We start from the raw sequence: 57,671 nt of genomic DNA, 5'->3' as shown, positions 1-57,671 counted from the left end.
AAAATAAGTCCAATCAAGCCTGTTAACGCACTAAACGTATAAATGAGGAACAGAAAAAAATTTTTCTTCCTCATTTCTTCCATCTTGAGTTGCTCAATAAAACCCAATCATGTCTCCCCCTTTTCCTTTTTTCTATAACTATATCAAAAAAATAAGAAGATAGTAAATATTATTCTGAAAATTAGGAATATATTCCTGCAAAAAACACCACGCCATTGACGCGGTGTTACTCATAAGGACGTTGTTGATAAAAATAATTCGGTTTTACAATTGTATTATCATAATATTGGTGAAAAATGTGCGTTGTCGCTGGGGAAAGGGGAGGAATGAGCCACGTCCAACTGCCTGTTACTTTCCTTCCTGCTTCTTGTTCGTGTTGTTCAAATCGCTTAAACTGCTGGGCTGCCGTATGGTGATCAACAATGCTTACTCCTGCTTTTTTATACGAATATAAAACAGCTACATTTAATTCAACAAGCGCTTGATCTTTCCATAGTGTGCTATTTCTCGATGTATCAAGACCCATGCATGAAGCAATTTTCGGAAGCATATTATATCGGTAATCATCCGCGAAATTGCGCGCCCCGATTTCTGTTCCCATATACCAACCGTTAAACGGAGCTGCTGTATACCGTATACCACCGATCTCTAAACACATATCTGAAATAATCGGCACAGCGTACCATTTTAACTGCAAATCATGGAACCACGCAAACTTCGGATGTTCAATTGGCACTTCAAGTACGATATCTTTTGGAATCGGAAACAACTTCGGGTCGCGACCATCTATTTGGATGACGAGAGGTAAAATGTCAAAATGCGTCCGTTCACCTCTCCAACCTAACTGTTCACACGCTTTCGTAAACGAGATGGATGAGGAATCTCCAATGATTCCATGCTCTGTTTCATAACCGGCATAACGAATTAACTGATGATTCCAAATGCGAACACGTTCAGGACGAAAAATAGTAATAGTCGGACGAATTTTCCCTTCGTTTGTCGCAAAAGCAATGTGATGGAATAGACGCTCCGCAATATCTTCTTCTCTCTCTATCGCACGTGCATCAAACACATGAAGCGTTTGCCAAAATAAACGTCCGATACAACGATTGCTGTTTCGCCATGCCATGCGCGCCCCATGTTCAAGCTCTTCATACGTATGTTCATACGTTCCCGTTTGTTCAATTTCTCGCTTCACTTGTTGTAACCGCTCATATATTTCATCATCGTTTTTTCCTAACTCTGTATAACATAAAGTGATAAATTGTTTTGCCTCTTTCCATAATGCTGTCAACGTCAGTCCCCCCACCATCTTGTCTGTTTATACAATACACCATCTAGCAACAAAATCACAACAAAGAGCATATTCCACCCTTTGAACCAATTGTGTATAATAAAATACAGGAAACAGTCTTTATCCGCATCACCACACATCCTAAACACCTCTTCCTAGCACCGTACATGCCTGTCACCTGTTTCCCTTTCTACACTTCTAAACGAAAGGAGGTTCCCTCATGGAGCATACGTTGCGACAAATTTTGGACAAGCTTGACAAAATGGAAGCTAACATGACAACGAAGCAGGAACTTGAAGAAATCAAAGCCAACATGGCGACGAAGCAAGAGCTTGCAGAAATCAAAGCAGAACTTGAGAAAGTCAAAGCTAACATGATAACAAAACAAGAACTTCAAGAAGTCAAAGCTAACATGGCAACAAAACAAGAACTTCAAGAAGTCAAAGCTAACATGGCAACAAAACAAGAACTTCAAGAAGTCAAAGCTAACATGGCGACGAAGCAAGACTTCACGCTTGTCCAACAAGCCGTGCTTGAAACAAATGAAATCATCAAAAAACTAGAAACGAAAATTGACAGCCATGAAAAACTTTTAACTCTTCTTTCGCATCGCTCACTCGAGCATGAAGCAGCTATTTCTAGCATTCGTTTCATTTTAACAAAATAAACGAGGGAACTCCCCTCGTTTACTCAATATGACTTAATACATATTCGTCTCCTTTTCGAACGATGACGACATAAAATACATTTATTTGTTCGTTTGTTCGGGCATTCATCACAGTCACTTTCACTTTAACTTCCTCTTTTTTACTTGCTTCATTCGGTTCCCAATAAATGATCGATGGCTCAACATTAGCTCGTTCTCCATTTAAAAATAAAACTTTTGGTCCTTCATATCCTTCGATGCCTTCGATCTGTCCGCTATCAGGTGACATTGATTCAGCGATCATTTGTTCATCAGAAGATACAGGTTGCTCCGCTTCATAAATCGTGAACGCATCATCAGCCATTTTATCCGTAAATAACTTTCCTTCACTTGCTTCCATTGAAAAATTTACTTGTTCTTTTCCTTCATACATCGGATATATATGCAACCCTTGGCGGTTCGTTCTCGTTAAAACAAGTCCGTTATAGCTACTATAAACAGAAAAGTGGCGATCTTTTTCACATGCTATTTTCACATCTTTCATTTCGCTCGTCTCAATCGGTTTTGCTTCCATATACGTTTGAAAGTTCATCAGCTTTTGATCGACAACATCAAATTCAATATAACCGATGAAGTGAGCTGTATCCGCATAATACGTACGCACGGTGCGATATTTTCCATTTGCTAACGGTCCATTTAACAATGAAAAATCAATAACATCCTTCACCGTTTGTCCTTTTTCAACTAATGCTAAAACTTCAATGACTGCGATATCATTCGTTAACGTTGTCGGTAACCATGTCTGTTTTTTGTCATCGTATCGCTCAATTGTATATGCATACCCGAACGAAATGACACCATCGCTTTTATTCGTCACAGAGAACTGGAGCTTTTGTTTGTTTGAATCATATGTGACATCATGAATAGTTACATACGAATCATTAACTTCCGTTTTCATCATATCTTCCCCTTGCCCATGTTCCATCATCATTTCCGCTTCTTCTGTCGTTTTTTCTTTAGCAGGTTTTGTCGGATACAAGCTAACAGCCAATAATACACTCGCAGCAACTAAAGTCACATAAGCTGGTCGAAGCGACTTTCGCTTCTGTTGTTTTTCTCTTTCTTCAATTCGTTCAATGACTTTATTTTTCAATTCTTCCGTCACGACAATGTGTTCCATCTCTTTTTTATATCGCTCACGCAAAATCATACTCCCCTTTCAGTTTGTTTTTTAACATTTCCCTCGCACGTGCTAACAGCGAACGAACCGTACTTTCCCGCTTTTTCAACAACTCGGCAATTTCCTTCGTCTGATACCCTTCATAGTAAAATAAATGGACGACTTCTCGATATTTTGTCGGAAGCGATGTGACTGCTGACATGACTTCGAAGTAATCGTTGGCATCAACATCAGAAGAATGCAACCATTCTTCATATGCATCGACCTTTCGATACGCAAACCATTTTAATTTGTTTTTACATACATTTGCAGTAACGCGAATAAGCCACGCCTTCATATGCTCTTCACTTTGTATCCGATCCATATGCTCATATAGCTTAATAAACACATCTTGAAAGACATCTTCTGCATCGTGTTCATTTCTCATGTACGTATACGCGAGGCGTAACACCATATTCCCATATTCATCCATAGCACGCTGGATTTGTTCTTTTGTGCACAAAGAAACGACCTCCTTTCACTTCATATACAACTGAACAAATAAAAATGTTGCAGCCAATCGAAACTTTTTATCTTTTAAGTATACAAAAAGACAGCGAGTGATGCGGTCGCTGTCTTTAAACTAAAACAATGCAAAATATCTCTTAACCCTAAACTAAAGTGGCAACTGAACAATAAATTCCGTCCCTTGTCCTAATTGGCTGCGGACAGAAATTTTTCCTTGGTGCATCTTTACAATCTTGTCTGCAATGGCTAGCCCTAGCCCACTACCGCCAGCGGCACGGTTACGCGATTTATCCGCTTTATAAAAGCGTTCAAAAATACGTGGCTGATCTTCCTCGGCAATGCCTGATCCATTGTCTGAAACGGTAACAATGGCGTTGTTGTCTTGTTGCTGAAGCTGAACCGTAATCGTTCCACCGTTTGGCGTAAACTTTATCGCATTATGAAGTAAGTTCAACCACACCTGGCTCAGCAAATCTTCATCTGCAGTAATAACTACTTTCTCAAGCGTTACACACATCTCTATTTCTTTTTCGATCCACTGCGGCTCACAATGGAGAATGAGCGATTGTAATTGTGTGTCTAGGCGATAGGAGATCGGTTGGAATGGGTATCGCTCGGAGTCTAACATCGCCAAGCGCAACAAATTATCGCTCAACTTTGAAAGCCGGATGCACTCCGTTTCAATAATGTCGAGATAATGCATTCGCTGTTCGTAAGGCAAATTTTCGTTTTTTAACGCCCGAGCAAACCCACGAATCGAAGTAAGCGGCGAACCAATTTCGTGCGAAACATTTGAGATAAATTCTTGCCGCATTTCTTCCATCGCTCGCAAATTTGCCGCCATATCGTTCAGCCCTTCGACTAGTTCTGTAAATGGGTGATTCCGTTCGCCCCAGTCCGCACGGATGTTTACGTGAAAATCTCCTTTCGCGATTCGATTGATCGCATCCATCAAGTGTTTCCAAAACACGCGTTCCCGCTTTCTTATGAAAGGTCCGACAATGCTCATACTAATGCCAAATAAAAAAAAGCCCGAGATGGATGTGATGATTTGCCGAACTAACGGCTGCGGCTGCCAGGCAAATCGGGCATACATCGCTTCTGTAATAAAGTAGGCGGCAGTCCAAAAGAGACTAATCATCGCCATCACCGCAATGACTGTCAACGCCGACTTAAGCACAAACGAAAGCCGCTTCATTTGCATACCTCCAACCGATAGCCGAGCCCGCGAATCGTCCGAATGATAAACACATGACAATCGGCAAACCGCTCGCGCAACCGCTTAATGTGCACATCGACCGTTCGTTCGTCCCCTTCGTAATCATAGCCCCAAATTTGTTCAATGAGTTCATCACGAGTAAACGTTTTTCCAGGATAGCTAGCTAGCGTAAAAAGTAGCTCAAATTCTTTAGGTGGCAAAGCAATCTCTTCGCCTCCTAATCGGCATTCGTACGTCTGGCGATTCAACAATAAATCCCAAATTTGTACTGTTTGCGACGCAGCGATTCGGTATCGTTTGAGCAGCGCTTTGACTCTGGCAACAAGCTCAAGCGGATCAAACGGTTTGACAAGATAGTCATCTGCCCCTAATGCAAATCCTTTCACTTTTTGCGCCGTTTCTCCTTTGGCCGTCAACATTAAAATTGGCACATCGTCATATTGGCGAAGTTCACGGCATAGTTCCCATCCGTCCATTTCGGGCATCATAATGTCCAATACGACTAAGTCAACTTTGGCCTCTTCCAGCACCACTAATGCTTCTTTGCCAGTCGTTGCTTCGTGTATCTCAAACCCTTCAAGGCTTAAAAAATGCCCGACAAGCTCGCGAATATGTGCGTCATCATCGACAATTAACACTTGTGGCATTCTTATCCCCTTTCTTTTCCAAATATATCTTCATTGTAGCGCATTTTGTCATCTATCGCATTCGAATCTTGTATCGAAAAATATCGTGCACCGTTTCGGGCACGGGCACGATATTTATGCTCGGCTCATATAGACGCGTACCGTAATAGGTGCAAAGATGGCGACAATGACTGCAGCTCCAAGAAGCGAAATTGCAAAGTCCGAACCAATCGTTCCGTGATTCGTCAACTCGCGAACAGCTGTAATCATGTGGGAAATCGGATTGATGTTCGCAAACCATTGCAGCCAATCGGGCATTGTCTTTACCGGCACGAACGCATTCGAAAGAAACATGAGCGGAAACAACGCTAGCATAGAAATTCCTTGTACGCTCGCCGCGTTGCGCGCGGTGACGCCAAAAAAAGCGAAAATCCAGCTAACAGCCCATGCGCATCCGATGGCAAAAACAGCAGCGAACGCAACGCTCGTAACTCCTCCTTCTGGGCGATAACCAATGAGAAACCCCATCGCAAAAGTGAGCACGGTAGCGATCGTGTAGCGAACCGTATCAGCTAATAAAGCTCCTGCCAACGGTGCAATGCGAGCAATTGGCAAAGACTTAAATCGATCGAAAACGCCTTTGTCCATATCATCGCGAAGTTGGACACCGGAGGCGACAGAAGCCCCAATTAACGTCTGCACAAGGATGCCTGGGATAATCATTGGCAAGTAGTTATGCACATTTCCAGCGATCGCTCCGCCAAAAATGTACGTAAACATTAACGTGAAAATGATTGGTTGGAACGTAACGTCAAATAATTGCTCTGGCGTACGCCGCACCTTTAATAAACTTCGATACGCCATTGTGAATGTTTGTTGTACCGTTTGCCGAAAACTTGTATAGTTTTTTAATTCGCGGTTCACCGTATGATTCATGCGCTTTCCTCTCCTTTTACTCCGTGGCCTGTAATCGCTAAAAAAACTTCGTCTAACGTCGGTTTTTGTACGCTTAATTCCGCTAGTTGAATGTTTGCTTCGCGAAGGGCAATCAGTAAATCGGTCACTCGGTCAGCATCCGCCATCGGTGCCGTAATTTTTCCTGTATCCGCTGAGACATTGGCACGGGCGTTTAGCACACGTTCTACTGTTTGACGTGCCATTTCTACATGTTGTGGATTGTCAATTTTTAATTGCAGCGATGAATTGCCAATCGACGTTTTTAGTTCATCTGCTGTTCCTTCTGCCACGACACGACCACGATCGATCACAGCGATACGATCGGCGAGTTCATCTGCTTCTTGTAAATATTGGGTCGTCAATAATACGGTTGAACCCATGTTGACTAATCGGCGAATCGTTTCCCACATTTGATTGCGTGTGCGAGGGTCCAATCCTGTCGTCGGCTCATCAAGGAAAATGAGCGGCGGCTGAGCAATTAAGCTAGCAGCAAGATCAAGCCGGCGCCGCATGCCTCCGGAGAAGTGCTTAAGCGGACGTTTCGCTGCTTCCACCAATCCGAATTCTTCTAACAATTCCGTTGCCTTACGTTTTGCCTCTGTACGGCTCAGCCCGAGCAAGCGGGAAAAAATGATTAAGTTTTCCAGCGCCGTAAGCGATTCATCGACCGAGGCGTATTGTCCAGTGACCCCAATCAATTGCCGGACGATTTGCGGCTCTTTTACTACGTCATAGCCAAAAATGCGCGCTGAACCGCCATCTGGGCGCAACAACGTTGCAAGCATCTTAACCGTCGTCGTTTTCCCCGCCCCGTTTGGTCCGAGCACACCGTAAATCGTACCCGCCCGAACCCGTAAATCAACGCCATCCACTGCACGATTGTGACCAAATATTTTCACAAGTCCATTCGCCTCAATCGCCCAATCACTATTGAATCTCTGCATCATTCTTTCCTCCTTATCGCTTCGTACATGGCAATCGTAACACGCTTTTATGAACGGAATATGAACAACCAAAAAACCTGCCAAAAGCAGCAGGTTTGAAAAATTCCTATTTATAAAGATACACATATAGCCCAATGCCTTCTTTTCTTATGTCATAGTTTTTAAACGGTGTTTCTTTAATAAATGTTTCAAATTCTTCTTTTGTATAAGCCCCTTGCTTTAAAAAGGTCTTAAACGAAAATTTTACGAAATACTTGTCAAATCCTTTCATTTTGCTTACTTCATGCTCAATCTCTTCATCTGTCGCCTCACGGTTCATGTCTATAATAAGCGCTGTTCCTTCTTTTTTCAGTACTCGATGCATCTCACATAACGCTTTTACAGGCTCTTTAAAGTTTTTAAATGCCGCCGTACAAACAACAAAATCGAAACGATTGTCCTCAAAAGACAAGTGAGCTGCATTTCCTTCTATAAAATTCACTGAAACATTTGCTTCTTTAGCGTTTTGTGTTGCGATTTCAACAAAGTCTGGACTGATATCAATAGCTGTCACATGAAATCCTCTTTTGGCAAGTTCAATGGACAAATAGCCTGGGCCAGGGGCAACTTCTAATATATGAGCACCTTTCATCACATGTGAAGCCACTTCATTCGCATATCCTTTCATTTCAGTAAGTCTGCTTTTTCGCGAGTTGCGATCATACCATTTTGCCGCTAAACCATAAATGCCGAGATCTTTGTTTTTTCTAATGTTTCTCATCATCCTACATCTTCTCCCCTTGCACTATTTCTTTCGCTTCAACACAATTACCGCATGGCTCAACAGTCCCATCCCTACTCCGATCAAAACACCGACAACTGCACCGATGAGCGTACGAATCCATCCGTCAGATAAAAACATCTCCCAACCACCGCTGCCGATAAAGCCAATAAGCGCGCCAATGGAAAGCCCTAAAAAAACAAACGCTCCGTAAAACAACCCAATGGCTTCGTAATCAGCAGGGTCAAAGTTGTTATAGTACGCGAAAATCCGCTCCTGCAAATCGGCTGATTTTGTCGTTTCGCTCCGAAACTTTAATTCTTCTTTCGCCCGTTCAAATGCTTCTTGTTCCGACAACCCTTGTTCCATCAAATCTTTCATATAGTCGCTCATGTAAAGAATCATGTCATTTTGTGCTTCCATCGCTGTTTCCGAGCGACTTTTAAATTTAGCGAGCTTCGCTATCACTTTGCTTTTCGCTTCTCCTGTTTTCCGGCGAAGCTTTTCCATATACGTCATCTCCGCTTCTTCTAAATAATAGGGTGCTTGCTCTTTCGCAAATTGTTTTATTTTTTCTTTCATCTCGTGACTAAACATTTTTCTCTCCTCCATTCGTTCGTAACAGATGAATGCGCTCGCTTAGAAAATCCCATTTTGCCCAAAAAGCCGCTAGTTCTTCAAACCCTCGTTCGTTTAACGTATAAAATTTTCTTGGCGGCCCCATGTCTGACGGTTTTTTCGTAATGTGGACGAGCTTGTTTTTTTCCAACCGTAACAACAACGCATAGACTGTCGCCTCCGCAATCCCCTGGAAACCTAAAGCGTGCAGCTTTTTCGTAATCTCATAGCCGTATATTTCGCCGCGGCTTATAATCTCAAGTACGATGCCCTCCAAAATCCCTTTCAACATTTCGCTTAGATTATCCAAAAAAACACCTCCTATGTACTCAACAACGTTGGTAATCAATATTATTGAGTACTACTATATAGTAACATAGAGTAGTTAGATAAACAACAGAAAAAAGTAACAATTTACAAATCTCATCTCAGCCCATTGAAAAATAATAAAAACAGTCCGAAACAAATGGACTGCTTTTTACTTTATACGCTTTAATTTATTTTCCTCAATAACATACTGTCGCATGTCTATCACCGCTCCATCTTCTTTCATCTTTCGCAAAGTGACGACATCTCCCCCGTCGTTTGTTTTACTTTGAGATGTTTCGTACACGTAGCGGATCCCTTGTTCGATTACTTCACGCGTTCCGAGCCAATCCGGACACTCGTTCAAAAATGGATCGCTACTAAGCATACGAAGAAAATGATTCATCGCTTGTACGGAGATGTTGAGCGGCTGTTTTTCCACATAAGATATGCTCACTTTTGCATGCCGACCAATCTTTTTTAAATACTCCTGCGCCTGTCTTTCTTGTTGCTTAGCAAGTTCATCATAATATTTATCTGCATATAACACCTTTGAGTGATATGTTTTCGGAAACATTTTCTTAATTGACTTCACATACGCTTCTCCATCGAGTGGCTCTTCATAGGCGATGAGTTTATATTGTCCGTGCTCATCGATGGAAAATGTCATCACAGTCGGAATGGCTCCGCTACCTGACACAATGGCGAATATGCCATCTTGAAATTCAAATACCCCTATACTTGCGATCGTATATGCTTTCACTTTATTTCCTTTTTGCTCTGTATCAAGAATGATGTGTCCTTCCGCAACGTATTCTCCCTTTCCATACGTTTTCCCATGTTCTTTAATCGCTTCGCTTACCGCTGTTTCAACATTTGTTGCATCTTTTCGTTCGTACGAACTGGAAACACTTTCGTCAAGAATAGGCATGGCATCCTTTGCCTTAAAATCGTTCTCGCCATAAAAAAACATCCCTATGATCATGATCCCGATAAGTAAACTAAAAATTGCAACTTTTCTCATCCCTTCGCCTCCTTCATCGTACGAACAAACTATTACAAACTATACTCGATACGTCGTTTCGTCGCCTTCATTACCCCACCGACATATAAAAAAACTGGAAAACCGACCAAAGTACATAAAGATAATAAGCTAAAAATAAGGAGATGATTTTCATAACCAAAGTATTCAAGCATGAGTCCCCCGATCCATGGACCGACGGCGTTTCCTATAGCCGTAAAACCGATAGAACCAAAATATAATCCTTTCATCTGTTGAGGTGCAATTTGGTCAATAAATATGTCGACCATTGAAAACATCATCACTTCTCCTACTGTTAAAATAAACATAGAAAGAAATAACATCGGCACAGCGGTAAATAAACCAAATCCGAAAAGTCCGAATGACACCGCAACAATGCCAAACATAATTGACGTAAGCGGAGAATACCGCTTGCCAATTCGCGAAACAGGATACTGTACAACGAGCACCGTGATTGCGTTAAATACAATTAAATAAGAAAAAAGTTGTACACCATCTTTATATTGCGATAAATATTGCGGAATAGTTGAATTGAATTGCGAATACCCTGTGACACCAAGAATCATTCCGATGACAGCGAATAAAAAAACGCGATCTTTGCCTAATACACCGACAGCACGACGAAGCGTTACATGTTCAGATATATCGCCATGCGTTTGTTCAATGGTATATTTTGAAAACATCACAACGAGTAAAATGAAATAAAGAAAATAAACAAAAGAAGTAATAAAAAATGCCGTCGTCGATGACGAAGCACCGATCTTCAAGCCGACTAATGGACCAATCGCCGCCCCTACATTAATTGCGGCATATCGCAAGTTAAACACAAGCAATTTATTTTCTTGTTTTGTCACCTGCGACAACAACGCTCGCGACGAAGGTTCAAAAAACGAACGGCATAGTCCGTTTAACGCATTTAATAAAAAAAACGTCCAAACGCTCTCCGCTGTCGCAAAACCAATAAACACGAACGTCCACATCAAAAGCGAAATCTTCATCACTTTTTCTTGCCCGTATCGATCGGAAAAATATCCGCCGAAAAACCCACCAAATAACCCTACAATCGAACTGATCCCAATAATCGCCCCTGCCAACGAAGCGCTAACTCCTTTTACGCTCGTTAAATAAATAGCTAAAAACGGAATGGTCATAAACATCGCCATTCTCGCAAACAATGTCCCAATAATGATCGTCGCGCTGACAGGATGTAGTTTTTTTATATGATCCATGAATTCCCCTTCTATCCTTTTGAATGAACTTTATTTAAAATTATATTATACTTTAGAATAAATTAACAATATTTTGATAAAATAACTATTCACCCACCTTATCAAGCAAGCTGAATAGTAATCTTTCTGTTACATTTCCATAAAAACAAAAGGACTATCCAACAAAAATTGATAGCCCTTTTCATACAAAAATCATCCAAATTCCGACTTTATTTCTCATGATGAACGATTATTTTTTCAGTGGAACGAGTTTATTTTGAGTGTACACAACTAAGCTCTAATTTCGCTACACATTCGACATGCATCGTATGTGGGAACATGTCGACAGGTTGGACTTCCATTGTTTTGTAGCCACCGTCTTCTAACATACGCAAGTCACGGGCGAGGGTCGCTGGGTTGCATGAGACGTATACGACGCGATTTGGCTTCATCGCGATAATTGTTTGCAATAACGATTCCTCACATCCTTTTCGTGGTGGGTCGACAACGATACAATCTACTTTTACTCCTTGTTCGTACCATTTCGGAATAACGACTTCTGCCTCCCCAACCGCAAATTCTACATTTGTGATGCCGTTTAGTTGAGCGTTTCGTTTAGCGTCGGCAATCGCTTCTGGAACGACTTCAACTCCGTACACTTTTTTCGCTTTTTTCGCTAAAAAGAGGGAAATGGTGCCGATGCCGCAATATGCATCGATGACCGTTTCTTCACCCGTTAAGTTCGCGTATGCAATTGCCTGATCATACAACACTTTCGTTTGTTCAGGGTTTACTTGATAAAACGAACGGGCAGAAATGGCAAAACGAACGTCACCGATATAATCATAAATATATTCAGAACCCCAAAGTACGCGCGTTTCTTCTCCCATAATGACATTTGTTCGCTTCGGATTAATATTTTGTACAATCGATTTCACATTCGGCACACGATCAATAATCGCTTCAATGATTTTCTTTTTATGAGGCAACTCTTCTGTGCGCGTAATAAGCACGACCATCACTTCTTTCGTCGTTGCCCCATAGCGTGCCATAATATGACGAAGAACGCCTTTATGCGTTTGTTCATTATAAGCTGGAATGTTGTATTGCTCGCAAATTTCTTTAACCGTCTGAACGACAATATCGTTCATTTCTTTTTGGATTAAACAGGTGTCCATGTCAATAATGTCATGGCTTCGTTCTTTATAAAAGCCTGCCACAAGACCGCCTTCGCGCTCACCGACCGGCACTTGCGCTTTGTTGCGATATCGCCATGGGTCTTTCATGCCAAGAACAGGATGAACGATCGCATGTTCAATTTTCCCGATGCGAGCAAGCACTTCTTTGACATGTTTATATTTCGCTTTTAGTTGTCCTTCGTAACGAATATGTTGGAGCTGACATCCGCCGCATTGTTTATAAATCGAACAAGGAGCATCGATGCGATCTTCACTTTGTTCATATAGCTCAATTAAACGGCCAAAGCCGTACCCTTTTTTCACTTTGACAACTTTCACTTTCGCTTTTTCCCCCGGTAAACCGTTCGGAACGAAAATTGGAAAGCCGTCAATTTTTGCTACTCCTGCACCATCGTGCGTTAAATCTTCAAAGATGACATCGTAATATTCATTTTTTGCTACTGGTGCTTCCATGCTTCTTTCCCCTTCCGCAAAATTGCTGTCAAGATTGTAGCATAGTCGAATAAAAAAGAACAGGTTTATTCCCCTGTTCCCATTTGTTCAGCTTTTTCTTTCGGAACAAATACGTTCATATGACGATACAAGTTGACAAATTCCCCAGGAAGCATTCCGCCATACTCGCCGTCTAAATTGAGCTGCATGTTTTCTTCCGTATACACTTTTACACGGTTTGCTTTCGTATAAATGATGTGTGGATCGTGAATATGTTCACCCCGTAGTGCGAGCGTGGCAATTTTAATAAATTCTGCTAAGTTCGTTTCTTTTAAAATAATTAAATCGAACATGCCATCATTTAACGATGAATTTGGGGCTAATTTTTCAAAGCCACCAACAGAGTTCGTCAGCGAAACGAGAAAAAGCATCACAGCGCCTTCAAACATTTTGCCGTCGTACTCAATTTTTACATGAACAGGATGGAGCGAAGGAAGCATCTCAATTCCTTTCAAATAGTAGGCAAGTTGACCAATCATCGTTTTTAATTTGCTTGGCACTTCGTACGTTAATTCCGTTAAGCGCCCACCACCTGCGATGTTAATAAAATAATGTGTTTTCCCTTCGTTCGTAACTGCGCCAATATCAATCGGCACCGCTTCCCCATTTACGATGACATCACACGCTCCTTCAATCGAGCGTGGTACGCCGATCGCACGCGCAAAATCGTTCGTCGTGCCGACTGGAATAATGCCAAGGTTTGGACGATACGAAGCCTCAGCTAGCCCATTTACTACTTCGTTAATCGTTCCATCTCCACCTGCAGCAATGACGAGATCAAATTCGCGTTCTACCGCTTTTCTTGCTGCCTCTGTCGCATCCCCTGCCCCTGTCGTCGCATGACACGACGTTTCATATCCTGCTTGTTCAAGTCGAATCAGTACATCAGGCAAATGTTTTTTAAATATTTCTCGTCCCGACGTCGGGTTATAAATAATACGTGCTCGTTTCATCCCCATCATCCTATTTATTTTATTTTTCCACTATTTAACATCATACCAAATTTTCATTGATGTTGCAACGAATAAAAGAAAGCCGACCCAAATGAGCCAGCTTACGCAAACATTTCATACCAAATTTTTATCACAGTCGCTACAATTAATACAAGCAAAATGTATTCCAACACTTTCGTATTCATTTTTTGGCTCCATTTTGCCCCGATCGGCGCTGCTAGTAAACTAGCAATGACCATCACAAGCGATGGAACGAGAAGCATATGCCCCCCCATCACTTTTCCAACCGTCGCCCCGATCGATGAAATGAACGTAATGGCCACCGATGAACCAATCGCAATGCGCGTTGACACTTTTAAAATGACAAGCATAATCGGTACAATAATAAACGCCCCTGCTGCTCCGACGATACCGGAAGCAATTCCAACAATAAACGATAACATAACCGCATACAATCGGTTAAATACAAGTTGCTCTACCGCCACATGTTCGCTTTCCTTTGGCTTTGGGAAAAACATTAATACGGCTGCAATCGAAGCTAAAATGGCATATACAACATTAATTGTCTCATCGGCTAAAAACTTTGAACCGTATCCACCAATGAAGCTGCCAATGACAATGGCTGTCCCCATGTAGCCAACGAGCCGACCCGATACATATCCCCCTTTTTTAAACACGACAAGAGCGGCAAGTGTCGAGAAAAATACTTGCACCGCACTAATGGCGGACACTTCTTGCGCTGTAAAAGCAGTCAAGCCAAGGAGAGGGGGAATGTATAAAAGCATCGGATATTTAATGACTGAACCACCGATGCCGACCATACCTGATAAAATCGAGCCGATGGCACCAATAAAAAAAAGAACAAGCAAATGGAAAAATGTATATTCCATATCAAACGCTCCCTTTACACTAAGTCGGCAATATGATTTTTTAAGGCGTATTGAATGAGTTCATGTTTTTCTTTAATGCCAAGTTTTTGCATAATGTTCGTTTTATGATTTTCGACCGTTTTCGGACTAATTTTTAACTTATTTGCAATTTGGTTGTTCGTATATCCTAAAAAGGTTAACCGAACAATTTCACGTTCGCGATTAGTAAGTGGTGACTTCGGCTCTTTTTCCGCAAACATTTTTTCAAGCCGTTCCTCAGGAATATGGGTACGGTAAAATCGCTTGCCGTGATATACGGCTTGCAATGCTTCGTGCAAATCATTTGTTTGGCTGTTTTTTAACAAGTAACCGTGAATATTATATTGAATCGCTTTTTGCACATATATTTCTTCATCATGCATCGTTAAAACAATAATTTTCACATCTTCTAATTCATCCATAATCGTTTTGGCTGTCGTAAATCCGTCAAGCCCTGTCGGCATCGAAAGGTCGAGCAAAATGACATCTGGATGATGTTTCAATGCCAGTGTAATGGCATCGCAACCGTTGCTTGCCTCCCCGACGACTTCCACATCCGAAAATCCTTCAAGAAGGAGGCGAATACCTTTTCGAATTAAATCATGATCGTCAACGATTAACACTTTCATCCTCCCCGTCCTCCTCTAGCGGCACGCGCACAAAAATCGTTGTCCCTTCCATCGGTGCAGATGTAATAGTCGTTTCTCCCCCGAGATGAAAAACACGTTCTTGAATATGTTTTAAGCCGAGCCCTTCACGCTTTTCTTCAACGTGGAAACCAACACCGTTATCCGCAACAGACACAAGTAATTCCCGTTCCGTCTGTTCAATCGAAATACGCACTTCTGTTGCCTTTGCATATTTCATCACGTTATGTAACGCCTCTTGAATGATGCGATACAAGTTAATTTCCATCGTTGGTGACAAACGTGTATATACGTTTGTTTGAAATGAAAATAACGTATTTGGCATTTTCGATTGAAGGGACTGAATAAGCGATTGAATCGTTGGAATAAGCCCGAGCGCATCTAAACTTTTTGGGCGAAGTTGTTGAGCATATAGTTTTACATCTTCCATGACGCGCCCAAGTTCTTCGCGCACTTCTTTGACGTATGCATGGAGCTTTTCATCTTGCACACGTTGAATAATATTATCTAACGCGATGGAAATGCTGTAGAGCGACTGTCCGACACCGTCATGCAATTCTTGTGCTAAACGTTTATGTTCTTCTTCTTTTGCTTCGGTTAGTTTTTTCACCATCCACTTTGAACGACGTGCTTCCTCTTCTTTTTTCTTTGACGTTTGATCGCGCAAAACAAGCAAATAATATTTCGCATCATCTTGTTCGAGAATGAGCGCTGTGCTCATTTCTACATCAATGAACTGTCCGTGATACGTCGGCATTTCCGATAAAAAATACGGTACTTCTTCCGTTGAGATTAAATAACATCGCTCTTGTCCTTCACGTACATTGCGCTGTTGACAAAACGAGCAATACGGCACTTTCTCGCCTAGTTTCCAGCCTGTAAGTCGTTTAGCAGCTGGGTTCATCTCTACGATCGTTCGCTCATGATTCATGACAATAATCCCATCTTGAATGTAAGCAAAAATTTTATCTAAAAATTGCATATTCTCACCTCTCTTCCATTATAGGAGAGGAGAAAGATGAAAAGAAAGGACTGACATCGTCAGCCCTTATGATTGTTTCACAACAGGAAGCTTTTCTCTCGTCCATGCTAAATATCCGCCTTTTAAGTTGAGTACTTGTTTGAATCCTTTTGCTTGTAAAATGCTTGCGCCAATGGCTGAGCGCGCACCTGAACGGCATTGAACAATATATGTTTTTCCTTCTGGAATCTCATGTAAACGATCTGCCAGCGTGCCAAGCATAATATGTTGTGCACCTTCAATATACCCTTCGTCCCATTCTGCTTGATTACGTACGTCAATGAGATGATAACGATCATCTTTTATATATTGTTGCAACTGATGTACATCAATTTCTTCGTAGCTTTCAACCTCACCGTTTAATGCAACGGATGGCTCTACGTAAGCAACGACACGATCCAATCCAATATAAGCAAGCGCTTTGCGAATGAATTGTACATCTTCTTTATTTGCGATGATTACGATATCTTGGTCATAGTTGATTAACCAACCTGCCCAGTTTGTGAATGATTTGTTAAACGGAATGTTTATTGATCCTACATAATGTTCATTCGCAAATTGTTGAGACGGACGAACATCTAAAATAAATGCTCCGTTTGCTTTATACTCGTCGAGCTGCTCACGCGTTTGCAACGCTGGCACTTCATCTTCATTTACATACGCTGGACCGATTTTGTTCACTTTTTTCATCATCGCAAAATATTTTGGAGGCTCTGGTTGCCCTGTAAGCAATAGTTTCACAAACTCTTCTTCATCTTCAATTTTTAACGCCCAGTTGTTCAATTTTTCATATCCAACTGTTGAAACTGGAACCGCACCAAGCGCTTTGCCGCATGCGCTTCCCGCCCCATGTGCTGGCCATACTTGCAAATAATCTGGGAGCGCTTTAAATTTTTTCAGCGATTGGAACATTTGGCGCGCGCCAACGTCTGCCGTACCAGCCACTCCTGCTGCCTTCTCAAGTAAGTCTGGACGACCAATGTCACCAACGAAGACGAAATCGCCTGTAAAAATACCCATCGGCTCTGTTGAACCGCCACCTTTATCCGTTAAGATAAACGAAATATGTTCTGGCGTATGCCCTGGTGTATGAAGCACTTGAAACTCGACATTTCCAACAGTAAAAACGCTTCCTTCTTTCACAAGTTCGTAATTGACTTCATCCAAATATTGATATTTCCAGTTTGCATCCCCTTCATCAGATAAATACAGCTTTGCGCCACAACGTTTTGCTAGTTCTTTTGCACCTGAAACGAAGTCTGCATGAATGTGCGTTTCTGTTGCGGCGACAATTTGCAATCCTTCTTTTTTCGCTGTGTCGATGTACCAGTCCACATTGCGACCTGGATCGATCACGATTGCTTCCCCTGTGCGTTGGCATCCAACTAAATAAGACATGTGCGCTAATTGCTCATCGAAAAATGAACGAAATAACATATACATCCCCTCCAATTTATTTATGTTTGCTTGCTACATCAAGTAGCGTTTCTATATATTTCACCCCATCTTGAATGAGTGGGTGTTTTAACAAACGGTACATACGTAATAGTGATACGGGAGACGAATCGCGTTCGCGTTGAAAGCGTTCGTTTGTTTCTTTTAAAATTGTTAATCCTTTTTCAATTGGGACGATATCTTCTGCCCCTTGTATCGCATACGCCATCGACTCACGATCATTGATCACGCTCGTCACAAATGAAATGAACTGTTCTGCTTTTTGTAGCCATTGGACAAGCGTTGGCAGCAGCTGAACGAGCGTCGCAAGCGCTTCAAGGTGTTCCGGTGTTAGTCGAAATGGCTCGGCTTTTTCCTCCCATTCCGTAAACATCGCTTCAAGCGATTGTTTATCATTTAGTACATGTTGAACAAATGCAACTTTTTCTTCTAGCGATTCCATTGTTTGTTTTAGTTGTGGGAGTTTTTCAATAAAATAACGGAGTGCCTCTTGTTGTTCATCGTTTTCAATTAATTGCAACATGTTCTCCCCCCTCTACATAAGTCCCTTTAACATTCCGTTCCAGTAGACGATCGGTAGTACGTTTCGTTTCATGACATACATGCTCATTCGTTCTTTTGACTGATCGAATGGGAACGTTTCTTGTGGATTTTTTTCATAATCAAACTCAGCTAAAACGAGCTTATTATAACCGGTTACGAGTGGACATGATGTATAGCCATCGTAACGAGCTTTTAACGGTTTTTCGTTCATAAGTGCGAGTAAATTTTCTGCCACGACTGGTGCTTGTTTTCGAATTGCTGCCCCTGTTTTCGACGTTGGCAAGTTTGTGCAGTCACCTGCACCAAATACGTTTTCATACGTTTTATGTTGCAACGTATACGGATCAACATCGACCCATCCGGCCTCATCCGCTAATGGACTTTTCTTAATAAAAGCTGGTGGTCCCATCGGTGGTGTCACGTGAATCATATCGAAACTTAACGTAAAGCGTTCGTTCGTATCGAGATGTTCAAATGTCGCTTTTTTCGCTTTTCCGTCAATTTCCACTAGCTCGACACGATATTTTGTTTCGATGTTTTTTCGTTGAATGACTTGTTCAAGCGTATCGGCATATTTTTTGACAGCGAAAATGTTTGGTAATCCTGAAGCAAAGATGATGTTTGTTTGTTCGCGAACACCAGATTGACGGAAATAGTCGTCTGCTAAATACATAATTTTTTGTGGTGCACCACCGCATTTTACTTGTGTGCTTGGTTGTGTAAAAATCGCTGTACCTCCGCGGAAGTGACGAATGTTTTCCCACGTGCTTTGCACGTAGTCGTATGAATAGTTGCTGCAAACACCGTTTTTGCCGATCGTTTCTTTCAACCCTTTAATTTGATCCCAATAAATTTCGACACCTGCCGCTACAACTAAATAGTCGTAACGAACCGTTGACCCTTCTTTCGTTTTTAATGTGTTTTTTTCTGGAACAAACGTATCGACCGCTTCTTTTAACCATTTCGCCCCATCTGGAATAAGTGTAGCTTGCTCGCGAACGGAATCTTCTACTTTAGCTGCCCCGCCACCTACGAGTGTCCAAAGCGGTTGATAGTAATGTTTATCTGATGGATCAATCAGCAACACCTGTCCACGTAACTGACGACTTTTTCTTAATAACCGTGCTGCAATCGAAATACCTGCTGAGCCAGCTCCAACAATTGCTACTTTCACATCGTAGACGTTCGCCATCGTTCATCGCTCCTTTTTTGTATCCGCTTTCAAATTTGTTTTCTTAACTTAATTACATTGTATATGTTGTTAAACTATATACCCATAGGGGATTTCCCTTATCTTTTGTTTTCACCTGTTTTTCATCGGGATTTGGTATGATGAAAGAAAAAAAGGTGAGAAAAATGAAAGTGTTGCTTGCAGAAGATGATGTATATTTAGGTGAACTGATCGTCCATTTGTTGAAGAAAAAAGGTGTTGAACATGTTGATTGGGTACAAGAAGGAGAAGATGCTTACGATTATGCACTCGCTTCGTTTTATGATGTCATTATTTTAGATTGGATGTTACCAAACGGTGATGGCGTTAGCGTATGTCAACGTTTAAGAAAACATGGCTATCACGGAGCCATTTTAATGTTAACAGCGAAAGATGCGGTACAAGACCGCGTCGAAGGGCTAGAAGCCGGCGCAGATGATTACTTAGTGAAGCCGTTTGAAATCGATGAGCTCATGGCACGCCTTAAAGCGTTATCGCGGCGCACATTTGCACCAATTCAAGAAGAAATTGTCTGCTGGGGAGCGTTTGAAGTCAATCGAACAACTCATACATTGACGAAAAATGGAGAACAAATGATATTAACCCCACGTGAATTTCAACTACTCGATTTATTACTGCAAAACAAAGGTCGGGTGTTAACGCGCGACATTATTCTTGATCGTATTTGGGGTTATGACGCAGACGTCTCGATGAAAACGATTGATGCAACCGTCAAGTTGTTGCGTAAAAAAATTGGTGATGAACAACAACAGCTCATTAAAACGGTGCGCGGGGTGGGATATACCATTGAAAAATAACATTCGTTCTTTTTTCAATCATTCCGATATGTTTCGCCGCACACAATGGCGCTTAACTGCCACATACAGCGGGATTCTTATCGCGTTTTTGGCGATTTTCATTGCGGTTGTTTCTTTCCTTATTCATACCGTCATGACAAATGACCAAGAGCGACGCATTCGTATGCTCGCTGAACAAGAAGGACAAACGATTCAAACCTTGCTTACAGAGCAGTCGTTCATCGGTTGGCCAACAGATCAAAATGTCATTTTTTTAAGTGAAGACCAACTGTTTTTTTACGTCGTGGATACGCGCGGACGGTTAATGATGGGGGATGAAGTGAACAAAGGATTGCGACCGCTTCTCCTCTCTACCCTTCAGCCGTGGACGCCAGAAAAAAATGAATTAAGATATGTAGATATTCATATCCCTCACCATCAGCACGAATTGAAACGATTTCGTGCCGATGAATTAAAAATATTAACTGTCGCTCGTCCCTTAATTGTCGATCGACAACTCGTCGGCGTGTTATATGTCGGTATGGATGTGACAAGCATGTTTCGTTTGCTCAAATGGTCAACATTCATTTTGCTCAGCCTCGGCGTGTTATTTATCGCAGTCGCTATTGCTTTTAGTTATTTCATGTCTAAACGTGCGCTCGTTCCAATTCAAGACGCATACAATCGCCAACGTCAATTTGTCGCCGATGCTTCTCATGAACTACGGACACCACTTAGCGTCATTTTTTCTTCTGTAGAAGCATTAAAAATGGATATGTCGTTAACGTCCGATGCATTTAGTCGAAAAACGATTGAACGTCTAGGAGATGAAACAAAACGAATGACTAAACTCATTAACGACCTTCTCACCCTTGCACGAACAGACGACGCAAAGCTCCAGATCGAAAAAAAACCGTTTGATTTGCGGGCATGTGCGCAACATACGCTGCATTCGTTACAAGAGCTTGCAAACAAAAAGAATATTGCACTTCAGTTTCATGCGTCTGAACAAATTGAATTCGTCGGGGATGAAGATAAATGTACCCAGCTGTTATACATTTTGCTTGATAATGCCATCAAGTATACTCCTGAAGGTGGCACAGTTTCCCTTTCTCTCAAACAACATGTGACGAAACAACGAAAAGTTGTAGAAATTTCTGTTTCTGACACAGGGATTGGCATTGCACCTGAACATCTTCCTCATATTTTTGATCGCTTTTACCGTGCAGACAAAGCGCGAACACGGCAAATTGGCGGCCACGGTCTTGGACTTTCCATCGCAAAATGGATTGTTGAAGCACATAACGGACACATTCAAGTTGAAAGCGACGTGGGGAAAGGAACAACATTTACTCTCACTTTTCCGAATGAACGTGCATAAATGTTGCACGTTTTTTTCTTTTTCACCTAATTTTCTCTTTTCGCTTGTACAATTCAAACTGTAAATAACAAAGGAGGTGAGTGATGTGAAAAAACGAACCCTTTTCTTTTTGCTAGGTGGACTAGTTGTCGTCGCCGTATTCGCACACGTCGCTACTTATTTCATTCACATCGGTTGGAGCGGACGAATGCCGGCAGAGCACATGATGGGAATGGGGAAACATCATCGAGCATTTGGCCACCACGGTCCACAAATGATGCGACCACACGGCATGCCAATGTTCGGATGGATTCCTTTCCTTATTCAGTTGGCATTAGTCATCATCGGATGGATCGTGTGGAAAACGACAAAAAGTGGCGGCAAATGGATTGGCGGGGCGCTCATGGTGATCGGGCTCGTTGGTCTTTTACCGAAAGCGTTGCTTGCTGTCCTAGCTATTGTTGCAGCTTACGTGTTGTTTAGAAGCAAAACGAAACGAGCGCCTGCATTTGAACCGTTCGTTTCACCTATTCAAAACCATAGCTTTTTAGATGAATGGGAAAAAACAATAAACAAGGAGGAAAAATAAGATGGGCATTTTTAAACGCGTCAAACATGTCGTCCTTGCCGACTTACATGACATCATTGACAAATGCGAAGATCCAATTCGCATGACGAAACAATACATTCGTGAACTAGAAGAACAGCTAGAAAAAGCACAACAAGCATTGGCACAGCAATTCGTGTTCGAACAAAAATATGAACGTTTGATCGCAGATGCGAAAGAAATGATTGAAAAACGTGCTCGTCAAGCAAAATTAGCTGTTGAAAAAAATGAAGAGCCGATCGCAAAAATGGCTCTTCAAGAAAAAATCGCTTATGAAAAAAAATTAGAGCTATATACGCAACAATACAATACATTAAAAGAAAAAACAACTGTTTTAACAGAAAAAGTGAAGCAACTGTACGAAACATATGAGCAATTAAAGCTAAAACAAATGCAGTTAATGACGCGCTTTTATGTTGCCGAGACGATGAAACAAATGGACGAAGCGATGACGTCTTTTCATTACGATCATGTCATAAAAGGTTTTGCGCGTATGGAAGAAAAAGTAATGTTACTTGAAGCAGAAGCAAAAGCTCGCTCTGTCATTCAAACGATGCCCCCTCAATCATTTGATATAGAAGTCGTGCAACAACTCAAGCAATTAAAAGGCGAGTAATACAAAAGGTGTCCCTATCCGGGCACCTTTTGTATATGTTATGTCGTCCATTCATCATGAATAATTCCAACAAGTTTCCACTGACCGTTTTCTTGTTCAAAAACAAGGCGCAAACTTCGCCAGTCCATCCCACTATATTGAGGGTCAAACCCTGTAAAATGAAATTCAATAAATGAGCCGTTCGGATACGCTTGTTGAATGTTGTTGATCATATTTCCTGTCCCAACAACAACATTATTTCCGATCATATGTGGATTCGCAAAATCTACATCATAGACGAAACGATCAAAATAGTCTTGAAACGTGAATTGAATAGGATCGCCTGAACCGTCATATACTCCCCATTGATATACTTGCGTCGAAGCCCAAAGGGAAGGAAGCTGAGAAGCAGAAAACTGCAAATCATTTTGGACATCGACATGTCCATATGGACTAAACCGCAACCCAGCTGTCGAATGGACATAAGAGGCGAGTGCATTCATATCTTTATTTTTTAACGCCGTCACAACGTCTAACGCAACAGATAAAAGAGAAGAAGAAATTTGCTTTTCCTCGGTTTTTAATTGCTCGTTTTCTTTTTGAAGCTGTTTATTTTTTTCTTGCAGTTGTTCAATGGCCGATTGTTGTTTTTCAATCGTTTGTTCTAACTGTTTCACGTTCGATGGATTTTGCTCATTCGCGCATCCTGCAAGCAAAATAATAAAGCTAATAATGAGCCGTTTCACGATCTCACATCCTTTTTCCTTTAGTATATCACTTACTTAGAAAAATAGATGCCGTCGTTGGCATCTAACTCACTTTTTCTTGTTCTCTCTCCTTTAAAAAAGAAATAAAACAATCGACCATTTGGGCATCCCATTGTGTCCCACGACCTTCTAGCAAAATCGAAACGGCTTTTTCTATATGCATTCCTTTTCGATATGGACGATCAGACGTCATCGCATCAAACGCATCAGCAACCGCAATGATGCGACCAAATAGCGGAATGTCTTCCCCCTCTAAGCCATCAGGATATCCTTTCCCATCGATCCGTTCATGATGTGATCGAATGCCTGGAAGCAAATCTTTTACTTCCTCAATTGGCTGCACTTGGCGAATAATGTTTTCACCGAGCACTGGGTGTTTTTTAATCCATGCAAATTCCTCATCTGTTAATTTTCCGTCTTTTAATAAAATGTGATCAGGGATACCGATTTTTCCGATATCATGCAAAATAGCAGAACGATATAAACGCGCAAGTTGTTCATTTGTCATTCCTAGACGCTTACCAATTTCCACAGCATATACTGCAACACGCTGCGAGTGACCAGCTGTATATTCATCGCGCGCATCGAGCGCTGTCGTCATGACCGAAATAAAGCTATTTAATAATTGTTTATTTTTTCCATCTCGTTCAACAATCGCATCGACCATATGGTTAAAGCCGTTTGTAAGCTCGGAAAATTCATCAATATATACGTTGTCGCACATCAGTTCATACTCTTTTCTTTGCACGCGGTTCATATATTGGAGCAAATCTTCAATGCTTCGTTCCACATCTTCCGACAACACACGAGCCGCAAATAAAGAAAACAAAACAGAAATGATTAAAACAACAATCGTCCACGTCCAGTAGCCTGAAAACGTATTTTCCCCTTCAGCAAACAATTTGACTTCCGTTGCTAACACAAATAATAAAACTGGGAAAATACCAATGAATAACACACTTAACCCTATTTTTATTTTCATCGGTACATATACGACATTCGTTGCTCGGATCGTTTCATGAAACCCGTGCATTCTCCCGATTTGCATCATCTCGCGAATAAGCGGTCGCATCGTGCGTAGCGTTAAAAAAAACTCAATCATCGCATGAAGCATCGCGATAAGCAACGCGCCAAACAAAGCATAAACAACATACATATATGGAATGCGCAACACATCTATGAAAATAAGCGAAAGTGTCAACGCAATGGCCGGAATAGAAAGCCCTAAAAAGTGTGGAAGCGCAATACGTCTCACTGTAAGAAGCGGAAAGCGCTTCGCCTGAACAAGCGCCCAATAAAACTGTTGTTCCGTTATATTGTTGTCATAAAAAATACGCCGAATCGGATCAATATCTTTTTGAAAGGCGCGATATTCAATAAATAACATGATGCAAAATGAAAAAAATTGAATAAATAACAACATCATTAAATCCACTTGCCGAATATGCAGCGCCATGACCATTAGCGTACTACCGACACCGACAACGGCTAAAATCGAACCAATCGTGTAGTTTATAAACAATTTCTTTAACGTTTCTTCATATACGTGCACACCCTTCCCTCCTCCCTATTCTTTTTTCATTATAACAAGAATGAAAAAAATCCGATACGATCCTTTTCTTTACATATCATTCATAAAAATTCTGAAAAATTAAACATATTTTTTACAAACTATACAAAACTATTAAACTGCATTAATATTCACCTTTTATAATCAACGGTGTTGATATACAAACTTAGGAGGGAAAAGAATGTCCGTTAAGAAAGTGCTTGCACATACGCTGATCGCATCAGCTGTTCTTGCTTCTCCACTCGTTTCAACGACAACATGGAACGTGGAAGCAAAGGCTGTCGAAAAACAAACAATCCAAAAAACGAATTGGAGTGTTAACGGAACGGTTATGCCAATTTCCGCTACGACGATTTCTGGTGGAAATTGGATTATAGCTACTCCAGAGCTCGCTAAATTACTAGGAGCTACGTATTCTTATGACAAGAAGGCAAAAACATACAAACTGGCGAAAAAAGGAGCAGTTGTTCAAGTCAAAGCCAATGACAACGTTGCCGTCATCAATGGGAAAAAAGTAACGATGAACGTCGCACCTAAAATGGTAAACAACACGTTATACGTCCCAGCTGTAGCGATCGTTCAAGCGTTTGGCGGACAGTTGCAAACAGATGCGAGCCCTATTCTTCTTTCCACAAACGGAAAAGTTCAAACAAAAAAAGTGACCCTTTCAGTTGATGGACAAGCAACTCCATTCGACGCGATAGCGATCGGTCAAAAAACACTCTACTCTCTGTCTGATATGGCAAAAGCATTTGGTGTAGCGATGAATGTCGATGGGAAAACAAAAACAATCACTTTAAGTGGAAAAGGAAAAAAAGCTTCTTTCCTTCTTCATCAACAAGGCTCGTCGGTAGTCAAAGTAAACGGTAAGTTTTATGCTGACTTACGCGGTATGGTAACAAAATTAGGCGGTGAAATCGAGCACGGCAATCCATTATTTATCGCCACAAATGGATTTTTAAAAGGAACAAACTTTAACCCGCAATGGCTAAGCAATGAATACGTCATCGTCACAAACGAAAACGATGAGCCTGTATCGAAAATTGTGCACATTCCATCGCGTAAAGTGATCGCAACGCTCGAAAGCGGAGACCTTGCTTTATCTCCGGATAAGAAAAAAGGTGCATATGTAAATGATAATGGTCAATTGTTCATCGTCGACCTAGCAACAAAAAAAGCGATTCCTGTAGGCACGGATGACGATGTAAAAGTGGAACTTACATGGTCACCAGATAGTTCTATCATTTACTTCTTTAAAGGAAATAATAGCGATGTAATTGCTTCCATCAATGTTCAAACAGGTGAAGTGAAAAAAATTGTTGACGACAAAGTAAAATATAAATCCGACCTTCGTCTATCAAATGACGGTACAAAACTAATGTACACAGCCGCAAAAGAAGCAAAGGCAAACTATACAGATGATTCAAAAACAGAAATCGACTCAATTGATACAACTGGTACAGAGCCACAATTGTACGTTGTTGATTTAACGACAGCCGATAAAAAGCCAACAGCAGTAACAACAGATACAAACAATAAAACATTTTCTTTCTTCGCTGGTGATGCGATCGTTTATTTAAGCGCTAATCCAGACGATGAAGACGCGCTTCCTGTATTAAAGGCGATTGTTTCCGGTCAAGAGCAAAACATGGCGACAACTATGAATATCACATATGTCGCAACAAAAGGAAGTATCGTGTTCGTCTTAGTAGAAGAGAAAGATGGATCTTACTCAATCTATCGCGCCACAGCACCACAAGCACAATGGACGCGCATTTTTAACACAAAAACGACGATAACAGCAATTGCTCCTTCTCCATTCGGTAATGAAATTGCTGTAACGATTCCAACAGATGAAGGAGAAAAGATTGCTATCGTCATGAACAATAAATTAATTGATATTACAAAATAAATTTTGTAAGAGGTGAAAAGTGATGAATTTAAAATCATTTATTAAAAAGTTCTCTCTTGTCGCATTGTCTACTAGTTTGTTATTCGGTTCTTCTCTTGCTGTGACAGAAAAAACAGAAGCAGCTCAACAAAAAGGTAAAATCGTTATCGCCGGTTCGTCAGCATTACTCCCGTTAACACAACAAGCAGCGAAAGAATTTAAAAAAGCAAATCCGAAAGTAGCAGTTTCCGTATCTGGGACAGCATCTATCGTCGGACCTCAATCTGTTTCAAAAGGGTCAGCAACGATCGGAGCTTGTGACTGGGATGCAACAAAACCTGTACCTGGGTTTAATGCATTTAAAGGTTTAAACGCGTACCCAATTGCAATCATTCCGTTTGCAACAATCGTCCATAAAGACAATCCTGTCAAAAACTTAACTACAAAACAATTGCAAGACATTTTCGCTGGAAAGATTAAAAACTGGAAAGAAGTCGGCGGAAAAGATGAACCAATTATCGTTATCAACCGCGTGCACGGGTCAGGAACGCGCGTAAACTACCAACTTGGCGCCCTTAAGGGAGCTCCTTTTATGACACAAGGTGAAAATTATAAAGAAGTTCTTTCAAACGGAAATATGATTGAAGCTGTTCGTACAACGCCAAACGCAATTGGTTACACAGACCTTGCATACATTAAAGGCGATATTAAAGCAGTAGCATATAACGGTGTCGAGCCAACAGTACAAAACGTCATTAACGGGAAATATCCTGTTTGGGGTTACGGCTATTTGTTAACAAAAGGTCCTGCAACAGGAGCAAATAAAGCATTCATCGACTTTGTTCAAAGCAAAAAGTTCCAAGAAGGTTCGCTGAAAAAATTAAAGTTTATCCCAATTACAGCAATGAAAAAGAAATAAATGACTTACAGCCTCCTTCATGAGGGGGCTGTCTTTTATATGATAAACGAGGAGGAAACAACATGGCGTTACCTGCCGAACATGTTCGCATCCAACATGAACAAACGAAAACAAAACAATGGCGCACAAAGTATATGAAAAATAACGCCTTTCGTTACGCTTGTTTAGCAAGTGCACTTTCTTTAGGCGTCGCCCTCTTTTCGATCGTCATTTTTATTAGCCAAACAGGGTTTCTCGTGTTTAAAGATGTATCATGGAAAGAATTCTTTTTTTCAGCTACGTGGGAGCCTTTTGAAGAAAAATACGGAGCAGCTGTATTTATTCTCGGCACGTTGTACTTAACTTTTTTAACGTTAATAATATGTACACCTATTGCCCTAGCAATCGCCATTTTCATCGCTGAGATTGCACCAACCTGGTTAAAAAACATCATGCGCCCGATGCTAGACTTACTAGTCGGCATTCCTTCCATTGTGTACGGATTTTTAGGGTTAACGATTTTAATTCCATTCATTCGTGAAACGACAGGCACGCTCGTTGGTGATGGCTTTCTCGCTGCTGCTCTCGTATTAACGATGATGGTTTTACCGACTGTCACTCGCATTAGTGATGATGCCATTTGTGCGGTACCGCAACATTTGCGCGAGGCGGGCTACGCGCTTGGGAGCACGAAGCTTCAAGTCATTACACGCATCGTTCTTCCAGCTGCCCGACCAGGTATTTTAACAGCTATTATTTTAGGCATGACACGTGCAATCGGTGAAACGATGGCTGTTGTTATGGTTATCGGGAATACTGCACAGTTCGGTTGGGACTTGCTTACACCAACATCGGTGTTAACGAGCAACATTGTTATGCAAATTACAAACGTTCAATTTGACTCGACATGGAACTATGCACTATACATGATGGCATTTTTACTTTTATTCATTTCTCTCGTACTAATTATTATTATTCGCCAACTTCGTCCAAAGGGAGAGTAATCCATGAAAGATTCGTTGTTTCATAATCATCGGAAAACAATCGCCAGTGCGATTTATACAAACCGTCTGTTTCATATTTTTGTTACTATTATTACAGTCACGACATTTCTACTCATCATCGGATTATTGTATAACATTTTAGGAAAAGGTTTGCCGAAACTATCGCTCGATTTTCTCGTAAAATTACCTGATGAATTAGAAGCTGGCGGTGGGATCGGACCATTTTTATTCAACTCCTTTTACGTTCTCATTTTATCTCTCATTTTGTCGTTGCCAATTGGCATTGGAGCTGGCATTTTTCTTGCAGAATACGCACCGAACAACCGATTTACGGAGTTTGTGCGCACATCTGTCGAAAGCTTAGCATCCGTTCCTTCTATCGTTTTCGGTTTGTTTGGTTACGTATTGTTTGTTGAATATGTCGGCATCGGCTTAACGATCATTGGAGCTGCCATTACACTCGCGTTGCTAAACTTACCTGTGCTAGCTCGCGTCACAGAAGAAGCGATTCAAGCAGTGCCACAAGACATTCGTGAAGCATCTCTCGCGCTGGGAGCGACAAAATCACAGACGATATTAAAAGTTGTACTCCCGGCTGCATTAAATGGTATTTTAACTGGAATTAGCCTCGTTGCGTGTCGCGCCTTCGGTGAATCAGCCATCATTATTTTGGCAGGCGGAACATCGACATCAGGATTTATGTGGGATTTCAACTTGTTATCACAAGGCGGTACACTTCCTGTCCACTTATGGTATGTTCAATCAGAAGCGCTCGTACCAGATGCAAAAGAAATTGCTGAAAAGTCTGCGGCCATTCTTGTTCTTATCGTTTTAATGATCAGCTTTACTGTTCGTTTCCCACTTTGGATTCAAACGCTAATTACAAAAATAAAAGCAACCCCTCGCAAAAGCTAAGCGAGGGGGTTTGTTTTAATGCGCCGCATGTCCAGATGTTAACACCCAAATCGATCCTGCGACAATGACGATCGCAACGAACACCGCATATGCCATATTAATAACGTTCGTTTTTCCGTCTTCTCCTTCTGTGACGTGCATAAACATAAATAGTTGAAGTCCCGCTTGAACGACCGCGAGTGAACCGATGATCCACATGACGATCGTATATGATACGTTCATTTTCAATGCGACGAACACCGCGACAAACGTTAAAATAAGCGAAAAGAAAAACCCAACAACGTGGCTAACGGGATATTTGCTTTTATGTTCCATTTACCCCACCATCCCTTTTAAATAAACGAACGTAAAGATGAAAATCCAAACGACATCAAGGAAATGCCAATATAAACTAATGATAAACATTTTTCTTGCAGTCATTGGCGTCAACCCGCGTTGAAGGAGTTGTATAATGAGCATAATCGCCCAAATGATTCCGAACGTCACGTGGGCTCCGTGCGTGCCAAGCAGCACGAAAAAGCTCGATAAAAACGCGCTCGTCTGCATCGTCGCTCCTTCATGCACATAATGAATAAATTCGCGAATTTCCATGAATAAAAAGCCTGCCCCTAATAAAAGGGTGATAATAAACCAAATGAGCAGTTTTTTCATATCGCGTTGTCGCATGAAAAAGACAGCTAACCCACACGTGAAGCTACTCGTCAACAGCAACAACGTTTCAATAAGCACATCGTTCAGCTTAAAAATGTCGCTTGGTGTTGGGCCACCGGCATAGCGGTGACCTAATACACCGTAGACGGCAAACAACGTCGCAAATAGCACAATTTCTGCCCCGAGAAAAATCCAAAAACCTAAAATATTTAATCGGTTTTGTTCCGTTTGATATTCGAGTGGAAGCGAATGATTGACGTTAGCCGACATGATTTTCCGTCCCCCCTTCTACGTTTCTCCACGTACGTTCTGTTCGTTTAATCTCATCGACGCTGACATAATAGCCATCATTGTAATCAAACGAACGAATGACAAGCCCGATGACAATCCCAATCGCCGCAACAGCTGCTGCGATGTGCGCTTCAAAGACGAGGAAGAAACCTGTAATCCCAAACACGACCGCCATATAAAACGGCAAACCGGAGTTGCTCGGCATATGAATTTTTTTGATGTCGCTTTCTTTCAACGTCAGTGTTTCACCACGTTTTTTCATATGCCAAAACGCATCTAATTGCTTCACTTCTGGAACGACCGCAAAGTTATAAAATTGCACTGGCGATGCAGTCATCCATTCAAGCGTGCGCGCATCCCATGGATCGTGGGAAACATTGCGCTTCGCATAACGGAAGCTCCAATAAATGTTATAACAAAATACCGCAAAGCCGATCGCTAAAATAATGGAACCGATCGCAGATACGAGAAACAGCGGCGCAAATCCTGATTCTGCTGAATACGTATACGCGCGACGAACAGCCCCTTTTAAGCCAAGGAAAAACATCGGCATAAACGTGACGTTAAATCCGATCACGAACAACCAGAAGTGATATTTGCCAAGCTTTTCGTTTAACATAAAACCGAACATTTTTGGCCACCAATAATACAATCCTGCAAACACCGCAAACACAACGCCTGGAATTAATACGTAATGGAAGTGCGCGACTAGAAATAGCGTATTGTGATATTGGTAGTCCGCAGCCGCCATCGCTAACATAACCCCTGTCACTCCGCCGATGACGAAGTTTGGCACGAAAGCGAGCGCCCATAACATGGCAGTTGTAAATTGAATGCGTCCTTTTCGCATCGTAAACAGCCAGTTAAAAATTTTCACCCCTGTCGGAACAGCGATAAGCATCGTTGTAATCGAGAAAAACGAGTTTACCGCAGGACCTGCATCCATCGTGTAAAAATGGTGCACCCATACGATCATACTTAAAAACGCAATACCAACGATCGAAACGACCATCGATGTGTATCCAAACAACGTTTTTCGTGAAAACGTCGCAATCACTTCTGAGAAAATACCGAACGCCGGCAAAATAACGATATACACTTCTGGGTGGCCCCAAAGCCAGAACAAGTTTGCCCAAAGCATATCGCTTCCGCCTGAAGAAAGCGTAAAGAAATGCGTTCCGTACAAACGGTCAAACGTCATTAACGCCAAAGCAACTGTAAAAATCGGAAACGCCGCCACGATAATGATTGACGTAATCAACGTCGTCCATGTAAACATAGGCATTTTCATCAACGTCATGCCTGGTGCACGCATTTTTAAAATCGTAACGATAAAGTTAATCCCGGTCATTAACGTCCCAAGACCTGCAATTTGCAGCGCAATGGCATAGTAGTTATTTCCAATTCCTGGACTAAACTCTTTTCCAGCAAGCGGGAAATACGACGTCCATCCTGCATCCGGCGAACCACCGACAACGAACGAAATGTTAAATAACATCGCCCCGCTAAAAAATAGCCAAAAGCTAAGTGCGTTCAACTGCGGAAACGCCACATCGCGCGCCCCAATTTGTAAAGGAACGACGACGTTCATTAAACCGATCAAAAACGGCATCGCCATAAACAAAATCATAATGACGCCATGTGTTGTAAAAATTTCATTGTAATGTTGCGCATCTAAAAAGTTCATTTCTGGGCGGGCCGTTTGCGCCTTCATTAACAATCCGTCAATTCCACCTCGGAAAAACATGAGTACACCTGATAAAATGTACATAATCCCAATTTTTTTATGGTCAACTGTCGTAAGCCATTCGCGCCATAACCAACCCCATTTTTTAAAGTACGTTAACCCAACGACAATCGCAACGACAGTCAATACAATCGCAATTTGTGAACCGACAAGAAGCGGGTCTCCTCCAACAAATATTTCATTCCACTTAATGCCCATGATGTTCACCTCCGCTATCACTCTCTAAAGCTTTTTGTTCCTCATCGTTACAAGTTGATGAGTTTTTATAGTTATCTTCACGAATAAAAATTTTCCCTTGATATCCATGTCCGCGATATAATTCTGGATTTGTGTACGTTTTCGAGTGCGGATCAGCATGGTTTACCCATTGTAAATGCGTATCGACAAACGTCAATCGTCCTAAATGTGTCGGCAACAACAATTGTTCATATTTTTCTTTTGTTAATTTCGGTGCCGTTTGTTTCACTTCTTGCACCCATTTTTCAAACTCTTGTGGCGTTTGCGCTAACACTTCAAACTGCATATGCGCATACCCGCGTCCGTTAAAGTTTGTATTCCGCCCTTCATACGAACCCGGACGATCTGCAACGACGTACAATTCCGTCTCCATTTTGTTCATCGTATATTTTTGTCCAGCTAGCGCCGGTACCCAAAACGACTGCATCGTGGACGCAGAAGTCATTTTAAATAACACAAGGCGATTGGCTGGGATATTGACGTAGTTTACCGTTTCAATATTTTGTTCAGGATAGCTGAAAATCCATTTCCAGTCTGCCGACGTCACATGAATGACGAGCGGTTTTTCGTTTTCGTACCCTTTCGGCGGTTTTTCTAAATCATATAACGTTCTCACTGTCGGAATCGTTAGCGCAATGACGATCAAAATCGGAATAACCGTCCATACAATTTCAAGCACTGTACTTCCGTGCTCTTCAGGTGGCTCCTCCCCTTGCCGTTCAGGGCGATCACGATATTTCCATACGATGTAAGCAAACAATGCAAATACAACGACAACAACGAGAAGCATCCACCAAATCGACCAGTTAATTAGTTCTGTAATGCTTCGTGCAGCTGGTCCTTGCGGCTGAAACACAACCATCTCACAGCCACCAAGAAGCGGAAGCAATCCCGCTATAACTAAGGCAAACAAACGCTTCATCTGTCTTCACCTCAACAAAATTGTGATTCATTGAACAAAGAAACAAATACAAAACGAACGAATTTAATTAGCTTTGTAGTATTAACACTATTGAAATGATTTTAACATGTATTGTAAAAATAATTGTGACGAAAAAAGGAAGGAAGAAAATGCATCGAGGAAAAATAAGCAGCAAATGGATTGACAAAAAGAAAAACACTTTTCTCAATCTCAAAAAATGAGCGAGAAAAGCGTTATCTTTTATATAATACATGGAAATAAAAAAAGAAATAGGTTTTTCACTCGAAAACTTGTCACATTTTCGTTAAAATTTTTTCGAAATTTGTTCAAAAATAAAATCGCTCTATTTCAACAACTTCCGTACCCACTTGAGCGCATTTGGAAAGTTTGGATAGCGCAACGGGATATCGAATTTCGTTGTTTGTTTTAACACGCTTTTGTAGTGAGTGAACGCATCAAAGCTTGCTTTTCCGTGATATGCACCGATGCCACTTTGTCCAACACCACCAAACGGTAAATGAGGATTGGCAACATGCATAACCGTATCGTTTATACATCCACCACCGAAATGAACTTGCTGTAATATTTGTTGTTGTACGTCGCGATCTTCGGTAAACAAATAAAGCGCAAGCGGCTTTTCATAGTCGTTAATCATTTGAATGGCTTCATCAATCGTCTCAAACGTGAGAATGGGCAAGATAGGGCCGAAAATTTCTTCTTGCATCACGTCATCATCCCATGTTATATCATCAAGCAATGTCGGTTCAATCCAACGTTGCTCAATGTCGTATGCTCCACCGTGTACAACTGTACCGTTTGCTAAGAAGCGAACGAGCCGTTCTGTATGCCGCACCGTCACTATACGACTGTACGTATTTTTATCACTGTACAATTGCTCAATATACCGCTTCATTCGCTCAATAAGCAACGATTTAACAGACGCATGCACGAGCACATAATCAGGCGCAATGCACGTTTGCCCAGCATTTAAAAACTTCCCCCATACGATCCGCTTGGCAGCTAAGTCGAGATGGGCAGAAGCATCGACGATCGCTGGACTTTTCCCACCAAGTTCTAATGTGACAGGCGTCAAATGTTTTGCAGCAGCAGCCATCACCATTTTCCCTACCGGCACACTTCCCGTGAAAAAAATATGATCAAAAGGCAAGTGAAGTAGTTTTTGACTAACGTCTACACCTCCCTCTACCACAGCAACATATTCCTCTGAAAACGCCTCAGAAACAATCGTTTTCAGCAAAGACGACGTCTCTGGTGTATATTCAGATGGCTTGACAATCGCACAATTTCCTGCGGCGATCGCTCCGATTAACGGACTGATCGCGAGCTGAAATGGATAATTCCATGGCGCAATAATTAAACTGACACCGTATGGATCTGGATATATGTAACTTTTTGAACCAAAGTGTGTCAATGGCGTCGGTACACGTTGCGGCTTCATCCAATCGCTTAGACGTTTCATTACAAACCGAATCTCTTCATAAACGATGCCAATTTCCGTCGTATACGCTTCAAACGGGGATTTATGCAGCTCTTTCGCCAATGTATCGATAATCGTTTGTTCATGTGCTTGAATCGTTTCTTTCAAACGCGCAAGCTGCGCAAGCCGAAAAGACAACGAAAGCGTCGCCCCTGTGCGAAAATACCGCTTCTGTTTTTGCACAATCTCATTCATTACTTTCCCTCTCTTTAAATACATATTCCATATCAGATAAATACCTATAAAACTCCCTCGGATGAATGCGCTTAATCGATCCAATCTGGGCTGGAAATCGCCGATAATTTGTCGTAAGTATGTAATCACATTCCTCTTGAATAGCTGTTATCCAAACATGAAAGTCTTCTTGATCAAAACGATAAAGTGGCTCAGACATTTCTTGCGAAGTAATAATCTGCTTAGCAGTTTCGTGATCACATCCGCTTAACTCGACCAATACTTCTCCAATCGGACGATTCTCTCGCATGATTGTTTCAACACTATACCGACCAACTAGGCTATTGACAGGAAGGTTTGTATAGTACCGAAAGATTGGACATAAAAATTCGTTTAAAAATGCTTCGATTTCTTGCAGAGTGTATATAACCATCTTATCTCCTTTTCCAATTCCTTGGAAAGCATTTCTAACAAACTCAAATAAACAAACACGTGATATGACTGGCTGAAAGAAGTGTGGGAAACGAGCCGCTTTAACAATCTTTCGGTTGATTCCATCGACTCGCAACGCACCGCATAAAACGGTCGTATCGATCAATACTTTAGGGGGACGCAGGGAATCATAGATTAAATTCATCTACATCCCCTGCCTCTTGGTTCTTTCTATCGATTTGGTGTAGGATTTGCTCTGCACGGTCATCTTGTTCTGGCGTTGTAACAAAAATGTCTTGTGGAATTCTCCAATGACCTCCATCTGTTTTATATGCCCCCGGGAATTTTCCAGTTTCACACATTCGCCGAATCGTTTGGTCACTTAACCCGAGCTTTTTCGCTACTTCAGTCGTCGTGTAATAAGCGACGTTAGTTTGTCTAGATGGAAATGAAGCGATAGAGGTTGGTAGCTGGCAGTTTTTCATTGAGCATTTATTGTTCTTAGCACTTTCATTTAACAGGGAAACAAGCAATTTTTTGCGAACAGTCAGCGAATCCCCTTCCGCTATTTCGGACAGCTGTTCAATATAATCCACTAAATATTCATACGCCTTCTCCTGTTCTTTCGTTGTATAAGCCTCTCGCATTTTCTTTTCGATGTCCCGAAGCCGAGAAAGGTGCTCTTCATTTGGCAATGAGAATCGAATCGTTGAAAAAACAGGGAGTGTAAGCCCTAGTTGCCAAAAAGATTTTTCAATTGCTGCTTTAAATACAGCTTTCGCCTTTTCGCTATGAATTTGCGAAAGAATGTACACACTATCCCACATATATTCTTGCTCTCGGTCGATGGCACGTGTCACTTTTCACACCTCCTGTTAAAATTATTTTACTACCGAAAATCAAATAAAATCAACAATTCAAACAAAATCAACATTTCTCTTTATCTCCTTCCTCAACGCTTCCACAAGCGCCTCTTGGTATCCTGCTTTTTTCCGCCGCAACATTTCTTGTTTTACTGGCTGCAAGTCATGAAGCGTCACCGATTGCAATTTCGCTAACCGCTCATCTGGTAGCGGAACGGTCGGTTTTGTCGCCAAATAATCCAATCGATCGTAATGCCAAAGCCGAACAGAGGAACCGTACCGCTCGACAAGGCGCTGCGCCATTTTTAATCCTTCTGGGTCAAAATCGCCCGAATAATACAGAGCGACCCCTTCTTTGACAAGCAAATCAAGCAGCCATATCGTTGCTAAGTTGAGCTGGCCGTTGGTGCTAATGAGTGGTACGTTCGTATCTAATAACGTCGAAAACACGCCGGCATTTTCAACGATAAAGACAATGTTGCCAATGGACGGATACGCTCGTGTCAACGGCATCACTTCCCGAAGCGGCACATTTAGCGCCGTATTCGTTTCGCATGCAGCAGCGAACACAGGATGGCGACCCTCCTTTTCTGCCATCACGCCAGCGCACGTGACAAAGTTCAGCACATCTTCCCGCAATAACCGATACGACTGCAATAATTCGTTCACGTCTTCGACCGACGACAAGTCGTATTTGGTGTCCGCATAAAATTGCAGCGCCGAAAGCAGTAGCTTCCCTGCAAGCGTATGCAAATCAAATGCATGCGGGTCGTTCGCCACTTTTTGTGCAAACATAGGAAGACGGACATACGTGGATGGAAGCTGTTCAAGCGCGCGGCAAACGGCGGAAATGGCTGCTTCTAGCGCTTGAGGATTTTGTTGATAGGCTAGTTGCACCACTCGTTGGTTCGCCATCTCCATCAGCCAATCGCGCTGTGGTCGATACGTATGTATCAACCGCGTAAAATATGCTTCTTTTTCTTGCTCTGCTTGTTGTTGTTGCTCTTTTTTTGTTACGAGCGGCTCGCCAAAATAGCTTGACAGTAGTTCCACAAGAGAAATACCGGCAAACTTTGTATTGGCAAGCTGTTGTTCAAATGCTGCAAGCGATACACGGCTCATTTCTTTGCCAAAAAAAGACGCAATCGCATCTTTTTCTTCCATTGAAAAAGATGCAACGGAAATCGTGCCGCCAATGCGGCCAAGCGATTCGTATTTCTTTTTCATCTCGCAAAAAAGGCGGTGAAACGAACGTTCACCGCGAAAAAATTGCACCGCTTCATCTAATCGGTTCAATGAGCTCACCCTTTCTTGCTTCAGTGACAAGCTGCTTTACTTTTCCGTTCCAATAATAGCGAATGACGGTCACGAACGACGCGTTTTTCGGACGAACGAGTTCGCAAATCGATAATGATGGGACGGTGTCATAGTCGCCCCAGAGCGCTTGCGAGTTCATCACATAGTTAAATCCAAGCTGTTCGACAAGCCCGAACATATTGCGAATGTTATTTTCATCTACCCCTGCGAACGCTTCATCGAGTGAAATAATGTACGGTGCATCTTCTGCCGCTTCTTGATAACGCGAATACGTTGCGGCAAAGAGCGGAATATACATCGCCATCGCTTTTTCCCCGCCGCTAAATTGATAGAAACGTTGGTTCGTCAACTCCCGCTTTGGCTCGTTCGTCTTTTGGTAATAAAGAGTGAACGAAAACCATTTCCGATAGTCCAACACTTCTTTAATAATTTGGTGGAGCGTATTGCCTTGGCCGCGCTCTTCTAGCAGTTCACGTGCACGGTTAATTTTCGAGCGGAAATGTTTCGTCACCCGCTGCAAATCTTCCTCTTTTAATAACCTTGAATTCATCCGCAACAACTCGACAAGCTCTTTCGTATCCATCTCTTCTTCCGTTTCCGCAGTGCGCGGCTTCCATTGAATAAACAACACAAGACCGGAAGACGTATCGAGCTGCTGCATTAAGTCATTCATATCTTTTACCCAACGCTCCGCTCGTTGGATGCGGCTGCGCAAAATCCGCCCAATCGTTTTTAAAATAATTTCTTCGTACAATTCACGGTCTTGTTCTTTCATGTATTCACGCTGCAAGAAAATATCATGCTCGATTTCGTTCCATACGTAAAACGGCGATACGCGCTGCCCTTTATAATCAAGCAAAAGGACGATTCGGTCTTGCTTTTCTCTCCACCCAGCGACCTTTAATTCCATTTCTTCGTCTAGCTCGATCTCCGCAAATGGACTCGCTTCCTCTACGACAACTGGCTCTTGGCTAAGCCGGTATTCCGTCAAATTCGCTGACTCTTGGAAAAAGACGCTATTTAACCGGTTCACAAGCGACGTTCGCGTTTCCTTAAGCTGTGCTCCATATCGCTCAATCGCTTCTTTTGCTTGTTCAACCGCATCTTGTGCGTGAAGTTCAACAAGTTCGAGGGCGACCTCTCGCTCAAACGACCGCCTCCACGCCCCTGCCAATCGTTTAGCGAATGCTTCTTTCCCTTCTAGCTGTTCGCGTTTCTCACGGATAGCTTTGAGCTGATGCTCTAGTGCGATACGCTCATTTGTTTTCGCTGGCATTTCCTTCTGCAAAAACGCCAATCGGGCGCGGACGCGCTGAATTTCTGCTTGCACTTCTTCCGCCCCCATCAGCTGCATCGTTCGCTCGATTTCTTGCCGCTTCAAATCAAGTTTTTGCTGTTCGTTTGCTAGTACATTTCGTTCACCCTTGATGTCATCGATTTCTTGTTGCAATGTTCCCACTTGCTCGGTGAGACGCTCGATCATCTCAAATAAATGAACAAATGATTGGTGGGTCAATTGAAGTTCATGCAAACGCCGCATATACGATTTCATCAAAAGAAGCGACTGTTCATAGCCATCTTTGGAAAATTCTATATCGAGCCCTTCCGTTTGTTCACGGAGCGTTTGTTTGAGTTGTTGCCAATTGCGGGCAAGCTGTGCTAGTTTTTCGTTTTTCTTTTCCCATTCTTGTTGTTTACTAAACATCGTGCGTTTCGTTTTTTCTCGCTCTTCAAAGGCTGCGCGCATGTCACGATCGGTTGGAAAGGAGCGAAACCAATTTTTCATTTGCTCAATCGCCTCGTCCAGCTGGCGGAACATTTCGGTTTGTTCGTAAAGATGGGCACGAAGTTCAGCTAGCTCCGCTTCAAGTGCGGCGATTTTTTCTAACCGCCAACGTTTGCGGGCTGTTCGGCCAATAAATAGCGCTTTTTCTCGCATCGGTGCATGCCCTTTGACTAATCCGAGCGTATAATGTCCTGCTTCATTGAGCACAAACGCTCCATCCATTTCTCTGTCAGAAAGCACAATGCTTTGGAGCACTTCTTCGATGCGCGTTTTCGACACCTGACACGCTTCATCTACGTCCGGTTGTAAGTAGTCTGCCAACGTATGCGCCATTTCGACAGGACGTGGGAAAAGTACACGGTCACAACTTACTTCAACATCGGTTTCTGTAATTAACGCATCAAGCAGCCCTGCGTGGTACAGCGCCGATTCGATCCGCTCCCGAAGCGGTTCTGGCACATGGTCTTGAAATTCCACCCCTGCATAAAATGGGACAAAAGCAACGCCTTTTTTGTCTAACTCCGCCCGCGCTGCCAACGTTTGTTCATCGCGCGCTAGTTCTGGGTCTTTTTGCATTTTCCATTGGTTCCATTCCGCTTCTTTTGCGGCAATCTTCTCTTCTAGTAACGTGCACGCATGTTTTTGCGCCATTTTTTCTTCGTTTTTTCGATTGAGCGCTTCGTAATACGCTTCCGTAAACGGCTGCTTCATCTCGTCGATATGATACGTTTCGTATAGTTCATGAAGGCGCTGCAAAAATAGTTGGACAGATGTTTCTTGCACGGAAACGTCTTGGCATTGCTCGAGCCAGCGAAATACTTCTTGTTGGAACCGCGATTTTTCGTTTTCTAACAGCTCGAGCCATTTCGCTTCTTCGTGGCGCAATTCGTCGACTTCCCGCTGCAGGTCGCCTACTTCTTTACTCGTCTCTTCATAGCGCGCCTTTATCTCATCATGGCGGCGCCAAAGGGTGAGAATTTGTTCTAGCTTCTCAACATATCCCTGCCCCTCACGCTTCCATACAGTAAAATCAAATGGCGTTTGGCGGTGGCGGGAAAAATCCGCTTCATTGAGGTCGTGGGCAGAAAAGGAGCTTTCTAGCGCATCGTGGCGCAAATCTTCTAGCTGCCCATCGAGTTGTTTTTCTGTTTCGTACAGCTTATCATTCGTTTCTTCAAGCTGGCGTTTGTAGCGGCGTTCGATTTGTTCTTTTTCATCGATTTGTCGCAATAGCTTTTGTTGCTTTTCTTTCACGTTTTGGATTTCTCGTTGGATGCGTTCATATTGTTGCGCCGCTTGGAACACTTCGTGGCTTGCGAGTTCTAATTCCCGTTGATGCAATACGTCCTGCTCGTTTGCAAGCGTTTGAATGTATTCGCTTAAATCCACAAGGTGCGCTTCTGTTTCTGCTTCTTCCGTAAGCCATTGTTTCCCTTCTTCGACTAGCCGCTTCACCTGTTTTTCTGCCTTTAGCCATTCGCTCGCTTTTTCCGCTATCATATACTCGTTATACGCCCGATATTGCCCACAAAGCCGCTTTAACGACTGCTCATCCCGCTCGAGCTGCTCTAGTTGTTGCTTTGTTTGATCCATATTTTCAATCGTTTCCGATAAATGGCGCAATTCGTCGTCCGTCAACGCCGGAAGCGAGCTTTCTAAAATTTCATAAATGACGGTCGGCTTAAAATCTTTTGATAGCTTCGGGCTACGTAATTGAATCAATAGCTCAATTAACTCTTGAAACGCCTCCATTGATTCAAAACGGAAGACGTGCTTATTGACGAGTTCCATATATTCTTTTTGGGAATCCACGACCGTTCCACCGTTGCCAAGCAAATTGGCTAACTCGCGTTTCGTGAGCGGGATTTTTTCCGTTCCGTTCGCTGATTTTTCCGTTTTATATAAAAATACATCACGGCCGATGCGGCGGTTATCAAAAATGACGAACCCCCAAAAATCCATGTTTTTTTGCCGCTTTGCCCGCAATCCGATTCCCGTTGTCACATATTGCTCCGTCTGCTTTCGTTTATATTCTAAAAACAAATAGCCTGTCCGCTCATCGCGATCGACAATTTCTTTTTCACCAAGCAAGTAATCTTCCATTCTCCGTGCCCGAGAACCGAACGGATCCAGCCGATCTGGCGTTTTTTTCCCGTCCAATAAGACAGGAAGCAAGCTTTGCATCGTCACTGACTTCCCAGAACCGTTCGTTCCGCGAAGCAACAACTTACCGTCGGCAAACTCAAAATATTGCTCATCGTAATACCAAAAATTAATCAATCCTGCGCGATGAAGCACCCATTTATTCGTCATCATCGTCTCTTCCTTTCATTAGAAAATCGTCCGGATATCGACCGACAAGCCGTCCAAGTAGCGGATAAAGAGTCACCATGCCCGTTTCCTGTTCATGCTCCGCCATTTTCCATTCTTTTAAAGCAGAGAGCAGTTCAGATGAAAGTTGTGCCAATGTCATTTCTCGATACGTTTTGCTCCAGCCTTCGCCGTATTGCTCCATACACCGGTTCAGCAACTGATGAAACTCCGGCATCGTGACACGAATTTGCCCGTATTCATCTGGCGGATAGTTGTCCAAGTGAGCGCGCACAACGGCGGCAAAGTGAAGAATGATATCCGATGTTCCTTTTTGGTTAGGAAACAATGTATACACATGTTGCCGTTCTGAAATCGTCAGCAACGCTGCGTTTTTATATAGCTCATAGCGAAAATCGGTATGCGCTTCGATGTCGTCACGCAACCGATGGCGGAAGTTGCGCAAATAATAAAAGTTTGGGTCGTCTTTTTGCCGACGATACACGACAGGCGATAAAAAGAGCTGCCGATAAATAAAGTGGCGGCGGTAGTCGTCGGGCGCTGCTTTCCATTCTTCTTCTAACAGTTGCTCGATCGTTTCATATTGAATAAAATCTTTCGGATATGACCGCATAAAATAGCGAGACAATACAGGGACTTCATATAATGCTTCTTCGTCTTCTTGATTGGCAAACGCCTCGAGTTCTCCGTCGACGTGATGTACAATTCCGATTTGCTCGGCTGTTTTCAACACGCGAATAAGGGCGCGCCGATGTTGATAGTTCGTCCAATCAAGCGCTGTTTCGCCTGGGTACATCGCTTTTATTTCTTCGCATACGTCAGACAATAAAAATTTTTCTTCGACCGCTTTTCCTTCTAAATATGCTAATAAGCAACAAAACAATGCGTAATCGAGCGGTTCTTGAAACGACTCAATGCCCATCCATGCTTCTGGCTCCGCTGGTATCTTTTCGAGCTTAGCAAAGTAGCGGTGAATAATTAACCGATAGCCAAATTTCTCTTGCACATACCGCTTTAATACTTTTTCGCGTTCGCGTATTTTTTGAAAAAGCTCCGGCTCTTTTTCCCGAACAATCCAAAAATGTTCAAACAATGCCGTTAACGCTTCTTTCGCTTTCTCATCAAACTCTTTTTCCATTCTTTCTCTTCTCCTAATCTAGCAAATGGATTTCGTAATTCGGCATCATTAACATGCCATCTTCTGCTTCCAGTGTAATCGTTCCTTCACGTTGGACCACTTTCACTTTCCACCCGTTTTCCGTTTGGACAATCCTGTCTTCTCGCCCCATCGCTTTCGCAATCCAGCCGAGCAACGTTTTACGAATGTGTGGAGCAACGATCGGAAGCTCTTGAAGTACAATTTTCCCGTCGGTTATAAGCTGTGCGAGCGCTTCTTCTTCTTGTTGTTTCTCTGCTAAATAGGCGGTCATTGTTTCCTCTTTTTCTTTTCGCCTATCAATCATTGCTTCTGGCTTTTTCTTTTCCCGGTAATGGCGAACGCGCGGTTTGACGAGCCATTCTGTCGGCTGTTCCTCCCAAATATCGCGGTACATGTTTTCCGTCGCATCGTTTTCAGCGACGATGTGTTTCGTATGGAAACAGCCGAACACAACCGCGGACAGTTTATGCGCTTCTTCTACCGTTTCTAATGACGAGAACCATTTGGCTAAATGCAAGTAGTCTTTCTTTCGGCTGCGAAAATGATGATGGCGTTCTCCTAACCGCTGGACGACGCGCGTCATTCGTCGAATCGCTTCGTTCGTTTGCTTTTGTAAAAACGATAGCTCGCTTTCATGTCCGTTTCTCCCTAAAAACCATTCTTTTAAACTGCGCCATGTGTCTAGCTTCTCTTCCGTTAGCTGTTCACGTGAAAAAACGGCGCCTTCAAAACGGGGAATGGCGAGTTGGTAAGCAACTACTTCCTCAATAAACCGACGCACCCCGTCCTCTGGCAAATCTTCGAGCAGCTTTTCAATTTGCATCGATGTTTTTTGCAATGCGACGATAAAATCACGCAAATAGGCGGTAAACTGTTCTTTATACGCAAGAAACGAATCAGACATCATCCGTTCTTCCATGTTTTCTCCGTTCAAATAAGCGATGTAATCGGCAGAATTTTGGATGATTTTTTTAAAATAATCGAACGTTTCTTCCCACACTTGATTCATTTCTTCTCGTTTTTCCCCGAATCCATTGTCAATAATCGATTCCATCCGGACAAGCGAGGCATACAGGCGGTCAAACCGCGTTTTCTCGAGCGAACCGCCAAAAGTTTCCCCTAGTTGCTCAAGGGTACGAATCATTCGTTCGATTTCGACTGTATATGGGCTGCATTGATAGCGAAACCGTTTCTTTTTAAATTCCTCAATCGTCCGAATATGGCCCGTTTCTTGCCGCGCGATTAAGTTTTTCCATTTGACGAGCTGCTCTAAGTCTTGTTGCATCTCTTCTTCTGTATACGTTTGAAATTCATCGAACTGTTTTAGAAAAGCATATACTTCTTCCGGAAACAAATATTGCCGCATTCGCTCGTGCTGTGTATAAAAATAGCGCAAAATCGCACGGTATCGATACGCGTTGTCCACTACTAAATATTTCGCCTCTGTAATCGGCTTTAGCCATGACGTATCCATCTTTTGCTCCCCTTCTTCCATTCATCTACTATCATTGTAATCGATTCGCGAGCCGTTCTCTACTAAAACATCGTTTGGAAAATGTGATCATCTATAAGCAGCTTGCCTAAAAAATGAAAATGTTCGCTAGTCATCCGTTGTCGATTCGTGTAAAATGGAAACGAAAAGGAGGTGAATGACATGGTGGAACGGTTGCTTTACGAAATTCTTCACGAAGTAAAAGCAACACGAGAAAAAGTCGAATCGCTAGAAAAACGAGTGGAAGCAGTGGAGAAAAAGGTGGAATCCATTGAAAAAGAAGTATCTTCCTTACGCGAACAAGTTCAAGTACTAGACGAAAAAGTTCAAGCGCTAGACGAGAAAGTACAGCTACTTGACGAACGAACACTCGAAACGAAAGCGATTTGTGAAGCGATTCGTCACGGTCAAGAGGTGCTCGCCGCAAAATACGATGCACTCGCACTCGATGTCCACAACATGCAAGGAAACATCACCCGCTTAACCAACATACTAGAAGAGAAAGTACTCCCTGCCCTCACCGACCACGAATCGAGCATCCAAGTATTAAACAATCGTGTATTTAAAGTAGAAAGCACCTTGCAAAAGCTTGTTCATCTGTAAGAAAAGCGGCATTGTCCGATGGCAATGCCGCTTTTTCATTATCGTTTATTTATCTCTTCAAGCAATAGCTTATTCACAAGCGGTGGGTTTGCTTGTCCTTTTGTTGCTTTCATAATTTGACCGACTAAGAAGCCAATTGCACGGTCTTTTCCGTTTTTAAAGTCTTCAATCGATTGTGGATTCGCATCGAGCACTTCCAATACGATTTTGCGTAGCGTTGCTTCGTCAGAAATTTGCACAAGACCTTGTTGTTTGACGATTTGCTCTGGATCGCCACCTTTTTCCACAAGTTCTTTAAAGATTTTCTTCGCAATTTTTGACGAAATCGTGCCGTTTTGAATGAGTTTAATCATGCTTGCTAAGCTTTCTGGCGTTAAAGCAATGTCATGCAATTCTTTTTGTTCTGCGTTTAAATATGCAGATACTTCAACCATCAGCCAGTTCGATGCAAGCTTCGGATCCGCTCCATTCGCAACCGTTGCTTCGAAAAAGTCTGCCATTTCTTTTGTCAACGTTAATACTTTCGCATCGTACTCTGGCAAACCAAGTTCCTCAATGTACCGTTTTTTCCGTGCGTCAGGAAGCTCTGGAATCGACGCACGCACGCGTTCTTTCCATTCATCGTCAATATAAAGCATGACTAAATCTGGTTCTGGGAAGTAGCGATAGTCTTCTGAACCTTCTTTCGTGCGCATTAAAATCGTTGTTTTCGTCGCTTCATCGAAACGGCGCGTTTCTTGCTGGATGACGCCGCCAGACAACAAAATTTTCTCTTGGCGCTTCGCTTCGTACTCCAATCCTTGGCGAACGAAGTTAAACGAGTTCAAGTTTTTCAATTCCGTTTTTGTGCCAAACTTGTCTGAGCCGATTGGACGAAGGGAAATGTTCGCGTCACAACGAAGCGAACCTTCTTCCATTTTACAATCGGATACGCCTGTATATTGAATAATTGACTTTAATTTTTCTAAATACGCATACGCTTCCTCTGGCGAGCGAATGTCCGGTTCCGATACGATTTCAATAAGCGGTGTGCCTTGGCGGTTAAAGTCAACTAACGAATAACCGTCCCCTGTGTGTGTTAGTTTCCCTGCATCTTCTTCTAAATGAATGCGCGTAATGCCGATTTTTTTCTTTTTGCCGTTCACTTCAATTTCGATCCAGCCGTTTTGCCCAATCGGTTGGTCGTATTGTGAAATTTGATACGCTTTCGGGTTGTCCGGATAAAAGTAGTTTTTCCGATCAAATTTCGTTTCTGTCGCGATTTCGCAGTTTAATGCCATTGCTGCTTTCATTGCATATTCGACCGCTTGTTTGTTTAACACCGGAAGAACGCCTGGATACCCTAAGTCAATGACGCTCGTTTGTGTATTTGGGGGCGCTCCGAATGCGTTTGGGCTGCTTGAGAAAATTTTCGATTTCGTTTTCAGCTCAACGTGCACTTCAAGTCCGATGACAATTTCAAAATTCATCACTATTTCCCCCCTTACAACGTTGGTTTTTGTTTATGATAATCTGTTGCTTGTTCGAACGCATGTGCCACACGATAAATCGTGCTTTCATCAAAATGTTTGCCGATAATTTGCAGACCGACTGGCAAGCCGTTGACAAATCCGCACGGAATCGAAATGCCTGGAACGCCGGCAAGATTGACTGGAATCGTTAAAATATCGTTTGCGTACATCGTTAACGGGTCGCTCGTTTTTTCGCCAATTTTAAACGCTGGCGTTGGTGTTGTCGGCCCGATAATGACGTCATATTTTTCAAAGACATTTTCAAAGTCTTGTTTAATGAGCGTCCGCACTTTTTGAGCTTTTTTGTAATATGCATCATAATGGCCGGAGCTTAACGCGAACGTTCCAAGCATAATGCGGCGTTTCACTTCGTTGCCGAACCCTTCACTGCGCGTTTGTTTATACATGTCGATTAAGTTTTTCGCATTGTCTGTCCGATAGCCGTAACGAACACCGTCAAAGCGCGCGAGATTTGCCGATGCCTCAGAAGACGCTAACAAATAGTACGTCGCAAGCGCGTATTTCGAATGAGGAAGCGATACTTCTTCCCACGTCGCACCTAAGCCTTCTAATACTTTTAGGGCATCGAGCACCGACTGGCGCACTTCTTCTGATACCCCTTCGCCTAAATATTCTTTCGGAACGGCAATTTTTAACCCTTGGATGTCCCCTGTTAAGGCAGAAACGTAGTCAGGTACATCGACATTGGCAGAAGTAGAGTCCATCGGGTCTACACCAGAAATGACTTGTAGTAAATACGCGTTATCTTCCACGTTGCGCGTAATTGGGCCAATTTGGTCAAGCGAGGACGCAAACGCGACAAGTCCATAGCGCGATACGCGACCATATGTTGGCTTTAAACCGACGACGCCACAAAACGCGGCTGGTTGACGAATCGAACCACCTGTATCTGATCCGAGCGCAAATGGCACTTCTCCTGCCGCTACCGCTGCAGCTGACCCCCCGCTTGAGCCACCCGGTACACGTTCTAAATCCCATGGATTGCGCGTAAGTTGAAACCCAGAGTTTTCTGTTGACGATCCCATCGCAAACTCGTCCATATTTAATTTACCGATCGTTACTGCATCAGCTTGATGTAAACGCTCAACGACTGTTGCATCATAAATCGGATCGAAGTTGTATAAAATTTTGCTGGCACACGTTGTGCGAAGTCCTTTTGTCACAATATTATCTTTAATGCCGATTGGCATCCCGAAAAGTAAACCGAATTCCTTTTCTGTTGCAAGTTTCTCATCTAACTCTTTTGCTTTCGTGCGAGCTTGCTCTTCGTTTAACGTTAAAAACGCTTGTACTTTTTCGTCTACTTCATGAATACGTTTAAACGATTCATCTACTAAATCCGAAACGGAAATTTCTTTTTTATGTAATAAACTGTGCAATTCAGATACACGATAATCGAACAATGACATACTCTTCCCTCCTTACTCTAAAATGGCTGGCACACGGAATTGGCCGTCTTGATGGTCTGGTGCATTTTTCAATACGTCTTCTAGCGGAAGTCCAGCCGTCGGTACATCTTCACGCATCACATTTTTCATATTTAACACGTGCGACGTTGGCGGAACGTTTTCTGTATCTAGCTCGTTTAACTGCTCCGCAAACGTAATAATCGCATCTAATTGCTTCGCAAACATCGCTGCTTCTTCTTCTGTAATTGCTAAACGTGCTAAATGCGCCACATGCTTGACTTGCTCGATTGAAATTCGTGACATATGTTTCACCTCCGATATTATCGACCTTTCACAATACTATGATGATACCAAACTTTCGCGCAGTGAAGCAACATTTGCCATTCATTTTGCTCACGTAAAAAATCTCTCATTGACGAAAAAAAAAGTGTCAGTGTAGAATGAAAAAAATTTTCAAAAAAAACAACTCGTATAATTTCGGAAATATGGTCCGAAAGTTTCTACCAAACGACCGTAAATCGTTTGACTACGGGGATTGCTCCTCGTATCGAGTTGGAGAGGAGGAACATCAATGAAACAACTTGCTGTAGCTTCAAAAAAACAATTCGCCGATGCTGTCGTCAAAAACGGAAAAATTATCAACGTCTTTACACACGAAATCGTGCAAGCGGATATGGCGATTGCCGATGGGAAAATTGTCGGTATCGGTACATATGATGGGCACACCGTCATTGACGCCAAAGGGAAATACGTTTGCCCTGGGCTAATTGACGGACACGTCCACATTGAATCATCAATGGTTACACCGAGCGAATTTGCTCGCGTCGTCGTTCCACACGGCGTCACAACCGTCATTACCGATCCACACGAAATTGCGAACGTCGCGGGAACAAAAGGCATTGAATTTATGCTAAACGATTCGAACGACATTCCACTTGATGTATATGTAATGCTACCGTCGTGCGTACCCGCAACCGATTTTGAACACGCTGGTGCGACGCTTCATGCCGAACAGTTAGCACCGTTTTTTTCCCATCCGCGCGTACTTGGGCTTGCGGAAGTGATGGACTATCCGTCGCTTTTGCAAGGAAAACAACATATGCTCGCTAAACTGACCGCTGCGATGGAAGCAAATAAACTGATCGATGGCCATTTAGCTGGTCTTGATGAAACAGCCGTTAACGTGTACCGAAGCGCCAATGTTCATACCGATCACGAGTGTGTCACAGTAGACGAAGCGCTCGCTCGCGTGCGACGTGGCATGTACGTTTTAATTCGGGAAGGATCCGTCGCAAAAGATTTGCACAAACTACTTCCAGCAGTCAATACGTATAACGCGCGCCGCTTTTTATTTTGTACAGACGATAAACATATTGACGAACTTGTCACTGAAGGGAGCATCGATCATCATATTCGCCTAGCGATTCAAGCTGGTATGGAGCCGATAACAGCCATTCAAATGGCGACATTAAACGCCGCAGAATGTTATCGCCTATATACGAAAGGCGCGATCGCCCCTGGATACGATGCCGACTTTTTGCTTGTGGAAGATTTGCAGTCGTTTTCGATTACGCACGTCTATAAAAAAGGGGTACTCGTTGCGGAAAACGGACGAGTTACCTTTTCCGTAACGAAAGCAACTTCAATCGATCAAACGATTACACAATCGGTTCACGCTAAAAAGGTAACGAAAGAAGATGTGCAAATTCCGTTTACACGCGGAAATCAAGCAAATGTCATCCGAATTATCCCAAACCATCTGCATACAAAACGGCTCGTTACAGAAGTACCTGTTGCAAATGGGGTTTTTCAACCATCAACTGAACACGATTTACTAAAGCTCGTTGTCGTCGAGCGTCATCGCGGTCTCGGCGTCGGCGTTGGCATCGTCAACGGCTTTCAATTGAAAAAAGGAGCGATTGCCTCATCGATTGCCCACGACTCGCATAACATCATCGCGACCGGAACGAACGATGACGATATCATCGTTACGATTGAACATATAAGAAATATAAACGGTGGACTTGCTGTTGTCGAAAACGGACGCGTGTTGGCACACTTGCCACTTGAAATCGGTGGATTGATGACAGCAAAAAGTTACGAGCAGGTATTAGAACGGTTACGAACAATTCACAACGCCTTAACAGCGATTGGGGCAGCAACCGACTTTAACCCATTTATTACACTCGCCTTTTTAGCTTTGCCGGTCATTCCAGAACTCAAATTAACCGACCAAGGCTTATTTGACGTTTCATCGTTTCAATTTATTGATGTGGAGGTATAGAGGGATTTTTTATCCCTCTTTTTGTCGAATGATGTTATAATATGGTTGTATATAAAAGGAGGTGAGAACATGAGTGCACAAGTGTTGGAGAAAATTTTACTCGTCGTCACAGACATCCAAAAAGAGTTGCAGGACATTCGTGAAGAACAACGAGCCATTCGTGAAGAACAACGAGCCATTCGTGAAGAACAACGAGTCATTCGTGAGGAACAACGTGCCATCCGCGAAGAACAAATGGCTATTCGCGAAGAGCAGAAAACATTCCGCGAAGAAATAAACTCGTTACGGGAGGAAATGAATGCATTCCGCAAAGAGCAACAGTTCATTCGCGAAGAGCAACAAGCATTAAAAAATGGACAAAAAGAGCTTTACGATCTTATGAACGCTCTTCTCCATCGTCAGGAGGAAACTGACGCAAAGCTTGAAGCTTTAACGATGGACGTCCATCATATGCGCGGTGAGATGACAGCAATGAAGCAAGAAATCCACGCACTAAACGAAAAAATTGACTCCCACTATGAACAATTCAACGAGCGTCTTAACAACCTCCAACTTGACGTCGATTTCACCGTCCACAAAACAACGATGACTGAGCGAGAACTTTTCAAAATGAGAAATCGGTTGTTTTCATAGAGAGGGTATTTCCCCATACCCGTCAAGTTTAGTGGTTAGGCATTGCTGTATCCCATGCGCAATGTCTGTGATCATTAGCTGAAGAAAAAGAATACCACATGTTTTAGGCATGCCAAATAACCCTCTTGGAGAGGGTTATTTGGCGTTTTTATGAATCTAATCAATAAATACCCAATTTAACCAAGAGATCCGATGCCGTTTCTTTTCCTTTCCTTCGATCCTTTCTTCCATGTTTTCTCAATAGAAGGAGGAGAGAAGAAAGGCTGATTTCTTCCTTGGATAGGCGCAAAAGCAGTTGTTGCCAATAGGATTGGAGAACATCTAGTGCTTTCCGTTCGCTGATTTGAATCCCTTCTTTTTGTTGCCAATATGTTCGAGCTTGAAACAGAAAGGTTTGGGTCACCAAAATGGCAATCAACGTCCCATATAGATGGCATTCGAACCGTTCTTTCTTCATCTTTTTGACTTTCGCCAGATCAAAGACGGACTTCCACGCTTTAAACAACAGCTTAATTTGCCAACGCAAAGAATAAAGCTCATAAACCTGTTGCCCATCAAACGACTCTTGTGGTAAATTAGTCAGTAAGATGTGGTATTTCTTTTGTTCGAGGGTTTGGCGTGCCAGCGCCTTCCCTTTTCTTTTTTCTTTTTTCGCACATACGCCATCCGTTTTTGCCATTCTTCTTCCGTTAGACGTCGAAAAATCAAGCGTGGGATATACAAACGCTCATACCCGATGTATACATGTTCCATTTCTACGGCTTCCCCTTCCTCTAATTGATTCCCAAGAGATTCCCAATCCCATTCCTTCCACTGGCTATTCTCTTTGATATACACTTTCATATCGGAACGAAGCCGAGTAATATAATACGCTCCGTGGGCGTCGATCTCGGTTAGTGTGGCAACGGAGAAAAAACCTAAATCCCGAATACATAGGTCATCCGGCAAAATTGTGTGCTGGGCATGATAGGCAAAACGGGCGTCCGAGTCATTCGCCGATTGCACACATAGTTGAAGACAGGCACCAGACAACAAGTCATATTCAAACTGAATTTTCGCTCCTGATGAGACGGAACCTCGGTAGTCTTCCCCATAGTCGGCAGGAACCAAAAAACTGGTCGAGTCCAAAATCCGCAAGCGAGTAAAACACGTCCGGTGGGCTTGGATGGTGGACCAAAGCAATGGGCGTTGTCGCTTTGGGAGAAGGAAAAACACTTCACGCAAAAACGCTACGGCTCGCTCGGTAAACCGCTGATTCAACCCTTCACTAGACAGGGAACAATCATGGCGTAGTGTGAGAAACGTACATAATCGTTGAAGTGATTGTTGAGCCAGTGAGCCATCTCCCCATGCACAAAGAGTCAAAAATGCTTCTGCCGTTAATGCTCGTTTCCGTTGGATAAACCCCGTTTCTTGAGCCAGATGATTCAATGTCTCAGGCGAGAAAAGTTGACGGATGGTTTTCATCCATGCTTGCATTTGATTTTCCATAGAAAAAATCCTTTCTAACGAAGAGTATTCGCTAGAAAGGATACCATGTTTTCAGTGGTGTATAAAAGCTCAATTTCTTAACTTGATGGCTATGGGATTACACTCATCCACACCCAGCCGTATGACCCGCAAAGCAAGGGAAAAATCGAACGGTTCTTCCGCACGGTACAGACACGGTTTTATCCACTGTTGGAGCGGAATCCGCCGAAATCGCTTGACGAGTTGAACGAGCATTTTTGGAAGTGGCTTGAAGAGGAGTATCATCGAAAACCGCACGCCTCACTGGACGGAAAAACGCCGCATGAGGTGTTTCAATCGCAAGTGCATCTCGTGTCGTTCATCGAAGATGACGATTGGCTGGATGTGATTTTTCTGAAACGGGAGCACCGCAAGGTGAAAGCCGATGGCACGATCACCCTGAATAAACAGCTATACGAAGTGCCGCCTCAGTTCATTGGGCAATCAATTGAGCTCCGCTATGACGAACGAGGCGTCTATGTGTACGAAGATGGCAAACGGGTGGCGGAAGCCATTCGGGTGCGTTTGGAGGACAATGCCTATGTAAAGCGCCATCGGTCGCCGTTTGCGGCGGTTTCGGCGAAGGAGGGCGAACAGGATGTATAAAACGTTTTATTCCCTCTCGCGGGAGCCGTTTGCGAAAGAAACCGACCCGTCCGAGGCGTATCAAGGGGCGGCGTTTCAAGAAGCGTTGCGGGCGCTGGAGTACGTGAAGCGAACCCGGGGGATCGGGCTGTTGATCGGAGAGCCGGGGGCGGGCAAGACGTTCGTCCTTCGGGCGTGGAAGGAATCGTTGTCCCCTTCGTTGTATCATGTGGTCTACTTCCCGTTATCGACCGGAGGCGTGATGGATTTTTACCGTGGACTGGCCTTGGGATTAGGAGAGGAACCGAAGTACCGCAAGGTAGACCTCTTCCGCCAAATCCAGCAGGCGATCGAGCGTTTGTATCATGAACGACGGATTACGCCGGTGTTCATTTTGGACGAGATGCATTTCGCAAAGGATGCCTTTTTACAGGACATCGCCATCTTGTTCAACTTTGAGATGGATTCGACCAACCCATTTGTCTTGATGTTGGCCGGGCTGCCCCATTTACAGGGGAAGCTGCGACTCAATCAGCACCGCCCTCTCGATCAGCGGATCATCATGCGATACCGGATGGGGCCGCTGGAGAAGGAAGAGGTGGCGGGCTACATCGAGCATCGGATGAAACAGGCCGGGGCGAAGCATCCGATCTTCACTCCATCGGCGTTAGAGGCGATTGCCCTGCAGTCGCGGGGATGGTCTCGGGTGATCAACACGTTGGCCACGACGTGCCTGTTATACGGACATCAGCTGAAAAAGGACGTCATTGACGAAGAAGTGGTGCGCATGGCCGCAGAGGAAATGGGGTATTAGGACGAAAGGGGCCGAATCGGCCTCTTTTGTGCTTTCACTTTTCCATTTTCCATCGGTCCATCAGGCGCGCTGGAAATCTTCATCTGAAAGAGCGTGCAAACGTTCCGAAAGAATGTGCAAAATCCGGAACAATCCGCAAAAATTTTGCACATTATTTCAGAATCCATCTGAAATAATTTGAAAAAGTGATTCTGAAATAATGTGCTAATTTACAATAACGCTCGCATTCACCATGCCAACATGGTCAAGGAGTTTTTGCGGGAAGAAGGGCAGTGTTTTCACTTTCTTTCCCTTCCTCCCTATTCGCCATAGCTGAACCCGATCGAACACTTGTGGAAATATCCGGGATATACAGTGATTTCCAATGTGTTTCACAAGGATCGCAACGATATCATTCAAGCCATTACTCGGTTTGTCCACTACATCCACGAACGTCCGGAGGAAGTGCTGCAGCGCTTAGGGTGTGCAGGATGACTGAGAAGTTAACTCTTCATGTTGCATGTATATAGTTCTTCTCTTAGGGTTTTATGATAAGAAAAAACTCTTTAAAACTTTTCTCTTTTTTGTTAAAATTATATAAAATAGTTTGTTTAATCTAGTTTCTAGAAAAAGGTGAAAATGTAAATGAAGAAAATAATTCTTCCTGTAATTTTATTCGTCAATCTTGTTTTTATAGTGGGTTACCTCATAGATACTGGGTTCCCCTTCGGTTCTTTATGGCTGGTATGGCTACCCTTTTTCGTTGCTGGTATCATCCTGTCCATTATGTTTCTGGTTCGTTATAGAAAGGAATCCAATGCTAGCCTATTTTTATCGCTTGCTGTCTTGTTAAGTAGCCTTAGTTCTTTAGGTCTTTGGAGTTTTTATTATTATTTAGCTCGTGTTATGGGAGGATAAGAGCACGAAAAGAGGCTGTCCCAAAAGTGTTCGCATAGCGTTCGCTTTTCGGACACCCTTCTTTTTTTCGCAAAAAAAGAAGAAAACCGTTCCTTTTTTGGTATAATAGAGTCGCCACAACCCTACCAAGAAAGGACGGTTTTCTTATGTACATTTATTATAACCGAGATCAACTCATTTTGCCAATGGATCTTGAGATTTTCATCCCGGAACATCATCTTTGCCGGATCGTGGATCTAGCAGTGGAACAAATGGATCCGGCTCTGCTCGCTTCCCTCTATCCTGGCGGAGGCCGCCCAGGCTATCATCCAAAAATGATGTTGAAAGTCATCCTGTATGCCTACGCCAATCGGATCTACTCCTCTCGCCAAATCGCCAAGCAATTGAAAGAAAACATTTACTTTATGTGGCTATCCGGCCATCAAACACCAGATTTCCGCACGATCAACCGATTTCGGTCGGAACGGATGAAGGACGTCATTTACGAAACATTTTTCTCCATTGTCGATCTTCTGCGTCAAGAAGGGCTCGTCAAATTAGAGGATTACTTTCTGGATGGAACGAAAATCGAGGCCAACGCCAACCAATACACCTTCGTTTGGCGCAAATCAACGGAAAAGTACGATCAAAAGTTGGAGGAGAAATTCCGACAAATCGTTTCCTCGATCGAACAGGTGACGAAAGAAGATGAAGAGGCGGAGCAAGAAGGGGATTTTCAAGAAAAGCTGGAAGCTTCACCGATCACGTTCGAAAGGATCGAAGCCGTGATCGAACAAGTGGAGAAGCGTCTCAAGAAAGATCCGAAGAACCGCACGTTAAAGAAAGCGAAACGACAATTGGAACAAGATCTTCTTCCTCGTAAGAAAAAATATGAAGAATACAAAGAAAAGTTAGGCGAACGGAACAGTTTTTCGAAAACGGATCCGGATGCGACGTTTATGCGGATGAAGGACGACCATATGAAAAACGGCCAGCTCAAACCGGGGTATAATGTGCAGATCGGGATAGAGAACCAATTCATCACTGGATTTAGCGTGCATCTTACATTTCGCACCCTCTCGACAAAAATCGGGAGGATTTTTTTATCTTCATGTCGAATGGATCATTGAAACACAAGGAAAGCAAAGGAGTTTCTACGTCATGAGCGTTCAAATCCGTGCCATTTATGAAAGTTCCTATTTAAATATAATAAGCACCATTTTCAAGGATCTTGGTCTCCCTGCGTTGATCGACCGTCTTGTTCCTGTGAATCCTCAATGCCAAACCCGAACCAGCGATGTGGTCTGGCTGCTCACCTTGGATATTTTGAGTGGTCGGCAAGCACTCGTTCATGTGGAACGATGGGCGCACGACATCGATTTGCCTAAGCTGATCCGACCAGGGCTTTCCCCTTCCTGGTTCAACGACGATGCCATCGCGCGCCATCTGGATCGACTGTACGACGCCAATATCCACGCGGTTCTTTCGGCCTGTCTTGTGCAAATTTACAAGAAAGAAGGCATCCCTCTTCGGGTGTTCCATGCCGATACGACCGATGTATCGGTTTACGGTACGTATGAATCGGCATCGCTGGATGCCTTGCAGATTACGCATGGCTACAATCGGCATCATCGTTGGCAAAAGCAGATCGGATTTGGGCTGATTGGCAACGAGGATGGCATTCCGTTTTATGGCGATGTACACAACGGCAACCTGCCGGATAAGACGTGGAATCCCGAGGTGTTGTCCCGTGTACAGAAACAGATGAAGCAGGCAAAGATCGAAGAGGAATGGATTTATGTTGCCGATTCTGCCGCCATGACGAAAGACACACTGGCGCAAACAAAGGCCGCCAACGCCTTTTTGATCACAAGAGGTCCTTCTTCGCTTCGGATCGTCAAAACCGCGCTCGCCGAAGCCGATGCCCAAGACACGCCATGGAGCGCTCCGTTCTCCCTAGCGGAGAAAAACGGAGCCACCTACCGGGTGTGGGAAAAGACATCGACGTACGAAGGTCATTCGGTTCGGTTGATTGTCGTTGAATCCAGCGCGCTCGACCAACGAAAAGGAAAGACGCTCGAAAAAGAACGAAACCAAGAAGCAGAGCTTCTTCGGCAGAAACAAACCCAGTGGGAAAGCCGTCTGTTTTCGTGCCGGGAAGACGCCGAACAAGCCCTAGCGTCTCTAAAGGCGTCCCTTCGTCTTCGGTTTCATCGAGTCGAGGCGTCGGTCGAAGCGATCGTGCGCCCGAAGAAACGGCGCGGACGTCCGACAAAAGGGGCGAAACCGGACATGGAGACGCTGTATGCCCTTCGCTTGAACGTGGAATTCGACCAAGATGCGTGGGAACAGGCAAGACGGAAAGCGTCCCGGTTTGTCCTTGTCAC

The 57,671-nt window shown here is 43.0% G+C and carries 55 protein-coding genes, 2 pseudogenes and 1 riboswitch (1 of these 58 running past the window's edge); of the genes and pseudogenes, 18 read left to right on the top strand and 39 right to left on the bottom strand.

The annotated features are described in order from the left end of the window. Together JV16_RS10180 and JV16_RS10175 are read right to left on the bottom strand one after the other, a co-directional pair. A protein-coding gene (locus JV16_RS10180; protein WP_042535652.1) for a methyl-accepting chemotaxis protein crosses the window boundary here: on the bottom strand, window positions 1–107 show its start. It extends 1,375 nt beyond the left edge of the window; the window shows 107 of its 1,482 coding nt (coding positions 1–107); its start codon is at window positions 105–107; its stop codon lies beyond the left edge, outside the window. A gap of 119 nt (window positions 108–226) precedes the next feature. Then, window positions 227–1,312 (bottom strand): nitric oxide synthase oxygenase, encoded by a 1,086-nt coding sequence (locus JV16_RS10175; protein ID WP_042535650.1) that lies wholly within the window; start codon window positions 1,310–1,312, stop codon window positions 227–229. A gap of 202 nt (window positions 1,313–1,514) precedes the next feature. Between JV16_RS10175 and JV16_RS10170 the strand changes: the two genes are divergently transcribed. Continuing rightward, the gene (locus JV16_RS10170; RefSeq protein WP_042535648.1) at window positions 1,515–1,961 is read left to right on the top strand and encodes a hypothetical protein; all 447 of its coding nucleotides are present in this window, start codon (window positions 1,515–1,517) and stop codon (window positions 1,959–1,961) included. Window positions 1,962–1,980: 19 nt separating this feature from the next. Here JV16_RS10170 and JV16_RS10165 read toward each other — a convergent pair whose 3' ends face one another. The 19 genes from JV16_RS10165 to JV16_RS10075 form a co-directional block, all read right to left on the bottom strand. Next, the gene (locus JV16_RS10165; protein ID WP_042535646.1) at window positions 1,981–3,150 is read right to left on the bottom strand and encodes an immunoglobulin-like domain-containing protein; all 1,170 of its coding nucleotides are present in this window, start codon (window positions 3,148–3,150) and stop codon (window positions 1,981–1,983) included. Then, complete coding sequence (locus JV16_RS10160) at window positions 3,137–3,622, bottom strand: sigma-70 family RNA polymerase sigma factor (protein ID WP_021094579.1); 486 nt, start codon at window positions 3,620–3,622, stop codon at window positions 3,137–3,139. The genes JV16_RS10165 and JV16_RS10160 overlap by 14 nt, the downstream gene beginning before the upstream one ends. 153 nt (window positions 3,623–3,775) lie before the next feature. Beyond that, window positions 3,776–4,825, bottom strand: a complete 1,050-nt coding sequence (locus JV16_RS10155; protein WP_042535643.1) for a sensor histidine kinase — start codon at window positions 4,823–4,825, stop codon at window positions 3,776–3,778. Then, window positions 4,822–5,493 carry a response regulator transcription factor gene (locus JV16_RS10150; protein WP_042535641.1) on the bottom strand — a complete coding sequence of 224 codons (672 nt, stop codon included), beginning with the start codon at window positions 5,491–5,493 and terminating at the stop codon, window positions 4,822–4,824. Before JV16_RS10150 ends, JV16_RS10155 begins: the two co-directional genes overlap by 4 nt. A 114-nt stretch (window positions 5,494–5,607) precedes the next feature. Further along, window positions 5,608–6,408, bottom strand: a complete 801-nt coding sequence (locus tag JV16_RS10145; RefSeq protein ID WP_021094576.1) for an ABC transporter permease — start codon at window positions 6,406–6,408, stop codon at window positions 5,608–5,610. Beyond that, entirely contained in the window at window positions 6,405–7,376 is a 972-nt protein-coding gene (locus JV16_RS10140; protein ID WP_021094575.1) for an ATP-binding cassette domain-containing protein, read from the bottom strand. Before JV16_RS10140 ends, JV16_RS10145 begins: the two co-directional genes overlap by 4 nt. Window positions 7,377–7,479: 103 nt before the next feature. Beyond that, on the bottom strand, window positions 7,480–8,136 hold the full coding sequence (locus JV16_RS10135; protein WP_021094574.1) for a class I SAM-dependent methyltransferase: 657 nt from the start codon (window positions 8,134–8,136) through the stop codon (window positions 7,480–7,482). A gap of 21 nt (window positions 8,137–8,157) precedes the next feature. Then, window positions 8,158–8,730: a DUF3995 domain-containing protein gene (locus JV16_RS10130; protein ID WP_084220341.1), complete on the bottom strand. Its 573-nt coding sequence runs from the start codon at window positions 8,728–8,730 to the stop codon at window positions 8,158–8,160. Next, window positions 8,723–9,043 carry a PadR family transcriptional regulator gene (locus JV16_RS10125; RefSeq protein ID WP_006322987.1) on the bottom strand — a complete coding sequence of 107 codons (321 nt, stop codon included), beginning with the start codon at window positions 9,041–9,043 and terminating at the stop codon, window positions 8,723–8,725. The genes JV16_RS10130 and JV16_RS10125 overlap by 8 nt, the downstream gene beginning before the upstream one ends. Window positions 9,044–9,229: 186 nt before the next feature. Further along, entirely contained in the window at window positions 9,230–10,081 is an 852-nt protein-coding gene (locus tag JV16_RS10120; protein WP_244463825.1) for a transcriptional regulator, read from the bottom strand. A gap of 32 nt (window positions 10,082–10,113) precedes the next feature. Then, window positions 10,114–11,328 carry an MDR family MFS transporter gene (locus JV16_RS10115; protein WP_042535637.1) on the bottom strand — a complete coding sequence of 405 codons (1,215 nt, stop codon included), beginning with the start codon at window positions 11,326–11,328 and terminating at the stop codon, window positions 10,114–10,116. A 251-nt stretch (window positions 11,329–11,579) separates the two neighbouring features. Next, window positions 11,580–12,959, bottom strand: coding sequence for a 23S rRNA (uracil(1939)-C(5))-methyltransferase RlmD (rlmD, locus tag JV16_RS10110; RefSeq protein ID WP_021094570.1), 1,380 nt, complete (start codon window positions 12,957–12,959; stop codon window positions 11,580–11,582). Window positions 12,960–13,024: 65 nt separating this feature from the next. Continuing rightward, the gene (locus JV16_RS10105) at window positions 13,025–13,951 is read right to left on the bottom strand and encodes a diacylglycerol kinase (protein WP_042535635.1); all 927 of its coding nucleotides are present in this window, start codon (window positions 13,949–13,951) and stop codon (window positions 13,025–13,027) included. A 101-nt stretch (window positions 13,952–14,052) separates the two neighbouring features. Next, entirely contained in the window at window positions 14,053–14,841 is a 789-nt protein-coding gene (locus JV16_RS10100; RefSeq protein WP_042535633.1) for a sulfite exporter TauE/SafE family protein, read from the bottom strand. Window positions 14,842–14,855: 14 nt separating this feature from the next. Next, window positions 14,856–15,488 carry a response regulator gene (locus JV16_RS10095; RefSeq protein ID WP_042535631.1) on the bottom strand — a complete coding sequence of 211 codons (633 nt, stop codon included), beginning with the start codon at window positions 15,486–15,488 and terminating at the stop codon, window positions 14,856–14,858. Next, window positions 15,469–16,488 (bottom strand): PAS domain-containing sensor histidine kinase, encoded by a 1,020-nt coding sequence (locus tag JV16_RS10090; RefSeq protein WP_042535629.1) that lies wholly within the window; start codon window positions 16,486–16,488, stop codon window positions 15,469–15,471. The genes JV16_RS10095 and JV16_RS10090 overlap by 20 nt, the downstream gene beginning before the upstream one ends. 66 nt (window positions 16,489–16,554) lie before the next feature. After that, window positions 16,555–17,964: an MBL fold metallo-hydrolase gene (locus tag JV16_RS10085; RefSeq protein WP_042535627.1), complete on the bottom strand. Its 1,410-nt coding sequence runs from the start codon at window positions 17,962–17,964 to the stop codon at window positions 16,555–16,557. A 16-nt stretch (window positions 17,965–17,980) separates the two neighbouring features. Continuing rightward, complete coding sequence (locus JV16_RS10080) at window positions 17,981–18,505, bottom strand: hypothetical protein (RefSeq protein WP_042535625.1); 525 nt, start codon at window positions 18,503–18,505, stop codon at window positions 17,981–17,983. A 12-nt stretch (window positions 18,506–18,517) separates the two neighbouring features. Further along, window positions 18,518–19,717 (bottom strand): FAD/NAD(P)-binding oxidoreductase, encoded by a 1,200-nt coding sequence (locus tag JV16_RS10075; protein ID WP_042535623.1) that lies wholly within the window; start codon window positions 19,715–19,717, stop codon window positions 18,518–18,520. Between the two features lie 164 nt (window positions 19,718–19,881). On the opposite strand from JV16_RS10075, the gene JV16_RS10070 reads away from it, so the two are divergent. The 4 genes from JV16_RS10070 to JV16_RS10055 all read left to right on the top strand — a co-directional run bounded on the left by JV16_RS10070 (window position 19,882) and on the right by JV16_RS10055 (window position 23,115). Further along, window positions 19,882–20,553 carry a response regulator transcription factor gene (locus JV16_RS10070; RefSeq protein ID WP_021094568.1) on the top strand — a complete coding sequence of 224 codons (672 nt, stop codon included), beginning with the start codon at window positions 19,882–19,884 and terminating at the stop codon, window positions 20,551–20,553. Beyond that, a complete protein-coding gene (locus JV16_RS10065) occupies window positions 20,543–21,913 on the top strand; it encodes a sensor histidine kinase (protein WP_021094567.1) in 1,371 nt (456 codons plus the stop codon). Before JV16_RS10070 ends, JV16_RS10065 begins: the two co-directional genes overlap by 11 nt. Before the next feature lie 85 nt (window positions 21,914–21,998). Continuing rightward, on the top strand, window positions 21,999–22,481 hold the full coding sequence (locus JV16_RS10060; RefSeq protein WP_021094566.1) for a hypothetical protein: 483 nt from the start codon (window positions 21,999–22,001) through the stop codon (window positions 22,479–22,481). A gap of 1 nt (window position 22,482) precedes the next feature. Then, window positions 22,483–23,115 carry a PspA/IM30 family protein gene (locus JV16_RS10055; RefSeq protein WP_021094565.1) on the top strand — a complete coding sequence of 211 codons (633 nt, stop codon included), beginning with the start codon at window positions 22,483–22,485 and terminating at the stop codon, window positions 23,113–23,115. Window positions 23,116–23,153: 38 nt separating this feature from the next. Here JV16_RS10055 and JV16_RS10050 read toward each other — a convergent pair whose 3' ends face one another. Next, a complete protein-coding gene (locus tag JV16_RS10050) occupies window positions 23,154–23,840 on the bottom strand; it encodes a hypothetical protein (protein ID WP_021094564.1) in 687 nt (228 codons plus the stop codon). Window positions 23,841–23,904: 64 nt separating this feature from the next. Beyond that, window positions 23,905–25,413: an HD domain-containing phosphohydrolase gene (locus JV16_RS10045; RefSeq protein WP_021094563.1), complete on the bottom strand. Its 1,509-nt coding sequence runs from the start codon at window positions 25,411–25,413 to the stop codon at window positions 23,905–23,907. Window positions 25,414–25,612: 199 nt separating this feature from the next. Here JV16_RS10045 and JV16_RS10040 point away from each other — a divergent pair, with 199 nt between their 5' ends. From JV16_RS10040 to pstA, 4 genes are all read left to right on the top strand, one after another. Next, window positions 25,613–27,343, top strand: coding sequence for a stalk domain-containing protein (locus JV16_RS10040; RefSeq protein ID WP_021094562.1), 1,731 nt, complete (start codon window positions 25,613–25,615; stop codon window positions 27,341–27,343). 22 nt (window positions 27,344–27,365) lie between these two features. Next, entirely contained in the window at window positions 27,366–28,241 is an 876-nt protein-coding gene (locus tag JV16_RS10035; protein WP_021094561.1) for a phosphate ABC transporter substrate-binding protein, read from the top strand. Between the two features lie 62 nt (window positions 28,242–28,303). Beyond that, a complete protein-coding gene (pstC, locus tag JV16_RS10030; RefSeq protein ID WP_021094560.1) occupies window positions 28,304–29,224 on the top strand; it encodes a phosphate ABC transporter permease subunit PstC in 921 nt (306 codons plus the stop codon). A gap of 3 nt (window positions 29,225–29,227) precedes the next feature. Next, a complete protein-coding gene (gene pstA, locus JV16_RS10025) occupies window positions 29,228–30,139 on the top strand; it encodes a phosphate ABC transporter permease PstA (protein WP_021094559.1) in 912 nt (303 codons plus the stop codon). A 15-nt stretch (window positions 30,140–30,154) separates the two neighbouring features. On the opposite strand, the gene qoxD is transcribed toward pstA, so the two are convergent. The 11 genes from qoxD to JV16_RS09970 form a co-directional block, all read right to left on the bottom strand. Beyond that, a complete protein-coding gene (gene qoxD / locus JV16_RS10020; protein ID WP_042535622.1) occupies window positions 30,155–30,454 on the bottom strand; it encodes a cytochrome aa3 quinol oxidase subunit IV in 300 nt (99 codons plus the stop codon). Beyond that, window positions 30,455–31,060: a cytochrome aa3 quinol oxidase subunit III gene (gene qoxC / locus JV16_RS10015; protein ID WP_021094557.1), complete on the bottom strand. Its 606-nt coding sequence runs from the start codon at window positions 31,058–31,060 to the stop codon at window positions 30,455–30,457. Then, window positions 31,050–33,026, bottom strand: coding sequence for a cytochrome aa3 quinol oxidase subunit I (gene qoxB / locus JV16_RS10010; RefSeq protein ID WP_021094556.1), 1,977 nt, complete (start codon window positions 33,024–33,026; stop codon window positions 31,050–31,052). The genes qoxC and qoxB overlap by 11 nt, the downstream gene beginning before the upstream one ends. Next, window positions 33,016–33,987, bottom strand: a complete 972-nt coding sequence (gene qoxA, locus JV16_RS10005) for a cytochrome aa3 quinol oxidase subunit II (protein ID WP_021094555.1) — start codon at window positions 33,985–33,987, stop codon at window positions 33,016–33,018. Before qoxA ends, qoxB begins: the two co-directional genes overlap by 11 nt. 343 nt (window positions 33,988–34,330) lie before the next feature. Then, a complete protein-coding gene (locus JV16_RS10000; protein ID WP_021094554.1) occupies window positions 34,331–35,680 on the bottom strand; it encodes an aldehyde dehydrogenase in 1,350 nt (449 codons plus the stop codon). After that, complete coding sequence (locus JV16_RS09995) at window positions 35,673–36,296, bottom strand: PIN domain-containing protein (RefSeq protein WP_042535619.1); 624 nt, start codon at window positions 36,294–36,296, stop codon at window positions 35,673–35,675. The genes JV16_RS10000 and JV16_RS09995 overlap by 8 nt, the downstream gene beginning before the upstream one ends. Further along, on the bottom strand, window positions 36,280–36,951 hold the full coding sequence (locus JV16_RS09990; protein WP_021094552.1) for a helix-turn-helix domain-containing protein: 672 nt from the start codon (window positions 36,949–36,951) through the stop codon (window positions 36,280–36,282). Before JV16_RS09990 ends, JV16_RS09995 begins: the two co-directional genes overlap by 17 nt. Window positions 36,952–37,008: 57 nt before the next feature. Continuing rightward, window positions 37,009–38,250: a TIGR02679 family protein gene (locus JV16_RS09985; protein ID WP_042535617.1), complete on the bottom strand. Its 1,242-nt coding sequence runs from the start codon at window positions 38,248–38,250 to the stop codon at window positions 37,009–37,011. Further along, on the bottom strand, window positions 38,234–42,370 hold the full coding sequence (locus JV16_RS09980; protein WP_021094550.1) for a TIGR02680 family protein: 4,137 nt from the start codon (window positions 42,368–42,370) through the stop codon (window positions 38,234–38,236). Before JV16_RS09980 ends, JV16_RS09985 begins: the two co-directional genes overlap by 17 nt. Continuing rightward, entirely contained in the window at window positions 42,360–43,526 is a 1,167-nt protein-coding gene (locus tag JV16_RS09975) for a TIGR02678 family protein (protein WP_042535615.1), read from the bottom strand. The genes JV16_RS09980 and JV16_RS09975 overlap by 11 nt, the downstream gene beginning before the upstream one ends. 13 nt (window positions 43,527–43,539) lie before the next feature. Next, the gene (locus tag JV16_RS09970) at window positions 43,540–45,021 is read right to left on the bottom strand and encodes a TIGR02677 family protein (RefSeq protein ID WP_042535613.1); all 1,482 of its coding nucleotides are present in this window, start codon (window positions 45,019–45,021) and stop codon (window positions 43,540–43,542) included. Between the two features lie 180 nt (window positions 45,022–45,201). Between JV16_RS09970 and JV16_RS09965 the strand changes: the two genes are divergently transcribed. Continuing rightward, the gene (locus JV16_RS09965; protein ID WP_042535612.1) at window positions 45,202–45,642 is read left to right on the top strand and encodes a coiled-coil protein; all 441 of its coding nucleotides are present in this window, start codon (window positions 45,202–45,204) and stop codon (window positions 45,640–45,642) included. A gap of 38 nt (window positions 45,643–45,680) precedes the next feature. Here JV16_RS09965 and gatB read toward each other — a convergent pair whose 3' ends face one another. The 3 genes from gatB to gatC are packed head-to-tail and all read right to left on the bottom strand — an operon-like array spanning window position 45,681 to window position 48,886. Beyond that, entirely contained in the window at window positions 45,681–47,111 is a 1,431-nt protein-coding gene (gene gatB, locus JV16_RS09960; protein WP_042535609.1) for an Asp-tRNA(Asn)/Glu-tRNA(Gln) amidotransferase subunit GatB, read from the bottom strand. 14 nt (window positions 47,112–47,125) lie between these two features. After that, window positions 47,126–48,583, bottom strand: coding sequence for an Asp-tRNA(Asn)/Glu-tRNA(Gln) amidotransferase subunit GatA (gatA, locus tag JV16_RS09955; protein ID WP_042535607.1), 1,458 nt, complete (start codon window positions 48,581–48,583; stop codon window positions 47,126–47,128). A 12-nt stretch (window positions 48,584–48,595) separates the two neighbouring features. After that, a complete protein-coding gene (gatC, locus tag JV16_RS09950) occupies window positions 48,596–48,886 on the bottom strand; it encodes an Asp-tRNA(Asn)/Glu-tRNA(Gln) amidotransferase subunit GatC (RefSeq protein WP_009360719.1) in 291 nt (96 codons plus the stop codon). 144 nt (window positions 48,887–49,030) lie between these two features. After that, a riboswitch (purine riboswitch) is annotated at window positions 49,031–49,132 on the top strand. A 22-nt stretch (window positions 49,133–49,154) separates the two neighbouring features. Between gatC and ade the strand changes: the two genes are divergently transcribed. Then, window positions 49,155–50,867, top strand: coding sequence for an adenine deaminase (ade, locus tag JV16_RS09945; RefSeq protein ID WP_042535604.1), 1,713 nt, complete (start codon window positions 49,155–49,157; stop codon window positions 50,865–50,867). 69 nt (window positions 50,868–50,936) lie between these two features. After that, the gene (locus JV16_RS09940; RefSeq protein ID WP_042535601.1) at window positions 50,937–51,500 is read left to right on the top strand and encodes a hypothetical protein; all 564 of its coding nucleotides are present in this window, start codon (window positions 50,937–50,939) and stop codon (window positions 51,498–51,500) included. Between the two features lie 160 nt (window positions 51,501–51,660). On the opposite strand, the gene JV16_RS15980 is transcribed toward JV16_RS09940, so the two are convergent. Both JV16_RS15980 and JV16_RS09935 read right to left on the bottom strand, forming a co-directional pair. Beyond that, window positions 51,661–52,179, bottom strand: a complete 519-nt coding sequence (locus tag JV16_RS15980; RefSeq protein WP_244463824.1) for a transposase — start codon at window positions 52,177–52,179, stop codon at window positions 51,661–51,663. Beyond that, on the bottom strand, window positions 52,080–52,991 hold the full coding sequence (locus JV16_RS09935; RefSeq protein ID WP_244463823.1) for an IS4 family transposase: 912 nt from the start codon (window positions 52,989–52,991) through the stop codon (window positions 52,080–52,082). The genes JV16_RS15980 and JV16_RS09935 overlap by 100 nt, the downstream gene beginning before the upstream one ends. Window positions 52,992–53,084: 93 nt before the next feature. On the opposite strand from JV16_RS09935, the pseudogene JV16_RS09930 reads away from it, so the two are divergent. The 6 genes and pseudogenes from JV16_RS09930 to JV16_RS09905 form a co-directional block, all read left to right on the top strand. Next, window positions 53,085–53,615 (top strand): annotated as a pseudogene (locus JV16_RS09930) (integrase core domain-containing protein); the annotation flags it as partial. Further along, complete coding sequence (locus JV16_RS09925; protein WP_042535599.1) at window positions 53,608–54,408, top strand: ExeA family protein; 801 nt, start codon at window positions 53,608–53,610, stop codon at window positions 54,406–54,408. The pseudogene JV16_RS09930 and the gene JV16_RS09925, both read left to right, overlap by 8 nt. Before the next feature lie 201 nt (window positions 54,409–54,609). Further along, entirely contained in the window at window positions 54,610–54,720 is a 111-nt protein-coding gene (locus tag JV16_RS16155) for a transposase (protein WP_178378766.1), read from the top strand. Between the two features lie 312 nt (window positions 54,721–55,032). Next, window positions 55,033–55,305 (top strand): hypothetical protein, encoded by a 273-nt coding sequence (locus JV16_RS09915; protein WP_035018403.1) that lies wholly within the window; start codon window positions 55,033–55,035, stop codon window positions 55,303–55,305. A 146-nt stretch (window positions 55,306–55,451) separates the two neighbouring features. Continuing rightward, window positions 55,452–56,345: pseudogene (locus tag JV16_RS09910) on the top strand (transposase); the annotation flags it as partial. A gap of 100 nt (window positions 56,346–56,445) precedes the next feature. Continuing rightward, on the top strand, window positions 56,446–57,671 hold a 1,226-nt coding region (locus tag JV16_RS09905; protein ID WP_042535594.1), incomplete at its 3' end, for an IS1634 family transposase.

This window comes from Anoxybacillus ayderensis, assembly GCF_000833605.1.
Classification (GTDB): Bacteria; Bacillota; Bacilli; order Bacillales; family Anoxybacillaceae; genus Anoxybacillus; species Anoxybacillus ayderensis.
The sequence above is the reverse complement of the archived record's forward strand: the minus strand, read 5'-3'. Positions and strand labels throughout refer to the sequence as shown.

Excerpts from the sequence above, each read along its gene's own strand:
- qoxC (WP_021094557.1), bottom strand. The coding sequence starts at position 31,060 with ATGTCGGCTAACGTCAATCATTCGCTTCCACTCGAATATCAAACGGAA.
- JV16_RS10170 (WP_042535648.1), top strand. The coding sequence starts at position 1,515 with ATGGAGCATACGTTGCGACAAATTTTGGACAAGCTTGACAAAATGGAA.
- pstC (WP_021094560.1), top strand. The coding sequence starts at position 28,304 with ATGGCGTTACCTGCCGAACATGTTCGCATCCAACATGAACAAACGAAA.
- JV16_RS09980 (WP_021094550.1), bottom strand. The coding sequence starts at position 42,370 with ATGACGAATAAATGGGTGCTTCATCGCGCAGGATTGATTAATTTTTGG.
- ade (WP_042535604.1), top strand. The coding sequence starts at position 49,155 with ATGAAACAACTTGCTGTAGCTTCAAAAAAACAATTCGCCGATGCTGTC.
- JV16_RS09915 (WP_035018403.1), top strand. The coding sequence starts at position 55,033 with ATGAAGAAAATAATTCTTCCTGTAATTTTATTCGTCAATCTTGTTTTT.
- JV16_RS09970 (WP_042535613.1), bottom strand. The coding sequence starts at position 45,021 with ATGGATACGTCATGGCTAAAGCCGATTACAGAGGCGAAATATTTAGTA.
- JV16_RS10000 (WP_021094554.1), bottom strand. The coding sequence starts at position 35,680 with ATGAATGAGATTGTGCAAAAACAGAAGCGGTATTTTCGCACAGGGGCG.
- gatC (WP_009360719.1), bottom strand. The coding sequence starts at position 48,886 with ATGTCACGAATTTCAATCGAGCAAGTCAAGCATGTGGCGCATTTAGCA.
- JV16_RS10120 (WP_244463825.1), bottom strand. The coding sequence starts at position 10,081 with ATGAGAAAAGTTGCAATTTTTAGTTTACTTATCGGGATCATGATCATA.
- JV16_RS10095 (WP_042535631.1), bottom strand. The coding sequence starts at position 15,488 with ATGAAAGTGTTAATCGTTGACGATCATGATTTAATTCGAAAAGGTATT.
- gatB (WP_042535609.1), bottom strand. The coding sequence starts at position 47,111 with ATGAATTTTGAAATTGTCATCGGACTTGAAGTGCACGTTGAGCTGAAA.
- JV16_RS09995 (WP_042535619.1), bottom strand. The coding sequence starts at position 36,296 with ATGAATTTAATCTATGATTCCCTGCGTCCCCCTAAAGTATTGATCGAT.
- JV16_RS10085 (WP_042535627.1), bottom strand. The coding sequence starts at position 17,964 with ATGTTATTTCGTTCATTTTTCGATGAGCAATTAGCGCACATGTCTTAT.
- JV16_RS10140 (WP_021094575.1), bottom strand. The coding sequence starts at position 7,376 with ATGATGCAGAGATTCAATAGTGATTGGGCGATTGAGGCGAATGGACTT.
- JV16_RS10100 (WP_042535633.1), bottom strand. The coding sequence starts at position 14,841 with ATGGAATATACATTTTTCCATTTGCTTGTTCTTTTTTTTATTGGTGCC.
- JV16_RS10035 (WP_021094561.1), top strand. The coding sequence starts at position 27,366 with ATGAATTTAAAATCATTTATTAAAAAGTTCTCTCTTGTCGCATTGTCT.
- rlmD (WP_021094570.1), bottom strand. The coding sequence starts at position 12,959 with ATGGAAGCACCAGTAGCAAAAAATGAATATTACGATGTCATCTTTGAA.
- JV16_RS10135 (WP_021094574.1), bottom strand. The coding sequence starts at position 8,136 with ATGATGAGAAACATTAGAAAAAACAAAGATCTCGGCATTTATGGTTTA.
- JV16_RS10155 (WP_042535643.1), bottom strand. The coding sequence starts at position 4,825 with ATGAAGCGGCTTTCGTTTGTGCTTAAGTCGGCGTTGACAGTCATTGCG.
- JV16_RS09975 (WP_042535615.1), bottom strand. The coding sequence starts at position 43,526 with ATGGAAAAAGAGTTTGATGAGAAAGCGAAAGAAGCGTTAACGGCATTG.
- JV16_RS10080 (WP_042535625.1), bottom strand. The coding sequence starts at position 18,505 with ATGTTGCAATTAATTGAAAACGATGAACAACAAGAGGCACTCCGTTAT.
- JV16_RS10125 (WP_006322987.1), bottom strand. The coding sequence starts at position 9,043 with ATGTTGAAAGGGATTTTGGAGGGCATCGTACTTGAGATTATAAGCCGC.
- JV16_RS10055 (WP_021094565.1), top strand. The coding sequence starts at position 22,483 with ATGGGCATTTTTAAACGCGTCAAACATGTCGTCCTTGCCGACTTACAT.
- qoxB (WP_021094556.1), bottom strand. The coding sequence starts at position 33,026 with ATGGGCATTAAGTGGAATGAAATATTTGTTGGAGGAGACCCGCTTCTT.
- JV16_RS10115 (WP_042535637.1), bottom strand. The coding sequence starts at position 11,328 with ATGGATCATATAAAAAAACTACATCCTGTCAGCGCGACGATCATTATT.
- JV16_RS09925 (WP_042535599.1), top strand. The coding sequence starts at position 53,608 with ATGTATAAAACGTTTTATTCCCTCTCGCGGGAGCCGTTTGCGAAAGAA.
- JV16_RS10165 (WP_042535646.1), bottom strand. The coding sequence starts at position 3,150 with ATGATTTTGCGTGAGCGATATAAAAAAGAGATGGAACACATTGTCGTG.
- JV16_RS10145 (WP_021094576.1), bottom strand. The coding sequence starts at position 6,408 with ATGAATCATACGGTGAACCGCGAATTAAAAAACTATACAAGTTTTCGG.
- JV16_RS10090 (WP_042535629.1), bottom strand. The coding sequence starts at position 16,488 with ATGCAATTTTTAGATAAAATTTTTGCTTACATTCAAGATGGGATTATT.
- JV16_RS10070 (WP_021094568.1), top strand. The coding sequence starts at position 19,882 with ATGAAAGTGTTGCTTGCAGAAGATGATGTATATTTAGGTGAACTGATC.
- qoxD (WP_042535622.1), bottom strand. The coding sequence starts at position 30,454 with ATGGAACATAAAAGCAAATATCCCGTTAGCCACGTTGTTGGGTTTTTC.
- gatA (WP_042535607.1), bottom strand. The coding sequence starts at position 48,583 with ATGTCATTGTTCGATTATCGTGTATCTGAATTGCACAGTTTATTACAT.
- JV16_RS15980 (WP_244463824.1), bottom strand. The coding sequence starts at position 52,179 with ATGGCAAAAACGGATGGCGTATGTGCGAAAAAAGAAAAAAGAAAAGGG.
- pstA (WP_021094559.1), top strand. The coding sequence starts at position 29,228 with ATGAAAGATTCGTTGTTTCATAATCATCGGAAAACAATCGCCAGTGCG.
- JV16_RS10175 (WP_042535650.1), bottom strand. The coding sequence starts at position 1,312 with ATGGTGGGGGGACTGACGTTGACAGCATTATGGAAAGAGGCAAAACAA.
- JV16_RS09965 (WP_042535612.1), top strand. The coding sequence starts at position 45,202 with ATGGTGGAACGGTTGCTTTACGAAATTCTTCACGAAGTAAAAGCAACA.
- qoxA (WP_021094555.1), bottom strand. The coding sequence starts at position 33,987 with ATGAAGCGTTTGTTTGCCTTAGTTATAGCGGGATTGCTTCCGCTTCTT.
- JV16_RS09935 (WP_244463823.1), bottom strand. The coding sequence starts at position 52,991 with ATGGAAAATCAAATGCAAGCATGGATGAAAACCATCCGTCAACTTTTC.
- JV16_RS09940 (WP_042535601.1), top strand. The coding sequence starts at position 50,937 with ATGAGTGCACAAGTGTTGGAGAAAATTTTACTCGTCGTCACAGACATC.
- JV16_RS10150 (WP_042535641.1), bottom strand. The coding sequence starts at position 5,493 with ATGCCACAAGTGTTAATTGTCGATGATGACGCACATATTCGCGAGCTT.
- JV16_RS10040 (WP_021094562.1), top strand. The coding sequence starts at position 25,613 with ATGTCCGTTAAGAAAGTGCTTGCACATACGCTGATCGCATCAGCTGTT.
- JV16_RS10075 (WP_042535623.1), bottom strand. The coding sequence starts at position 19,717 with ATGGCGAACGTCTACGATGTGAAAGTAGCAATTGTTGGAGCTGGCTCA.
- JV16_RS10105 (WP_042535635.1), bottom strand. The coding sequence starts at position 13,951 with ATGAAACGAGCACGTATTATTTATAACCCGACGTCGGGACGAGAAATA.
- JV16_RS10130 (WP_084220341.1), bottom strand. The coding sequence starts at position 8,730 with ATGTTTAGTCACGAGATGAAAGAAAAAATAAAACAATTTGCGAAAGAG.